Genomic DNA, 57,671 nt, shown 5'->3' with positions numbered 1-57,671 from the left:
CGAGCACCAGCAGCATCTGGAAGTACACATCCTCCGGCCTCAAGGGCGCCGGATCGTGTGCCGTCATCTACAACAACAAAGTGCTGTACGCGGTCATCGGGGACACCGGGCCGACCCAGATCATCGGCGAGGCGTCCTACGCCACCGCCAAGGACCTGGGCATCAACCCGGACCCGTCCAACGGTGGTGTGGACAGCGGCGTGACCTACATCTGCTTCAAGAACTCGACGGTGTCGCCGATCGAGAGCAACTCGGCGGCCACCTCCGTCGGGTCGGCGAAGGCCACCGCCTTCGTGAACAACAACTAGTGTGAAACCACGGCGGTGGCGTCTGGGAAACCTGTGATTCCAGCCGCCACCGCCATGGTCATCACAGTCCTCTATGGATGGACGCGGGCCGCCACATGGGATACAGCCTGGGACCGTCGTCGGGCAACGTGATCGGCGTGCCCATCGGCTGGAAGCCCAGGTGCACGTACAGCGCCAGGTTGCGCCGGTTGGTCGCCTCCAGGTAGACCGGCATGGCCATGTTCTCCAGCTCCTGCAACCGATGCCGGATCAGCGCGGTGCCGATCCCCCGCCCCTGCTGCTCGGGTGTCACCGCGACGAACGCCAGATAGTGGTGTGGCCGCACGGGATGCGCCGCGTCCATGGCCGCGTGCAGAGCCAGGAACCGCTCTGTGTAAGGGCCGCAGATCGCGTGCAGCCGCCGGGTGAAGTCCGGCGGCTCGGCCCGTGGTGGCCCGGCCGCCGCCGCGTACCAGACCGCTACGCCCGAAGTGTCCCCGCTGACAAAGACCTCGCCCGCGCCGGACAAAGCCTGCTCGGCGGCCATCCGCCAGTACTGCTGGTAGATCCGCCGCCGGTCGTCCGGATCCGGCACGAGCCAGTCGGCGATGTCCCCGGTCAGGAACGCCTCGCTGAGCACCGTGCCGATCGGGTCGACTGGGTGGTCGCGGCCGGCCAGGAACACCTCATGCCCCTCGTCGTCCGCGAAGCCGGGACTTCCGGTGAACGCGGGCAACCGGTCCGCGGGTGCGGGCCCGGCGGTGATGGCCAACGGTTCCCGGGACGCGCGGCCGATGACACTGTTGGCGCCCAGGCCGATCGACGCGTAGATCTCCGGCCGGTGGTGCCTGAGGTGCGCGCCCCAGAGGATCCCGGCCAGCCCGGCGACCCCGAACGAGGCAGGCAGGATCCAGACCGCGGGATGCCCGGACGGCAGGTCCAGCAGGGTCGAGTACTTCGCCAATGTCAGGTACAGCACGACAAGCAGCAGCACGGCGGCGATCGCCGGGGAGACCACCCGGCGCCAGGCGTTCTCGTCCGGGGCCGGGCGGCGCAGGAAGTACCCGATCACCGAGACCGACGTGATCGCCATCAGGATCAGCACGCCCAGCCCGCCATACGTGGTGACGATGAACATCAAGTCCTTCAACGGATCCAGCTTGTACACCACGAACAGCACGATGACCGCCAACGCGATCGCACTCTGCGTCAGCGATCCGGCCTGCGGTGAGCCGGTGCGGCGATTGGTCGAACCAAGCCCACCGGGCAGGACGCGTTCCCGGCCGAGCGCGAAGAAGTACCGCGCGACGGTGTTGTGGAAGCTCACCAGCGCGGCGAACAGACTCGTGACGATCAGAATCCGGCCGGTGTCGACGATCCAGGCGCCGAGAAAGCCCGCGTTGATGGTGAAGATCAGGTCGGTGCTCTGGGTGGTCGCCGCGCCCACGATCTGGTCCGGGCCGGTGAAGACGGTCAACGCCCACGAGGACAACGCGTACAGGATCCCGACGAACGCGACCGCGATGTAGGTCGCCCGGGCCACAGTGCGCTTGGGATCGCGGGTCTCCTCGGCGTACACCGCGCCGCCCTCGAACCCGACGAACCCGGTCACCGCCGTGACCAGCAACGCGCCTGCTCCGGTGGCGACGAGGTTCGACGGGTCGAGCGCGGTGAAACTCACCAGGCCACCCGCCGGGTGGGTCAGCTCGACCGCGTCGAACACCAGCATCACCAGGCATTCCGCGGTCAGCAGCACGGCGAGGACCTTGCTGTTGAAGTCGATCCGCAGCACCCCGAGCACCGCGATGACCAGCCAGGCGCCCAGCGCGAGCACCCACCAGTCGACGCTCCAGCCGAACCAGGCGTTGAGGTGCATGGCCAGGATCCCGCCGAAGCCGCCGTACAGGCCGACCTGCATGCCGTTGTAGGCCACCAGGGCCACGAAGGACGCACCGACCCCCGCGACCCGCCCGAGCCCTTGGGCGACGTAGGTGTAGAAGGCGCCGGCATTGGTGATATGCCTGGACATCGCGACGTACCCGACCGAGAACAGGCCGAGCACCACGGCGATCGCCGCGTAGGCCACCGGGATCCCGATGGTCTTGGTGGTGGCGAACGCGAGCACCGCACCGCTGCCGATGACGGTCAGCGGCGCGGCGGCGGAGACGATGAAGAAGACGACCGAGGAGACCCCGAGCCGGTTGCGGGCCAGTGCCCTGGAGACGCGGCTCGGTCCCCCAGCCGCGTGCATCGGCCTGGTGCGCAGGCCTGACGTGTTGTCGGACAACGCTGACGCTCCTTCGTAAAGGCGTAGGGCGGCGTTTTCTCTGCTGGGACGGGTAAGCGGGTTCAGCGACGGCGACCGAGCACGGCATCCCCCACCGCGGCCTCGGTCTGGTTGGCCAGGTCGAGCAGTTGAGCGGGCAGCGCACGGCGCAGTTCGTCCACTTGGGACCGTGCGCGGTGCGGGCCGTGAAACCACAACAAAGCGCTGAGCAGGCCCGTCGCATGCGCCAGGGCCGCCAGGGTGGCGTCCTGCATCAGCTTGTGCTCCTGGCTGATCCGGTCGATCCCCAGCGCGTGCGGCCGGGCCAGCAGGTCGTGCAGGCGGACTTCCGGAACCAAAGCCATCTCGGCGTTGACCGCGCGGTACCGCACCGCGGGCCCGCCCCACCACTTCCTGGTGCGCACCTGGGCGAGGTGGCCGGCGACGTGCAGCCGGCTACCGACTTTGTCACGGGCGTCCTGGGAGACGTAGTCCAGCCATATTCTGATGCTGTGCGGTGGTTCGGTCACGATGTCGCGCAGCAGGCTGGCTGCGAGCGGATCCGTGGTGGGCGTGGGATCAAGCACGACGAGCAGGCCTTCGGTGACCTGCAGCCTGCGGTCGAGCACCAGCTCGGCCAGCAACGCCCCGGCCAGCCCGAGGTCGATCCCGGTCCCGTGCAGGCGCGGCACGATCGCGTCCGCGTCATGGTTGTGGGCGACCAGGAAGAACTCGTCGGCGAGCCGCAGGTGCGCGGGCGGGCCCGGCGCCCGGCCGGTCACCGACCCGGCGCCCGCCGGACCGGCGGTCCGGACGCTCTCACCCGGATCGACGGATATGCGATAGTTGCGGCGTCAACTGTTGGCTCCGTCAGCCTGGGAGGGGCGAACACCGGAACAGAATGCCACCGGCGATCCGCGGCTCACACGATCGTTGGTCGGCCATCACCCGTTCGGTCCAGTCCACAATGGGCGGTATATCAAAACGTGTCCCCTGAGCGGGCGATTCGACGGGTAAGCTCATCCAGTTCAAGATCGACTTCTGGACGGAACGGGTTAAGTGCGAAATACCTTCGCGGACGCGTCACGGCGTCGACAGGCACGCGTCTCACTCGCGGCGATGGCAACCGTTGGCCAGATGACCGGGGAGGTTGGACAGAGGTGAACGCCCGCAAGGAATGGTCCGTCAGCTGCCGCGACATCGCAGGCAGACGACGGGACCTGACGGTGTTCGTGAGTGGTGGGCGCGTCGTATTGGTATCTCCGCCCGGCGAGACCGCCGTGCTGTCCCCGTTGGACGTCGGCAGGCTGCGTGCGGCCCTGCGTGACGCCGTCGTGGACGCGTCGGTGATTCAGGAGCCTTGATTCCTACTCACCAGTAGGTAAGGTGGCGTCCGTACCGAGGAGGTGCGGATGACCAGCTATTTCGTCACCGGGGCGACCGGTTTTCTCGGCCGTCGGCTGATCTCACGGCTGCTCGAGCGGCCTTCCTGCGACGCGGTCCACGCACTTGTCCGGTCGCCCGACAGGTTCGCCGCGCAGCAGTGGGACGCCCGCGTGGTGCCCGTGCTGGGCGACCTGACCCAGCCGGGTCTGGGCATTTCCTCCTTCTCCGGCACTGTCGACCATGTCGTGCACGCAGGGGCCGTGTACGACTTCACCGCCTCGGCCGCCGCGCACGAGGCGGCGAATGTCACTGGGACAGCCGGGGTTGTCGCGTTCGCAGCGTCTGTTGGTGCGCGCTGGCTGCACCACGTGTCGTCGGTCGCCGTCGCCGGGGACCACCGCGGGCCGTTCACCGAGGACGACTTCGACCTCGGTCAGGGCCTGCCATCGCCTTACCACGCAACGAAGTTCGCCGCCGAGAAGCTCGTGCGTTCGCAGGATGCCGTGCCGTGGCGGGTGTATCGCCCCTCCGCGGTGGTCGGCGACTCGCGCACCGGCGAGATGGACAAGATCGACGGGCCCTACTACTTCCTGCCGTTCATCACCCGGTTGTCCCGCTTGCCCGCCCGCCTGCCGCTGGTCGTGCCCGCCTTGGGGTCGACCAACATCGTCCCGGTCGACTACGTCGTGGACGCGTTGTGCCACCTGATGCACTTGGACACTCCCCAGCGGACCTTCCACCTCGCGGCGCCGCGCAACCAGACTTTGACCTCTGTGTACAACGCCTTCGCCGGACCGGCCGGAGCGCCCAAGATCGTTGCCAGTCCTCGGGTTCCGTTCGTTACGGGGTTGTCCCTGCCGCGGGGCGAGGTGTGGGACGCGGTGCTGCGAGAGACCGGGATCGCGCCAGAGGTCGTGCCGCATCTCAGCCTGGGGTGCACGTTCTCCTCCTCGCGGACACAGGAAGCCTTGGCCGGCAGCGGGATCACCGTTCCGCCGCTGGCCGCTTACGCGCCCCGGTTGCTGCGATACTGGTCGGACCACCTGGACCCGTACCGGGTGCGGCGGCGCGTGGATCGCGCGGATCCGTTGGCGGGCAGGCGGATCCTGATCACCGGCGCGTCCTCGGGCATCGGCCGGGAGACCGCTTTGGCCGTGGCCCGGCGAGGTGCTCAGGTTCTCCTGGTCGCCCGTCGTGAGGCCGAGCTCTCCGCGCTGCGCTCGGAGATCATGGCGTTCGGCGGGTCGGCTTCGGTGTTTCCCTGTGACCTCACCGATTCCGCGGCGGTCGAGCGGTTGGTGAAGGAGGCCGGGACCGTCGACATGCTCGTCAACAACGCCGGGCGGTCGATCCGGCGGTCGGTGTACCTGGCGGTCGACCGGATGCACGACTACGAGCGGACCATGGCGTTGAACTACTTCGCGCCGCTCCGCCTGACCCTCGGTCTGCTGCCCCAGATGCGCGCGCGACGGTTCGGGCACGTCGTGAACGTCACCACCATGGGGTTGCAGAGCGACACACCCCGGTTCTCGGCCTACTTGGCGTCCAAGGCGGCTTTGGAGGAGTTCGGCCGGGTCGCCGGCCGGGAGTTATTGGGCGACGGCATCACGTTCACCTCGGTGCGAATGCCTTTGGTGCGTACACCCATGATCGAGTCCGTTGACTACACGGGCATCCCCGCCATGTCCCCTGCCCGCGCCGCCGGCATGGTCGTGCGGGCACTGGTCGAACGCCCCGAAGTCGCCAACCGCCCGGAAGGCACGGCAATGGAACTCGCCCGCATCCTCGCACCCCGGACATCCCGCCGAACCGCCAACCTCGCCTACAAACTGATGGCCGAAACCGCCCCCGAAGCCCCCACCAAACCCCAAACCCCACTGGCAACCCTCGCCGCCACCCTCACCCGAACCCTCTGGCGCAAACTCTGACCCACCCATCCACCCCACCGCCCGTACCTTGCCGGCCGAAGCGGGGCTCAACGGCGTTTGCGGGCGGTGCCGAACAGACCGCGGGTGATCTCGCGTCCCAGCGCCGTCGCGGCCGACCGCAGGAACGACTTGACCGGAGCGCTGCTCAGCACCTTCTCCAGCGCACCGGGCTCCTCCTTCCCCGGAGCCGGAGCGGGAGCCTGCTCCTCAGCGGGAGGCGGCGCGGCGACCTTCGCGGTGAGCTTCTCGTAGGCGCTCTCACGGTCGATGGTCTCGGCGTACTTCCCGTGCAGCTCACTGGAGTTCGCGGCCTCACGGATCGCGTCGGTGCCGATCGTGCCCATCATCGACCGCGGCGCCCGCAGCCGCGTCCACGCGACGGGGGTCGGCGCGCCGCGTTCGCTGAGGACTGTGACGATGGCTTCGCCGATGCCGAGGGAGGTGAGGGCCTTGCCGAGTTCGTAGTGGGGTGTGGTCGGGTAGGTCTTCACCGTCTGGGACAAGGCCTTCTGGTCGTCCGGCGTGAACGCGCGCAGGGCGTGCTGGATGCGCGCGCCGAGCTGGGACAGCACGGCGTTGGGGATGTCGGTGGGCAGCTGAGTGCAGAAGAACACACCCACGCCCTTCGACCGGATCAGCTTCACGGTCTGCTCGATCTGCTCGTGGAACGCCTTCGACGCGTCCTTGAACAGCAGGTGCGCCTCGTCGAGCACGAACACCAGCTTGGGCGCGTCCAGGTCGCCCGCCTCGGGCAGCTCGTGGAACAGCTCGGCGAGCAGCCACATCAGGAACGTCGAGAACAGCGCCGGCTTGTTCTGCAGGTCGCCGACCTCCAGCAACGACACCTGCCCGGTCCGCAGCAGATCGGCGACCTCCAGCTCCGGCTCGCCGAAGAACTCGTCCCCGCCCTGCGCCTCCAGATTGGACAGTGAGCGCAAGATCACACCCGCCGTCGCCGCCGACACACCACCGAGACCCTTGAGGTCCTCCTTGCCCTCGTCGCTGGTCAGGTGCGTGATGACCGCGCGCAGGTCCTTGGTGTCCAGCAACGCCAGCCCACGCTCGTCGGCCCAGTGGAAGATCAGCCCGAGCGTCGACTCCTGGGTGTCGTTCAACCCCAGCACCTTGGACAACAAGATCGGCCCGAAACTCGTGATCGTCGCCCGCACCGGAACCCCGGGACCGCCCGTGCCGAGCGACAACGACTGCACCGGGAACGCGGTCGCCTGCCAGTCGTCGCCGGTCTCAGAGGCTCTAGTGGTGATCTTGTCGTTCGTCTCCCCCGCCCTGGCCAGGCCCGACAGGTCACCTTTGATGTCCGCGAGCAGCACCGGCACCCCCGCCGCCGACAACTGCTCCGCGATCAGCTGCAACGTCTTGGTCTTCCCGGTCCCCGTCGCCCCGGCCACCAGGCCATGCCGGTTCAACGTCGCCAGCGGCAGCCGGATCGCCGCCGACGCGTCGACCTGCCCATCCACCACCACCGTGCCGAGCTCCACGGCACGGCCCGAAGTCACGTACCCGTCAGCGATCTCCCGCGCGGCAGTCATGGAACGAACCGTAGAACCGAGACACGAACCGCGCAGCTCGAAGCCGGATCACCGATCCGGGACCGTCCTCGGGCTAGGGTGGTGCAGGTGAACGCCCATCTGGTGTGGATCGACTGCGAGATGACCGGGCTCGATCTGGAGAACGACGCCCTGATCGAGATCGCCGCCCTGGTGACCGACGCGGAGCTGAACGTCCTCGGAGAAGGCGTCGACGTAGTCATCCACGCCGCAGACGACATCCTGGCCGCGATGCCCGAGGTCGTCCGCGAAATGCACGCCCGCTCCGGCCTGACCGAAGAAGTCCGCCGATCCACGGTGACAGTGGCCGAAGCCGAGCAGATGGTCCTCGACTACGTGCGCGCCTACGTCCCCGAAGCCCGCACCGCGCCCCTGGCCGGCAACTCCATCGCCACCGACCGCGGCTTCATCGCCCGCGACATGAAAGACCTCGACAACCACCTCCACTACCGGATGGTGGACGTCTCCTCGATCAAGGAACTCTGCCGCCGCTGGTACCCCCGCATCTACTACGCACAGCCCGGCAAAGGCCTCGCCCACCGAGCCCTGGCGGACATCCGCGAATCCATCAAAGAGCTCGAGTACTACCGCAGCACCGCGTTCGTCCCCCAACCCGGCCCCACCTCCGAAGAGGCCCGAGCAGCCGCCGAACGCGTCCTCAACGCGGACACCTGACCCCTGAATTTCAGACGACGACACCGGCACGCTAAGCTAAGGTCGCTCTCAACGAGAGAGTATGGTGGGTGTAGCTCAGTTGGTAGAGCACCTGGTTGTGGTCCAGGAAGTCGCGGGTTCGAGTCCCGTCACTCACCCCAGTAGGGGACCCTGCTCGCCGCTGTCGCGGCTTCGCGGGTCCTGGGGTTCGTCATTATTTTGGGGGGCCGAGCCCCCCATACCCCCCACGTTACGGTGGTTGCGTTCCAGCGTGGGCGGCTGCGCCGCGGATTGGGGGCTGCGCCCCCTTGCCCCAGTTTTTGTGCGGGGCTTTGGGTGGGGTTAGAAGTCGATGTCGATGGTGTTTTCGTCGGTTCTTCGGTGGGGTTTGGGTGGATGAGGGTGTAGTCCGGGAGAGGGGTTTCCCATGGCTCGCCCAGCGGAGTGTTTTGTGGCCGCAGTTCGGGCAGGCGAGGACGGGGCGTTCGGGGAGGGCTTCGTAGACGTCGCCGTATACCCGCCACCAGTCCTGGTATGACGCGTGCTGGATCGCGGCCATCAGTTCGCCTGCCCTTGGTTCAGGGGATGGTTCTGCCGTCATTGCCTGGTCGTCGATCTTGCGGACGTCGTGGTCGGCTGACGACGGCCTGTCGAGCCCTGCGGCGGGATCCGCCCTTCGCGAGCTCTGTGGCCATTGGACGTCTGGGCGCAGTGTGCGGTTTCCCAGAATCGGCAACTCGCCTCGAAAAGGGGCCTGTGCAGGACCAAGTCCTTGAACACGAAAACGGGCGCCTGGCCGGTGGCCGGGCGCCCGTTTTCGTGGAGGCTTATTTGTTTACTTGTCGCCGCCCTTGAGCCATTCGTCCCAGGGGATCTGCCAGTCGCCGAGGCCGTCCCAGGCCTGCAGGGGCTTTCCGCCGCTGTTCTGGACGATGAAGATGTCACCGCGGTTGCCGATTTCCTGCATCCAGCGGGAGTTCTCGGTCGACATGTTGATGCAGCCGTGGCTGACGTTGCTGTTGCCCTGCTGGCGCACCGACCATGGGGCCGAGTGGTAGAAGATGCCGCTGTTCGACAGGCGGCTGGCGACCGCGACCTTGGTGCGGTAGCCGCCCGGGGCGTCGGCGGGGACGCCGTAGGTGCCGGAGTCCATTGTGTAGTTCTGCTGCTCGGTCATCACGACGTACGTGCCGTTGGGGGTCTCGTGGGCCTTCTTGCCCATGGAGATCGGCAGCGTCTTCACGACCTGGTCGTCGACGCTGACGGTCATCTGGTGGGTGGCGCCGTCCGCGACGGACACGATCTTCTTGCCGATCGTCACCGTGGCGCGGCGGTCCTCCTTGCCGAACACGTTCGCGCCCAGCGACTTGCCGTACACCGCCGCGTCGATGGTGATCTTGGTGCCGGACTTCCAGTACTCCTTGGGCCGCCAGTGCACCTCGTTGTCGCGGAACCAGTAGAACGCGCCCTCGGTCTTCGGCTCGGTGGTGACCTTGATGGCCTTCTCCGCCGCCGCCTTGTCCGCGATGTTCGACGAGAAGTAGAACGCGAGCGGCTGGCCCACCCCCACCGTCGCCCCGTCGGTCGGGTTGATCGACACCGACACCTGACGGCCCGGCTTGACCGTGCTGAACGTCGAGGTGCTCGTCGCCGGCTTGCCGTCGGTGCCCTGACCGATGGCGTTCACGGTGTACGTCTTGCTGTAGCCCAGCGCCTCGGTGGACTCCCACTTGCTGCCGTCCGGCGTCAGCGCGCCCGCGACCGGCTTGCCGTCCGGGTTCGTGACCTGCACCTGGGTGAGCTTGCCGTCGGTGGCCGTCACAGTCACCGTGTCGCCCGGCGCCACGTTCCCGGCCTTGTCCGCCGGCGTGACGGCCAGCGCCACCGGCTTCACCGGCGCGGCGGACGTCGGCCCGGCGCTGCTGCTGGCGCTGCCCGGCGCGGAGCTCTGCGGGGACTGCGCCTGCGGCTCACCAGAGGAGCACGCAGCCGCAAGCACCATCACCACACCGGCGGCGACACCCGCCCACACCCGTCGCATCAATGCCCCGCCCATCGCCACCAGCCCGACCTCGTCGTAGATCAGGCACTTCCAAGTCAGTCCCCGCCCCAGTGTGCCCTCACCCGCGATTGTGCCCTCTAGCTGCGACAGTCGATCACCCGGGGGTCCGATTTTTAATCGCTGGAGACCCCATGCTAGGGTTTACCTCGTTCGCAGGACAGACCAAAGCGAGCAAGCAAGCGCCGCTAGCTCAACTGGCAGAGCAGCTGGCTCTTAACCAGCGGGTTCGGGGTTCGAGTCCCTGGCGGCGCACCTCCAAAGGGCAGGTTGACATCAAAGTCGACCTGCCCTTTTTGGTATTCACCGCTCACATGTGCACCGTCCACAGTGGACGCGTGCGTGTCCATCGCGTGTCGGCCGCAGCACGCGCGACTTCAGGCAACAAGTTGGTGTACATGTCGCTCGTCACAGTGATGGACGAATGCCGCAGCATCTCCTGCACCATCTTCATGTCCACACCAGCAGCCAGCTCCAACGTCGCCGCACCGTGACGCAGGTCATGCAGCCGGATCGGCGGCGGCCGCCGCGGTCGTACTCGCAGTTGCCATGGTGATGCGGTGAAGTGCCGTTGTGGGTGTCTGCGACCGAGTTGCATACGTGCCGGAGTGGTTGATGGAAACACTGTTGAGCCACATCACCGGCGGGATGGTCCGCCGGTGGAGCAGCTCGACGCGCTTCTATCCAAGGACAACTCTTGGCTGGTGATCGTGGACGGCCTCACGAAGTCCTGGATCGTGAGGCACGGAAAGACCTCATCGACCGGTTGTACCGGCTCGCCGCACAGACGTCACAACCGCAGTTCCCTTGCCGTTGGCCCGCCGCTGACAGCGGAACAGCCGGCGACGCTGGTGGGCGTCGTCGGCTTGGGAGTGGACTGCCTAGCCGTCTGGGGGTTGACGGGGCGTCCAGCGTTGTTCGATCCGGGCGGCCTTCCACACCACGACCGCGACCAGCCAGGTGACCACGAACATCACCGCGATGCCGATCCCGATGCTGTTGAGGTCCACTTCGGACACCCAATCCCAGAATCCGCCGGTGAGGCCGAACCGGGACGCGGCGATCGCCAGCAGCTCGACCGTGCCGATGAACAGGGCGACCACCACGGACAGACCGGTGATGATGATGTTGTAGTAGACCTTGCGGACCGGGTTGGAAAACGCCCAGCCGTAGGCGAAGTTCATGAACGTGCCGTCGATCGTGTCGAGCAGGCTCATGCCCGCGGCGAACAGGATCGGCAGCGAGAGGATCGCGTACCACGGCAACCCGGCCGCGACGCCGGTGCCCGCGAGCACGAGCAGGCCGACCTCGGTGACGGTATCGAATCCCAGCCCGAACAGCAGACCGATCGGGTACATCCGCCACGGCTTGCTGACCGAGCGCATCACCTTGCGCAGCAACCGGTTCAGCAGGCCGCGGTTGTTCAGGTGCTCCTCCAGTTCCAGCTCGTTGAACCGGCCACGGCGCATCCCGCCGAACACCTTCACGATCCCGACCAGGATCACCAGGTTGAAAATGCCGATGAGGTAAAGGAAGGAACCGGATACGGCGGTGCCGATCAGTCCGCCGGTGGAGTGCAGTGTGGAGTCGTCGTCGAGCAGTTCCGTGCCGAGCGAACGGACTCCGAGCGCGAGCAACACCGTCAGGATGAGCACCACGGACGAGTGCCCGAGCGAGAACCAGAAGCCGACGGACAACGGGCGCTTGTTCTCGGCCATGAACTTACGGGTCGTGTTGTCGATGGCGGCGATGTGATCGGCGTCGAACGCGTGCCGCATGCCCAACGTGTAGGCGGCGACGCCGGTGCCGATCCCGAACACGCTCGTGCCCACCATGTAGTGCTCGGACGCGACGAGCAGCAGGATTCCCCAGCCAATGACATGCAGTGCCAGGATGAAGCCGCCCATGCCGGCCAGGCTTCGCCACTCTTTTCTGGTCAGTGCCAAGCGTTGTGGTGACGACGTCGTGGTTAGGTCTGACTGGACGTCGGTCGCCATTGGCAACCCCCCATGCGTTTTGTCTTGCGGGCCAACGGCACCCGCTAGTCCAGGACCGGGTCCTTCGGGTGGACGGCCGGCAGGTGACCGCCGTGCGAGGCCAGATGACACGGCCCGCACATCTTGTGTCCATTGTGGTTGAACAACCGCACATACCAGGTCGGCTCGTTGCAGTCCATGCAGTTGTCGAACCGGCCGATCCGCAGCGCTTCCGGTTGGGGAGCCGCAACCTCCTCGAAGACAAGGAGATCCTGCGGTTCGGCGTCCAGAATGGCGGCCACCACCTTGCCCATCCGGTCCTGCGCCGAGTCGTCCAGGTCCTGTCCGGCGCGCAGCGACTCGACGTCGTCCCAGATGGCCTGTTCCGGAAAGGCTGCCCCGCCCGGTTTCGCCTGCAGCCGCAGGCCGTGCCCGCCTTGCGGAACCCAGAAGGTCGCGGCGAGCTTGCCGTTGTTCTCCAGGACGAGCCGGCCACTGCCGACCGTGGCGCCGGTCGCCGACTGGATGCCGTCCACGAGGCAGCCGACGCTTTCGGCCAGTCCGCGCACAGCGGCCGACGAGGCGTTCGGCAAGTGGTAGCGAACGGCGACGGCCATCCGAAGTCCCAGCGCAAGCTCCGGGCACGAGTGCCCATGTGACTCCATCAGTGACCCGTACTCCTGCTCGTACTCCATAGGTCCTCCCAGTAAGACCCCAGACCCCATGCCAGACGCGGGAACCTGGTGATTCGAATGGACAGCCCGCTCGTGTACACCCCAAAGAGACAGTCACTAGAGTTGCAAGCTAGCCAGATCCTGTCAAGGTGCATCGACAGGCAAGCCCGTTGAAGGCACCAGGCATCGCCCAAATTCGGGGAAACTAAAGGCTTTTCAGCTCATGAGCTAGCTATGGATCAGCTTCGCCAGGAGGCCAACATCCGCCATACTGTATTTCAACTCAAGCGAGTACACCGGCGCTCCGCCCGGAACGGCCGCCTCGATCATCCCATGTTTGACTAGAGTTGCGCTCTAGTTATTTGCCCGTCCCAGGCTCAAGCAACTCGCAGATCAGCGCACGCAACGTGAACGCCTCCCACTCCTGCGCCGGCCAGCCCCGCTCGAACACCAGCAGCTGGTAGATCTCCGGACTCAGCAGACTGTAGGCGATGTCGATGGCGCGCGTCAGCGTGAGCGTCTCCCGCAACGCGCCTTTCGCGGCGAGCGCGGTGACCAAGTGCGCCTGCACGGTATGGCGTTGGTCCCGGTTGATCCGCCACAGCTCGGCCACCTCGGGGTCAGCGGCCGCCGCACCGCGGACAATCTCCAGCACAGGCGCCACCCGTCCATAGATTTCCCGGGACGCGGCGACCTGGATCCGCAGCTGCTCATCCGGCGCGGCCGTGAGCGCCTCCCTCACCCAGGGGCGTTCCAGCGTCGGGATCGGCTCGGCATCCCCCGCGACGGCGAGGTCGAGCAGCTCCTTGAGGATCGCCCGCTTGTTGCCGAACGTGAAATATATCGTCTGTACAGCGACACCGGCCTCACGCGCGATCGCCTCGATCTTGGTGCTCGCGTACCCGCTCTGACCGAACAGCTGCTTGGCAGCCTCCAACATGCGCAAACGAGTCTCCCGCGCCTTCTCACTGCGGGTCTTGACCGGGCCTGCGGTGTCTCGCGTCATGGGAGCACTGTACTCGCCATCTAACTAGAGTTAGACTCTAGTTCGCTGATGTGGATCACATCGGGGGAGGAGATGCCGCAATGGCTCGTGGACCTCTGACAGGGCTGCGGATGGCCTTGTTGTTGCTCACTGCTGTCGAACTCGTCGTGTTCCTGGACGTGTCGATCGTCAACGTGGCGCTGCCGTCGATGGCCGCCACGCTCGCGCTCGGCGAGGCAGGGCTGGCATGGGTCGTCAACGCCTACCAGCTCACGTTCGGCGGATTCCAGCTGGTCGGCGGCCGAGCCAGCGACATCTTGGGCCGCAGGCGGGTGTTCCGCATCGGCCTGACCATCTTCACGGTCGCGTCGCTGCTGGCGGGCCTGGCGCCCTGGGCATGGCTGCTGATCCTCGCCCGAGCCCTGCAGGGCGTCGGTGCCGCGCTGGTCGTCCCGGCCGAACTCGCCCTGCTGACCTCGGTATTCACCGAACCTCGTGCCTATCAGCGCGCATTCGGCGTGTGGAGTGCGATGGGCGCGGCCGGTGCGGCGTCAGGTGTGGCCCTGGGGGGCATCCTCACCCAGGAGGTCGGCTGGCCGTGGATCTTCCTGGTCAACGTGCCGATCGGGATCGTGGCCCTCGCCTTCAGCGGCAGATACCTTCCGGCCGACGAGCAGCACCGCGTCGTCGACACCACGGTCACCCGCACGTTGGATGTCTGGGGCGCGATCACTGGTACCGGCGGCTTGATTCTGCTGGTCTACGTGCTGAGCGTGGTTCCGCAGGAAGGTTGGGACCCGCTGGTCACCGGTGCGCTCGTCGTCGCTGTCGGACTGCTCGTCGCGTTCGCGGCCATCGAGCGGCGGGTGGCCAATCCGCTGCTTCCGTTGCGGTTGTTCCGGATCCGCAACGTGACCGGGTCCGCAGCCGCCAACTTCATGGTCGGCGCCGCGCATGTACCGGCGTTCGTGTTCCTGTCGCTGTACTTTCAAGACGTCCTGCACTACTCGCCGATCGCGGCGGGTTTCGCCGTGCTGCCCATCGCGTTGATGAACGTCGCGGTCTCCCGGGCGGTCGTGCCGTGGGCGCTGGCGAGACTTGGTCCCCGGATGGTGCTGGCCGCGGGCTTCGCCCTGCTGGTCGTGGGTCTGGGCGGGTTGGGCTTCGCGCCGACCGATGGCGAGTACGCGATCGACGTGCTGCCGTATGCATTGGTGTTCGCGGTCGGTCTGCCCGCCATCTTCGTGGGTTCGACGCTGCCCGCGGTCAAATCCGTGCGGTCGACCGACACGGGCATCGTGTCCGGCACTGTGAACACCACACAGCGCATCGGAAGCAGCGTAGGTGTCACCCTCCTAACTGTGCTGGCGGTGCTGCGTACCAACAGTGCCGCCGACCCGTCGACCGCCGCCGCGCTGAACTCCGGCTACGCGATCGGATTCCTTGGCGCTGCTGGGTTCGCTGTCCTGGGACTGCTGATCGCGGTCACGATCCTAACTCCCCTGCCGACGGATCCCGAGCTGACGGGCGCGCCGCGAACCGCGGCTCGCGAAGACATCCCCGCCGGTGACCAGACATGAGCCAGGAGGCACATCGCTACGAAGTGGCCCTGCGGCACTCGATCGGCCGGATCGACCACACCCTGGCCACGTGCGAGGACCGTTATCCGCTCTACGCCGATCCGAGGTCCGGGGTGTGGGCGACCACTCGCCGCGGCTCGTGGACCGCGGGCTTCTGGGTCGGTCTGTTGTGGCTTCGGGCAGTCTGCACCGAAGCTCCGGCGCACGCCGATGTCGCGACCATGTGGACCTATCGGCTGTGCGCCAAGCTTGAGGAGAAGACGGTCACCCGGGCCATGACGTTCTGGCACGGCGCCGCGGCCGGGTACTTGCTCACCGGGGTACCAGCCGCAGCCGAGGTCGCCTTGCAGGGCGCCGAGCGGCTGGCCGGGGCCTTCGATCCCGCCCTCGGCCTGTTGCCTGAGGGAAGCGCTCTGCGTCCATCGCCGCGGCCGCGGGCGTCCATCGACGCTGTCGCTGCCTCGACAGCGTTGCTCAGCTGGGCCGGCGGGTATCGCTCCAACGACGCCCTGACCCTGATGGCGCACCGCAACTTCGCGACGCTGTCGCTGATCTCGGTGGACGCCGCGGGGCAGGTGATCCCGGCATCGACGTTCACCGTGCAAGAGGCATGGCAGCCGGATCCGGCCCACACGAACATGGGTGCCGGCTGGGCGAGAGGGCATGCCTGGGCCATGCTGGCCGCCGCCGCGGCTGCTACCTGGCTGGGCGACGAGTATCTCCCCCAAGCCCGGCACCGCGCCGACCGCTGGCTGGCACAGCACATGCCCGGAGCGGGCCTGCCTCGATGGCACCTGCACCACGAGCCTGACGTGCCGGACACATCCGCGGCCGCGATGGCCGCGGTGGCCCTCTTCAAGATCCATGAGCTGTCCGGCGGGCAGTCGCCGTATGCCGCACGGGCTCTGGACCACCTCGAGGCACTGCTTCCCCATGTCACGACGCCGAACGGCACACGTCCCGGCGGCATGCTGCTGAACGGCAGCTATACGCCGGTCGCCGGGGTGGCTCCCCACCACGAGCTGATCTGGGGCGACTACTTCCTGGTGCAGGCGTTGATGATCGCGACCGGCAGGCTGGCGCCCGAAGCCATCTGACCGCAGATGGTTTCGGGCGCCTGCGGAGTTCCGGGTCAGGCGACCGCGGGGTTACGGAACGGCGGATCTCCCAGGATGTGGATCCGGCGCAGGTGGCGCGGGGCGTGGGAGCGGTACCGCTCGCGGGTGTGCAGGAGCGCGTAGTTGTTGGCGATCACCACGTCCCCCTCCTGCCACGCGTGCCGGTAGTTGTAGCGAGGGTCGTACAGGGCGGCCTGCAGGTGGGCCAGTGCATGGTTCGCATCCTCGGGTTCCACGCCCTCAATGGTCAGTTCGGACCGGTTGACGACGTCCTCGTCCTTCGGCATGGGCTCGTTGAACCGGATGGTCGGATACCCCTCAGCCGGGTGGGGGACAACGAGCGGCGACTTCGCACGTCCGCCGTAGTGGGCGGCCTGCCGGATCGTGTAGGTGATGGTGATCTTGGACCACAGGTCGCGTTCCCGCTCACCCGCGCCGTCGAGAATGGCGGTCGTGTCGGCGAACACCGTCCGCCCGCCGTCGTCACCTCCCGGTGCCTCGACACACGAGAACACCTGGAACTCCGGAATGTGCGAGACGTACATGCCGTCCCAGTGGAACGGCAGGAAACCGTTGGAGAACACGCTGTCCGCCGGATCCTCGTGCTCCACCAACTCCAGCACGGTGCCGAACGGCCACTCCATCGGCTTGCCGAGCCGGCGGGCGAAGGCGTCGAAGTCCACCGCGTCCGGGAACGACCGGAATCCGCGCAGCACAACGATCTTCTCGTTGCGTGCGAGGCCGGGCAGCAGATCGACCAGCGGACGGCCGATGTCCGCACCGGGCACATTCGAGGTGATGAGCAGACCGAACGGTTCGACCGGTTCCATCACCACCTCGGGAATGCCCTTCATCTGCTCGGTCTGGTTGGAACTCATCGCGATACCTCCACATCGGATGCGTGCGGCTCACGCCCAGCGAGGACGTACTCGTAGGGCCGGGCGGAGCGGAAGCACAGTCGGGTGTCATGGTCTTTCTCGGCCTCCACGCGTTTCATCAGCGTGTACCCGCCATTTCGGCTGACCGCCACGCCATGCCAAGGCGTGAGCCAGTTGTCCTCGGCCTCCACCAGCCGGATCCCGAGCTTGGCCGAGCCACAGGGCTGAGGGTGAATGGAAAGCCTCACCGCGTAAGGAAAGACGTCACCCACCACAGCGCTCCACGCATGGCTGCGCAGAATGACCTGATAAGCGCGCCGGCGGCAGTCGCGTTGCAGCGCCGCACGTCCTTGTGCTCGTGTGGGTCCGCCCGCGTCCTCAAAGAGGAACCTGGTGATACCGCGGTACAGCGCCAATTCCGGTCCACCGCCGGCCACATCCGCGCGCAGCCGCGCGAGGTCCCCGCCGTACTTGTCGTCGAGCCTGCGTCGCATGTCGTCGTGCGACATGCCGCCGTACAGGTTGTCCAGGTTGAACAGATCCAGGTGCCCGGCGCCCAGCCTGCTGATCATCGACCGCAGTTCGGCCTGGTACAGGGTGATGTCCTCGTCCGGGATGCCCACCTGGTCGCCGAACACCCGCCCGTCCGAGCAGATCACGATGCGTGCGCCGGGCGGGTAGACCGACGCCACCTTCCGGCAGAGGCCGTCCAGGAAAGCGAGCGCCACCTCCTCGGCGCGATCCGGCACCGGCCCCAGCACCTTGTCCAGGTTGGGCGACTTCCCTGGGAAGCCGGGTAACACAAAACAGACCGGCGTTCCTTCCCGGATCTGCTCGCGGATCCGGCTCAGATGCGGCGCCCGGCAGGCCGCACACGTGAACGGGTCACACTGCCGCTCCGCGGAAATCATCCGCCGGAACGGCAGTACGATATCGAGAACGTCGGACGCCACTTCGTCGTGACCGGTCACAGAACCCCCTCAGTTGATGGATATGTGGTCAAGCCAGGCCGGCGAGCCTCCGGTCGTGGCCTTGCTGGTGGTCCTCGATCAGCAGCTTGCCGACCAGTCCGATGTGGATCTCGTCAGGTCCGTCGTAGATCCGGGTCGCCCGGGCATGCCGGAACATGTATGACAACGGCGTGTCATCGGTCAGCCCTTCGGCGCCGAACACCTGAACGGCTCGATCGGCCGCACCGTGAAAAGCCCGTGAGGCACCGACTTTGGCCGCGCTGATGGCGACCCGGCCATGGATGCTGGTATCACCGGCTTCCAAGGCCGCCACCGCACGCCGCACCAGAGCCTGTCCGGCGGAGATGTCCATGTAGGTATCGAATACGTGCTGTTGCAGCAGCTGCTTGTGCGCCAGGGGAGTGTTGAACGCGATGCGGGAGCACAGCCGGTGGCACATCAGGTCCAGCGCTCGTTGGGCCTGCCCGATCCAGTGCATGCACCGCAGCACCCGGCCAAGTGCGAGCCGTTCCCGGACGATGTCATAGCCGTGACCACATTCGCCGAGGACAGCCTCGTCGTCCACCTTGACGTCGTTGTACCCGACTTCCCATTGTCCACTGTGGTGTCCCAGAATTGGCAGGGCACGAACCAGTTCATAGCCGGGCGAATCGGTCGGCACGACGAACATGGTGAACGCCGCGTTGTTGGTCACGGCAGCCGGATCCGTGCGGCACAGCACGGCCGTGTAGGCGGCTTCCCCGGCTCGCGAGGTGAACCATTTCCGGCCGGTGATCGTCCAGCGTCCTCCGTCCCGCACCGCCCGGGTGCGGATCCGGCTTGGGTCCGACCCTGCCTCGCCGGGCTCGGTCATCGCATAGCTAGGCACGAACTGCCCGTCGACGACACCCTTGAGGTAGCGGTCACGGGCGTGCCGCGTGCCATGCCGGTGCAGCATCAACGCGTCGAGCAGCGTGTCCGCGCCCAAAGCTGTACCGCCGAACTCCGAACGGCCCACGACCTCGGCGACCTCGACGTACTGAGTCAGCGGCATACCTTGACCGCCGATCTCCACCGGATGCGGAAACGCCCACAGCCCTTCGGACTTCGCGCGGTGCTGCAGCTCCGCCATGATCGGCCGGGCAGCCTCGCCGCCCGCGTAGAGCGCGGGCTCGGCAGGAATGACGTACTCGTCGATGAACGACCGGACACGCGAGACGATCTCACTGGTCCGCGGGTCTCCGCCGACCTCGGTCAGGACGGACATCGGCTGGTCTCCTGTTCGCGGGTGGACGATGGTCATACCGTGCGCTCCCTGCTTTCCAGTGCCCGCGACTCGGCCGCGAAGCGGCGCAACGCGTTCTTGTCGACCTTGCCCGCCGGGCTCATCGGCAGTTCCGCCAGCACCAGCAGAAACTCGGGCAGCTTGAAGGTCTCCAGCCCGCGCTGTGTGGTGAGGAATGTGCAAAGTTCCTTCAACGACGGCGGATGAGCCAGGTCGGCCGGCACGATGCACGCACAAACCCGTTCACCGAACAGCTTGTCGGCGACACCGACGCACACCGCGTGCAGGACGCCAGGTGCGCCGCGCAACTGGAGCTCGATCTCGGTGGGGCTGATGTTCTGGCCGCCCCTGATGATGATCTCCTTGCCCCGGCCCGAGATCCGTAACCGGCCGTCCTCGCCGAAGCTGCCACGATCGCCGGTGTGCACCCAGCCGTCGGCATTCCGGTACGTCTCATCGAGTTCTGGGGCGTTGACGTAGCACAGTGGACTCATCGGGCCGCGTGACCACACTTCGCCCTCGGTGCCCACCGGGCAGTCCTCGCCGTTCGGGTCCAGGATCCGGATGGTGTTCACCAAGGGATCGGGACGGCCCACTGTGGACTTCACGATGTCAGGCGGATCGTCCAGAGCGGTGTGGCTGTTGACCCCGTCGGCGGAGCCGTAGAGGTTCACGAATGCGCAGCCGAACGTGCGCCGGACCTCCTCCACGGTGTCGGCGTCGATGCGTGCGCCGCCGCACACCACGGCGATCAGCGACGACGTGTCGGTCCGGTGCATCTCCGGCATGACCATCATCTTCTGGAACGTCGTGGGAACACCGAGCACGTGAGTGGGCCGGTGCTCGTCGATGATCCGCAAGGCGGCCGCCGCCTCGAACTTGGGCCGCACCAACACGGTCCCGCCCATCTTCGCCAGGGTGCACGCGGTTGCGGTGGACCCGAAGGACGACGCCAGCGGGACGAGGTAGAGACTGCGCATCGGCCTGGTGCCGCTGTGCAGGGCATTGATGAACCGGCCCCGGCCGTCCGCGAGCGCGTTGTGCGAGTAGAGAACCATCTTGGGCTCGGCCTCGGATCCGGACGACACCAGGATTCTCGCCGGGGCGTCCGGGTGTGGCGGCGTGACACCGGCGAGCAGGTCCGCCGCGCGGGCGGTGGCCATCAGCCGGTCGAGATCGTTGCCACGGCCGGGATTGTGGAAGAACGTCCGGCGCAGCTCGGGAAGGTCGTCCTTGAGGTCCGCGATCAGGTGGTCGTACCGGGCGTCGTTCCAGACTCGTTCGGCGATCAGGCACACCGCACCCGACCGCCGCAGCATCGCGAGCGTCTCATCGCGGCCGCGACCGACGGGATACGGCAGGGCGATCGCTCCGATCGCCGCGCAGGCGAGATCGACCGCACACGCGCGCCAGCCGTTGGCCAGATTGATCGCGACGACATCACCGGCGGTGACTCCGTTCGCCAAGAGCCCGGCCGCACATCCTTCCGCCGCGCCCGCGAGTTCCCAGTAGGACGTGGTCCCATCGTCGTCGATCACCGCTTCCTGGGCGGGATGCGGGGCGACATGAGCGAGGAACCGTTGGTACAACGTCAGGTTCTGGTATGTACCATCCGTGGCCCACTGGCGGCGTAACCGCGCGGGCACGAGGTCGCGGAAGATCGCAGTCCGGGTCATGACTCGAACCTCCAAGGCGTACCGGCGAAAGCGCACTCACGCTGTTCCAGACAGGCAGCCAGTTCGGGGTTCCGCGGGATGTCGGCGAGGTCCTCGCAGACGACGTGTGACGGGATTCCGGCGGATGACAGCTTCTCCTGCAGTGCGGCGGCCTCGGCACTGCGGCAAACGTCCTCCAGGCTTTCCCGGATCAGGGCGAGGTCACTGTCCGGGGCAAGGCCCAGCAGCTGCTTCAGCCGGTCGGTGTGCGTCGCTGTCCCCGCGGACACCGCGAGCACGCCCGCGGCCGTGGTCAAGATGTCGCATCCGAAGGACTCCGGGGCCTGTGAACACCCCCGAACTGCGCCACGGCGGTTGTCCTCGAGGTGGGCGTATTCGATGACCGACGCCGCGCGCATCAACGACGTGTCGACCCGGACACCACGGCCGGACTGGGCCACCCCGAGCAGCCCGGCGACGATGCCCTCGGTGGTGATCAGGCCGCCCATCACGTCGACCAGCGTCATCAGCGAGGTCCGCGGCGCACCGGCGGTCCCGATGACCGACGACAGGCCGGAGTGCGCCTGCACCATGAAGTCGGTGCCCGGCGGGTTCCCGGCCGGTGGATGATCGCCCCAGCCCGAGGCGTACCCGTACACGATCCCCGGTGCCACAGCGCGGAGGTCTTCTTCGTCCAGACCGAACTGCCCGGCCTTGCCCGGCGCCCAGTTGTGCAGGAACACGTCGGCCGACCGGACGAGATCGAGCACCTCGTCCCGGCCGGCGGCCGACTTCAGGTCGACCTCGACGACGGTCTTGTCCCGGTTCAGCGCGTCGAACCGCGCCGAAACCCCGCCGCACACCGGGGGCATCTGCCGTAGCGGGTCACCGCCGGGCTGTTCGATGCGCACCACCTTGGCGCCGAGCATCCGCAGCAGGTTGGCGGCAAGCGGGCCCTGTACCCGGCGGGTCGACTCGACGACCGTCAGCCCGTCCAGCGGCAGGCCCGTACCCGGCGCCAAGGTGATTCCCGCAGGCGTCGAAGGGGCCAGGATCCACGGCGGCGGGACGTACTCCCCCGCCAGCCCGTCGATGTCCGCTCTGCGCTCAAGGGGCGAGCGAACCCGGCAGATCGCCATGCCGGCGCTCTGCGCCAGGGTCACTGTCTCGTCGAACGTGCGCTGTGTGGTGGCCTCGTGCAGAACGGTGGGCAGCGGGCACATCGCGGTGGCATATCGGGTCAGGAACGTCCGCCACGCGCGGCCCAGCACCGGCTGTTCGACGCCCATGGCCTGCCAGAACCGTTGCCACGGCGCACTGTCCAGTGCCTCGATCTCAAACCACACACCGTCCGAGGATCGGAACGGCGGCCCCGGCCGGTCCGCCGCCACACGGTCGAGTTCCTGGTCGTGGGGCGCGGTTTCGGCCGCCAGATACTGGCCAACGGTGAGCAGGGCGGCCTGTGCGACGGTCGTGTGCACATGTCCGGCTGGGATGCCGCGCAACTGCCCCAGAATCGCCGCCAGCACACCTTGAGCGGCGATCACACCCGCCGCGACGGACGCGTAGCCCAAAGGAAGCAGCCGCGGGCCCCCGAATTGACGGCCGTGCACGGCCATCAAGCCGCAAGCAGCCTGCACGGTCGCCTCATCGGTGATCGGCGAGGCGACGCACGAGGACCAATTGATCTCACACCCGACATCCAAATCCTGGTTCCCGCCGCGCCCGCGCAGATGCCAGCCGGGTTCGCGATCAGCGGCGAGCTCCGCTCCGAGATAACGCATATGTCTGCCGAGCACCTGAAACGGCTGACCGACTTCGGTCGAAGATATATCAAAGGATGCCAATGGCGGATCGCTCACTAGAGTCATACTTCGGTCACGGGTCGAACCCATCATGAGTGCACCCCTTCGCCGTCCCAGCGTCCCAGCTGACCGTGACGGCCAGGCAAGCAGCGAGGAGCCGGGGCGGTGACACCGTTGGGACGCTCAGCCTCACAGGCCAGTACGATCGTCAACAGTTGTTACTCAGCAAACAAACCAGGCTGTAGTACCACTCAAGGCCACGCCGGATCCGTGCCCGCCGAGCTCTCGCCCCCTTGCTCGCACTGCCTCCCCAGCCGGCAAGCCCTCTATTGCACCAAAGGGCTACCGGAGTCCAACGTAGGCCCGGTTTCACTAGATGTCAACTCTAGAGAACTACAGAGACTATTGCACGAGTGTTGCAACAGTAGCGGGCTTGCATTAACCGCAATCAGCCAATTGGACATACAGCGACCAAGCGACGCATATACATGGTACCGGCGCAGCAGATGTTGAACCCTGAATAAAACATGTGCGCGCACAGTCCAAGCACAAGACGTCGTACAGAATGCCGTTTCACCGAACTGAACAATGGATCGGGCGACCGGTCAGCAAAGCTCAGTCGACTCCCGCGTAAGAGTGCAGGCCCACGGCGACCAGGTTCACGAAGAACAAGTTGAACAGCACGATCACCAGTCCGGCGATGTTCACCCAGGGGGCACGGCGCAGGCGCCACCCGGATGTCGCACGGGCGTGGAGGTACGCGGCGTAGCAGACCCAGGACACGAAGGCGACGGTTTCCTTGGGATCCCAGCCCCAGAAGCGGCCCCACGCCGACTCTGCCCAGATGGCGCCGGTGACGATCGCGAAGGTCAGCGTGATGAACCCGAGAATGCCACTGCGGTAGGCCAGTTTGTCGAGGAACTCCGGTTCGGGGAGCCTCACCGCTCGGGGCTTGCGGCTGGTGCTCACCAGGTGCAGCGCGCTGGTGATGCCGGAGACCAGGAAGACCCCGCTGGCCATGATCGCGGCGGCCACGTGGATCCCGATCCAATAGGAGCGCAGTGCGGGTTGCAACGCGGTCGCCCCGGTGTACAGCGAATTCCCCGCGACGAACAACAGCAACGCAACCGGGAGGACGACGAACACAGCCACCCTACGAGGCCGGTGCTTCCACACGATGTACAGCCACGCAAGCATGGCCGCCAGCCCCACGGCAGACAGGTATTCGTACATGTTGCCCCACGGCAACCGGCCGGCTGACAGTCCACGAAGGACAATGGACAGGGTGTGCACTCCGACGCCGAGGACCGTCAGGGCGAGCCCCATCCGGCCCAGCCGGTGCAACGGTTCCGAACGGTGCCGGGTCAGGGAATGCTCAGCGGCGAGGATGAACGCGGCCAGCATGTAGATCCCGATCGTGCTGGTGAACAACCAGTCGCTCAGCACGGCCATCAGCGGACTCCTGCTCGCGTGACCCGCAACCACCACAGTCCGAACACCGGCAGCACCAAGGGGACGAACCCGTAGCCGCGGCCGTATCCCGACCACACAGTGGCATCTGGAAACGCTTGCGGCACGACAAGGCTCACGGTTCCCACCACCAGGACACCGGCCAACTCGACGACGCAGGACATCATGGCGATCCGCCGCACCCCTTGCGCAAGGCACACCGTCGCCACGATGTAGACCGCCGCGGCGAACGCCGACAGCAGATAGGCCAGCGGCGCCCGGTCGAACCGCGTCAGGATCTGCACCGACGACCGGGCGGCCGCCGCGATGACGAACACCCCGTAGACGGCGATCAGCACCCGCCCGGGGCCGGACCGGATGCCTTCGCGCAGGTCAGGCATGCCCGGACCAGACCTGTCGCAGGCGAAGGATCATCACCGGCACGGCCAGGAACCCGATGACCAGCACGCCCGGGCCCCATCGGGTGCGCTCGGCGGCCGCCCACACCGCGGCCAGCGGCACGATCAGCACCGGACCGGCCAGATACCCCACCAGCACCAGCACGTCCGTGCTGCGGCCGCTGGAGATCATGGCGATCACTCCGGCGACCGCCTGAACCAGTAAACCCAGCTCCACCACCAGAATCGCACCGGCGAGCGCGAGCCCGTACGGCCGGTTCAACGCGAACCGCCGGTTGACCAGGATCAGCACGAGCGACCACGCGGCCACCCCCAGCGCGGCAAACGACAGCGCCGTGGCAAGGACATCGATCATGCGGCGGATCGTACTACTACAGCTCGTCGTACTACGTCAGGTAGTCACCAGATCAGGAAGCTCACCGGTGTGGACACCAGAACCAAGCCGGTGACCAGTACCAACCAGCAGAAGACGCGCGGCAAAGGCCGTGCGTCGCGGATCCTGTCCAGCCGGGCGGAGATCGCCGCATCGGCCACCCCCAGCGTGCCCGGCGGCGGGCTGACCGCGAGAACACTGAACCGGCGCAACGCGGTGGACAACGCTCCGGCATGCTCACCGCGGCAGGCGCCCTCATCGGCACGCATCTCCACCAACAGCCCGACCGCCGCGACGGCAAGGGCCACCAGGCGAATGCGGGGCATCAACCGGCGTAGAACAGTGAACGGCAGCAACACCAGATCATGTCGCTCGCGCAGATGCGTCCGTTCATGCGCCACCACCGCCGCGACCTGCTCGTCGGTCAGCATGTCGAGCGCGCCGGAACTGAGCACCACATTGCCCCGCAGACCGGGGACGCAGTACGCCACGGCCAGCGGATGGTCCACAACGAGCGCTTCCCGGCCGGCCGGATCTCGGCGTGCGACCAACGCCAGGACGCTCCGATGCCGGTGTCGCAGCCGGGAGACCGCGACCCATGACATCACCAACGCCACGAGCACCGCGACCAGCAACGCCAGACCCAGCGCCACAACGCTGATGTGCACCGGAGACAACCCCTCGGCAGCGGTCGTGAACAACCTGGCGCATGCGCTGGGGATGTCGGTGCCGTAAGGACTCAGTCCGATCGCGAACAGGCTGCCCACCAGGCACAACACCCACGTCAACGCCAGCAGCTGCCACAGCAGGATGCCGGTCCGCGGCGCACGCCACACCCACCGGGCCGTAGCCAGTGGACGCACAGCGAATGTGCAGATCACCAGTGTGATCAGTAAATGCAGCGCCGCACTCACTTCTTGGCCTTGCGCCGCTTGGCTTCGGACAACGCCTCGCTGAGCACCTGCGCTTCCGGGGAGCTAACCGAACGGGCGAAATGCGCCAGCGCCGCGTCCCGGTCGCCGGTCAGCGACAGCGCGTCGAGCATCAGCTGGGCGATGTAGCTCTCCCGGCTGGCCGTCGGCCGGTAGTGCCAGGCCCGGCGTTCCAACTGGCGCTGCACGAACCCCTTCTTGGCCAGCCGGTCCAGCACGGTCATCACCGTGGTGTAGGCCAGATCCCGGTCGGCCAGCGCCCGGGTCACGTCGCGGACGACCGCCGGTTCGGTCCGGTCCCACAGCACTTCCATCACGGCGCGTTCGAGGTCGCCCAGCGTGTTCATGGCCCGATCGTAGTGGGCGACCACCGGCCGATCTACTACACGTTGTAGCATGACACGCCGTAGTAGTGAGGGAGGCCGACGATTTCCACCCCACGTGCACAGGTCGCCTTATGCACCACCGTGTTCGTCGATCTGCTCGGCTTCACGCTGGTCCTGCCCGCGCTGCCGTTCACTGTCACCCAACTTGGCGGCGGCGGACTGTGGCTCGGTGTGCTGATGACCGGCTACTCGCTGGCACAGGCCATCGCCGCACCCATCCTCGGCCGTCTCGCCGACCGCCACGGCCGCCGGCAGCTGCTACTCGTCAGCCTGGCCGGATCGGCGATCTCACTGGGCGCCATGGGGCTGGCCGGCTCGCTGTGGCTGCTGCTCGCGGCCAGAGTCTTCGCCGGGGCCTGCGGTGGGAGCATCGGCGTCGCTCAGGCCTTCGCGGTGGACATCGCTTCGCCGCAACGGCGAACGAAAGCCATCGGGCTGATCGGAGCCGCGACCGGTCTCGCGTTCACCATCGGACCGGCGCTTGGCTCCCTCGCCGCACCACTGGGTTTCTCCACCACCGCCGGGATCGCTGCCGCGCTGGCCATGGCCAACCTCATCATGGCGTGGCGGACACTCCCCCGCTCAACACCCCGGCCGATCGCACCATCCGCGCCCGCCCCGCCACAGTGGCTGCTGCTCGTGGCCGGGTTCAGCAGCATGGCGGCTTTCGTTGGGATGGAGACGACCCTCGCATTCTTGGTGGCCTTCAGATTCGGTGGCGGTCCGGGAGTCGTAGGTGTGCTGCTCTGTCTGGCCGGACTCGTGATGACGCTGGTCCAGGCCACGGGCGTCGCCGCGGCGGCCCGCAGATGGGGCGATCGCGGCGTCGCGGTGACCGGCGCCCTGACCATGGCATTGGGTTTGCCCTTCCTGCCCACCGCACCCATACCGATCTTCGTCGGCGCGGTCGCACTGCTCGCCGCTGGGCAAGGCCTGGTCACAACGACCCTGGCAAGCATGCTCGCGGTCGCCGGACCGCCGGAGACGCGAGGAACCCGCATGGGTCAGGGCCAGGCCGCAGCCTCCGCTGCCCGTATGGTCGGTCCTGTCACCGCAGGCGTTCTGTTCGATGTCACCGTTTGGCTGCCCTATGCCCTGGGCACCGCATTTTCCGTTGCTACCGCGGCAGCGGTCACCCGCGCCCGTACCCCAGCCGCACGCACTTCGTGACCTGCTCGACTGGCGGCCGCGGTGATCGGTGAGTTGGTCCACGCCTATGTCGGTTCCGGTGGATCCGTTGTCCTGGTGTCCCATGATCGCGGCATCGTGCGCGAGCTTGCCGATCAGGCTCTGGTGCTGGACAAGGGACAACTCGTCGCCATTGGCGCTCCGGACGAGGTCGAGTATCTGGAGGCGCGGTGACCAACGGGGTGTCCGTGCCCAGCTGGACCGGAGATCGTGTCCGCCGCCATGGTTTCCGCGGGGGTCATCCTCGCCGGTGTCGACCCGCTGACCGCGATCCGCTACCAGATCGTCGTGATGTACATGTTGCTGGCCGCGAACGCACTCGCCGCGCTGACCACCGCGAGACTCAGCGAACGTGCCTTGTTCGACGAAGCCCACCGGCTCGTCGAGATCCCATAACCCTCCAGAAAGGACAGCCAGCGATGTTGTCTTTGGGGCGTCATCCTTTACGGTCCTGGCTGTGCTGCTGGTGCTCCTCATCGGGCGGGAGCGCCGTCCCCCGGTTCTCGCCGCGGTCGCCGTTTGAGCGATCGCCGGGCCTGTAGCGTGGAACGCGATCCTGCGAGCCGTCAGCGGCAACGAGTTCTTTGTGGACGTGCCCCTGCCGTTCTTCCCGGTGAGCTGGCAGGCGGGGGTTTCCGCCGTCGCCGCGCTGGCACTGGTCCTGGGTCCCGGCCCGTTGCGTGCGGTGCCGGGACTCACGTCGGTCTGTCGAGGGCCAGGACTGCGTCGATGAACTCCTGGGGCGGCTGGTAGTCGTGTTCGTCGATGTAGTGGATCACCAGGGTGGGGGCGGCGTAGGTGACCTGGTCGCCGGGGATGTGGAACTCGGCGTGTCCGAGCAGCAACGGCACGGGTTCGGCTGTGGTCGCCCTTCGTATGCCGCAGAAGGGGCATTTGTGGAACCCTCGGGTGGCGTGGGTTTGGTAGCCGGAAGCCGTGCGCACCAAGGCGTCCCGGAAGCCGGGGGGAACGGGCCCGCTGGGGTAGGGTGTCCCTTTCCCCAGCCAGCCCACGTTCACAATCGCGCCTTGATGGTCCACGGGTAGGTACTCGTAGGGGCTGAGATCCTCGTACACGGCCATTTCTCAGTGCTCCCGGCACGCCGCCCAGTGGCACAGGCCGAGATTCGGGCTGAGCAGCTGGGAAAGCTGTGTGTCCACGCCGACAGTATAGGAACCGGTCGCCGCGCTGATTCCCTCCGACGGGCCGAGCGTGTAGTTCTTGATTCTCGCGCCTGGACCGTATGTGTACACGTGTTTCACGTTCTGCCCGAGTTCGACCTGCAGGCCGATGCTGTCGTCGAGCAGCTCACCGTCCCGCACGTACATCCGCAGGGATGTTCCCGCGGGGATCGTCGTGTACCCGTCGGGCCGGTCCCACCAGCCGTGCCCGGAGAACACCGTCTGCCCATCCGGGCGAGCACCCTGGACGACGTAGGTGTCGAGCCACGGCCCCTTGCCGGTGACGTGTCCTGCGGAGCTGGACAGGCCGCGCGTGGGACCGCCGCCGCGGACACCGCCGCGGCCGAGCATGATGATGCCGAGCCCGACCTGGGTGATGTGGTCGGCCCAGTCCTCGGTGTTCCAGTTGGGTGGGCACTTCTGGCCGACGCCGAACAGCTGGTAGACGCCGGTGGTATTGCCGAGGCAGCCGAGGTAGAGGGAGTGTTTGAACCCTTCCCAGCAGGACTCGACGGCGGACTTGAGGGTGTCGATCGGGTGCAGGGCGGCGTTGACCGCGCCCTTGGCCGTGTTGTACACGCCCTTGCCGAAGCCGACCACGGCGTCGCGGATCTCCCGGCCCGGGCAGCCGGACCCGGACTCACTCCACGGCACCCACCAGCAGTTCCCGCTCGGGTCCACTGTGGTGGTGGGCCGGTCGTCGGTGTACAGGTACGGCGACGGGTACGGGGTGTCCCGTGCGGGGTCCACCGGGTCGACGCTGGTGAACCGCCCGACGCCGGGCGAGTACTGGCGAGCCCGCAGGTTGTAGAGCCCCGTGGTGCCGTCGGCATATTCGCCGGTGTAACGCAACGGGTTCGCCGGTGCACCCTGCACCAACGGCTGTGGGTCGGCGCCCGGTCCGGTGCCGAAGGGCTCGTAGTCGTAGGAGTACTGGGCGATCCCGGCGTCGGAGACGAGGTCGCTGGTGCCGCCGAGCGGGTCGTGGCCGTAGAAATACGACTTGCCACCGGTGGTCAGCCGCAGCGGCTGCCCGGCGTTGTAGGCGAAGGTCCGGGTCACCGTCGCGGAGGTCTCGGTGGCCAGGATCGGCAGCGAGTTGTTGATGTCCCACGTGTAGGCGGACGCGGTTCCGTCCACAGTGGAGGTGAGACGGTTGGCGTCGGTGTCGTAGGTGAGGGTGACGTTCTTGCCGCCCACCTTGGCAGTGGTCAACCGGTTGGCGAGGTCGTAGCCGAACGTGTCGGCCCCGGCCTTCGTCTGGTTGCCATCGCGGTCGTACTCGTAGGCAGTGACAGCCCCACCGGGTGCAGTGACTGATGTGAGTTGGTCGGCGTTGTCGTAGCTGTAGGTGGTGCTCGCGCCATCACGTTCGAGGGTCTTGCGGTTGCCGACCAAGTCGTAGCTGTACTTGGTGCAGCTGGTGGTTCCGGCGCAGGCACCGGTGAGGCGTTCGGCCGCGTCGTAGGTGTAGGTGTCGGTGCGGGTGGTGGGGCCGCGGATGGTGGCCACGCTGGTCGGGTTGCCGACCGGGTCCAAGGTGCGGGTGAACCGGGACAGCACCTGGCCGGCGCGGTCGTTGGACACCGACGACAACCGGCCGGCGGCGTCGTAACCGTGCGTCTCGGTCTGCCCACCGGGGTACGCGATCTGCTGGAGACGGCCCGCGGGGTCGTAGGTGAACGTGGTCGGCTGGCCCGCCTGGGTCTGCGACGCGGGCTGGCTGTCGTCGTCGAACGCGATGCCTATGGCGGTGCCGTTCGGGTACTGGCGTTGGGTGACATTGCCCGCTGGGTCGTAGGTGTACCCGAACGTGTCAGTCCCCCGCTTGACCGAGATGAGCCGCCCGGCGTCGTCGTACCCGCGACTCTGCGTCCCGGCCGGGTCGCTCGCCTCGGTGACCCGGTTGGCCGCGTCGTACCCGAACGTGTGCGTGGCACCGGCGGAACCGAGCTTGACCGTGGTCAACCGGCCGAGAGTGTCGTACTGCTGGGTGATCGTCCCGGTGGCCGGGTCGGCGGTGGTGGCACGGGCGGTGACGATCGAGGTCTGGTTGCCGTCGGCGTCATACCCGTAGCGGCGTTCCCGGCCCAGTGGGTCCACTGTGGATGACTTGCGGCCCGCAGGGTCGTAGGCGTAGGTCGTGACGTGCCCCAAGGGATCGGTGCGCGACACGAGCTGCCCCGCGTCGTCGTACGCGTACCGGGTGGCCTGGTCCACCGCGTCCGCGCCGAGGACCCGCACAAGCCGGTTCACTTCGTCATAGCCATAGCGGGTGACGTGACCGTTGGCGTTGGTGCTGCTCACGACCTGCCCGGCCAAGTCGTACTCGGTCCGCGTAACCGCACCGACCGGATCCGTGGTGGCCACGCGATGCCCGACCTGGTCGTAGTCGTACGTCGTCGTCTTACCCGCCGGGTCAACAGTGCTGGTCAGCTCACCGTCCGCGTTGTACCCGTAGGTCGTCTTGCGGCCCAGCGGCGTCGTCTGGGACGTCCGCCGGCCCAGAGCGTCCAATGTGGATACCCAGCGCTTTCCGCGGGCGTCGACGGTCGCGGTCGTGCGGTTGTTCTTGTCGTACTCCGACTTGGTCACCGCGCCGACCGGAGAGGTCACGGCGATGACGTTGCCATTGGCGTCGTAGTCGGTCTTGCTGATCTTGCCCAACGGATCGGTGACCGTGACCGGCCGGTTGAGCGCGTCATAGGTCGTGCGCGTGGTCGCCGTGCCACCACCCGGGTACGGCCTCGACTCGGCGGTCTTGTTGCCCGCCCAGTCGTACTCGAACGTGGTCGTCGTACCGCGTGGGGTGGTCTGCTTCTGCAACCTGCCCACCGCGTCGTAGGCGAAGCTGGTGCGTTCGCCGTTCGGGTTGGCCTCCGAGGCTTTCCGGCCCGCCTTGGTATACGTCGTGGCACTGACGCGGCCGAGCGGATCGGTGACGCTGGTCTGCCGGTCCATTTCGTCGTAGCCGTAGGTGGTCACCTTGCCCCGCGCGTCGGTGACCGTCCTGGTGTTGCCGACCGCGTCGTAGGTCACCGACACCGCGTGCCCCAACGGGTCGGTCGTCGCGATGAACCGGTCTTTGGCGTCGTAGACGAACGTCGTGGCCGCGTTGCGGGCGTCGGTGGTCGAGGTACGACGGCCGGAACCGTCGTAGCCATAGGTGGTCCTGGCTCCGCTTGGCGCCTTCGTCGCGGTGTTGTTGCCCGCCGCGTCGTACTCCTGGACGGTGACCTGGTTGAGCGGATCGGTGACCGAGGTCAGCAGCCCGCGGGTGTCATACCCGTACGTGGTCACCTTGCCTTCGGCGTCCGTCGCGGTGGTCTTCTCACCGAAACTGCCGTAGGTGGTGGATGTCCGGTTGCCGCGACCGTCCACATGCGACGTCTCACGGTTGCCGGAGTCATAGGTGAAGCTCTCGGTCACCCCAGTGTCGAGCGACTTGCGGGTCAGCACGTTGCCCGCGGTGTCGTAGGTCATCTCCGTCTGCCGACCGAGTGGATCGACCACCAGCACCAAGTCGAGCCGGGCGTCATACCGGAAGCTCGTGCGCGCGCCATTGCCGTCGACGAGGTACTGCGCGACGCCGTTGGTGTAGCCGTAGACGGAGACCACACCATCCGGGTCGGTGACCCTGGCCTCCTGTTTGGCCTGGTCCCACCCGTAGGTCGTGGTGCCGCCGCCCGCGTCGACCTGCTTGGTCACTCGCCCGCTGGCCGCGTCGTAGGTGTTGGTGACCTTGGCGTGGTTGTTGCCGTCGGTGACCTTGGTCAGCCGGCCTGCCGTGTCGTACTCGTACTTCGTGGTCCCGCCCGCGGTGTCCCGCGCCGAGACCAGCCGCCCGCCGGTGTAGCCGTACTCGACGTACCGCCCATCCGGCAGCGTCGCCCGGGTCAGCTTTCCGTTGCCATCGAAGGAGAACGCGACCACACGGCCCGCGGCGTCGGTCACCGACGCCAGCTTGCCGTTGGCGTTGGTGAAACGCAGCCCGTTGCCGCGTTGATCCACCTGCGAACGCAGCAACCCGTCGGTGCCGAACACCAGCGTCGTCTGCTCCGGCGTGGTGAGCCGATATTCGCCGCTGACGAGCGCGAGTACCGAGCGGGCGCCCGGCGGAGCCGCGTAAGTTCCGTCGGAGTTCTTGCGGTACAAATACTTCGATCCATCTTCGGCACGGAAGGTGACATCGCCGCTGCTCGCGACCGCCAGCCCCATGTCGTAGGACCAAGACCAGCCTTGGCTCAGCGACGACGATCCCGCTGCCACCGAGGAATACGACCTGGTCAGGCCGAATTTCACCCCGAACCCAGGCAGGGCCAGGTCGGTGTCGTTCTCCGTGTACGCGCCAGTGGCCGTGTTGACCGGGTCCCCGCCCAGTCCTTGCACCGCCGCCGTCTGACCCGCGCTGTTCGGGCAGCCACAGCCTGGCACCTGGTCCTTCGACACCCCCGGCACCGCGGGCAACGGACGCACAGTGGCCACATTGGACATCACGTCCACATACGAACCCGACCCGTACGAGGTCGACAGCCGCAGCTTGTACGAGCTGCCCGGTTTGATCGGCGCCGCCTGCCACCCCGCCCACGGCGCGGACGTCAGCACATAGCAGTACTTCGTCCGTTCCGGGCACAACAAATGGTTGTTCAGGTCCTCCGGGAAGAACGAGACGTAGTAGAAGTCCACCGGATTGCCCGCCGGGTCCAGCAGATCCATGTACAGCCGCTGGAAGTTCGGGTCCGGCATGTTGAAGTACACGACCAGCGACGCGTTGTTCTCGATGTACCCGGGCGCCAGATACACATCCGTCGTGCCCGGCCCCGCCGCCACCGCGGACCTGGCCTCCGACCTGGGTTCCCGCTCACCACCGACCCGGTTCGGCTTCGGCGTCGACAGGTCATCCGGGGCATGCACACCCGGCACCTGCCGTGGGCGGGACGTCTCCGGCGCGGGACTTTCCACCGGCCCGGCACCCGGCGGAGCGACAGCCGGCCCAGCCACCGCACGAGGCGTCGTGACCATCACCAAACCCAGCACCAACACCAGCGGAAGCAGCAACGACGAAAGCACACGCCATCTGCTTTCGGGCAGCACAAAGCGACCGTTCAGCACTGTGGGCAATCCCCCCGGATCGGGCCTCTCACGGCCAGCTGACAACGTTACCGATCCTGGAGGCGCCGACCCACGTTGTCAACCGCCGTCCAGCGGGTAGGTGCTCACATTCGAAGACAAGCAGGATCGCCGATCCCGCCGGCAGGTCTGGGTGTCGCCGCTCAACCGGCGGGTTCGCGGCCGATATGCGCACCGACCACAGTGGACGAAGCTGGCGCGTGCGACCGGGGCCGCACGCGCCAACCGGATGTTCAGTGGCCGACGACGGAGTCTGCCCACGCGATGACGGCTGCGTGGTATTTGGGGGCGTCGGGGGCGAGGTTGAGGGAGTGGCCGTAGTCGCGCAGGACGAAGGTGCGGAGGTTGGCCTGGGGGGTGTAGTAGGGGGTTTCGACGCGGCGCAGGGATTCCGCGGTGCTGCAGTCGGGGGCGGTGAGGATGCCGCAGAACGCTGGGTCGTTGCCCATCACCAGCATTGTCGGCGCGGTGATGTTGCGGGAGTACGGGAGGATCACGCCCAACAGCACGGTGTCGATGACCTCGCCCGCCGCGAAGACGTCCTTGGTGGCCTCGTCGGTGTCCGCGACCGCGGGGATGCGGATGCCGGGGACGTGGAAGTCACCGAACCTGCTGCCGGGCATGGTGGTCAGGTAGCCGGCGTCGTAGCCGCCGCTGCCGAACTTGGCGTCGAGGCTGGCGGGGATCAGCGAGGCGATGATCGGCACGGCGCCCAGTGCGTTGATGCCGTGGGTCAGTCCGGTGACCAGGACCGCGTCAACGTCGTGGTACGTGCCCGCCTCGATGATCGTGATGGCCGAGCCGACCGAGTGTCCACCTAGGACGATCTTGCGGAACTTCGGGGCGTTGCCGCCGGTCCGGAACGCCTGCACCACTTGGTGCACGACGTCGGCCTGGGTCAACGAGGTCAGCGCCAGGCTGGCGGGGCGGCTGCTGCGGCCGGTGCCGAGCCGGTCGAGGGCGAAGGTGGCGTAGCCGGCGTTGTTCATCGCGAGCCGGTAGGACCGGATCTCAGGCGACACCGGGAAATCCCAGTAGGTGTGGTTGTACGATGCGCCGGGCACGAGGACCTGGATCGTCGACGCACCCGTTGGGGTGCAAAGCTGTCCGTAGATCGACTGGGGCGCGCCGGCCAACGTCACCGGGATGGTGAGGTCGCGGCACGTGGTCACGGGCGCGGCTTGTGCAGCCGCAGGCAGACTGCCGAGGACGGCCGCGGCCACAACTGTGGCCAGCCAACGGAATCGCAGTCGCACGGGTACTACCTCCACATAGGACACAGAGTGGGTCGGGGCGGGTCACCGGACCCGCGGGGTGACGGTCATCGGGAGCCGGCTCGGGTAGGCCGCACCGGTCACCTTGATGCGAACCGTCTTGCCGGGCAACGGGATCAGGTCCCATCGCGCACCGATCGTGGCCGCGGCCAAGGTGATCTCGGTCAGCGCGAAATGGTTGCCGATGCACTTGCGGGCGCCGTCCCCGAACGGCACGTAGGCGCCGCGAGCCGGGGGTGGGCTGCCGGGAGCGAAGCGATCCGGGTCAAACCGGTCCGGATCCGGGAAATAACGGGAATCGTGGTGCAGCGCGTCCGGGCTGATGGTGACCTCGGTGCCCGGCGGCAGGGTCACGTCGTCCAGCCGGACCGAGGTGTTGGCGCGGCGCATGAGCAGCCAGATCGGGTACCGGCGCAGCACCTCACGCACAACAGCGCTGGTATAGCTCAGGTTTGGTACGTCCGAATGCGCCGGTGGACGTCCATTGAGGACAGTGTCAAGCTCAGAGTGCCAGCGCCGCCTGATGTCCGGATGACGCGCGATCTCGTGGAAGAACCAGGACAACGCCAGGGCGGCGGTCTCGATGCCGCCGGTCAGCAGCGTGACGACCTCGTCGTAGACCTGGTCGTCGGTCATCGTCGTCCCGGTGTCGGAGTCCCGCGCCGCCAGCAACATCGACAACACGTCCGGCCGGTCGGCCGGCCGGTCCCGGCCCTCGGTGATGACCGCCTGGACGACCTGCCGTAACCGCGCGATGGCCTGGTCGAACTGGCGGTTGACCGGGATGGGCAGGCGGGTCAGCGCCGCGGGCGACAACGCGCGGACCATGCCCTGTTTGATCACGAGCGGCAGCGACCGCCGCACCTCGGCCGTCACCGCGTCGCCAAGTTCGGTCGTGAACAGCGTGCCGCACACGATGTTGCCCGCGAGCTCCTGCATGGCCTGGTCGAACTCGACCACCTGCCCCGCCCGCCAAGAGTCGGCCAACTCCTGTGCGGTCCGGCACATCGTGCCCGTGTAACCGGCGATCCGGTTGACGTGGAACGCCGGTTGCACCAGGCGCCGCTGCGAGTCGTGGAACGGGCCGTTGGACATCGCGATCCCGTTGCCAAAGAACGGCCGGAACCGGTCGAACATGATGCCCTTGTCGAACGCGGCCGCCTGCGTGACCAGAACCTGGTGCACCAGGTCGGCTCTGGTCACCACATAGCTGGGCAGCGGCCCGAGCTGGATCTTGACCACGTCGCCCAGCGGGGCCAGCGAACGGGTGAACCCGAACCGTTTGCGCAGCAAGGACACTGTGTGCCCGAGCACGGGGACGCGCCCGGGTGCGACGGGAACGGCGTTCAGGCTGCCGGTGGGGTGGTCGGACATCCCGCTCCTCGCGGTCGTTACGAACCGGCCACCTAACGTAGTGGTCCGCCGCCGATTGGGGGAGTACCCGATCGGGTCATCCCGTTGCGTGCTCGGGCATCGGTAGTGTGGTGCGTTCCTTGTTGAGCGGAGGTCCTCCGGCGTGTCCTACCAGCCAGCCCACACCGACCGTCCCGACTGGGTCCCCGCGGGACTGGACACCGGGGCGCCCAGCATGGCGCGCGTCTACGACTTCCTCCTCGGCGGCGCCCACAACTTCGCGGCCGACCGCGCGGTCGCCGAGCAGACCATGAAGCTGATGCCGGGCGCCCGCAAGGTCGCGCAGATCAACCGCGCGTTCCTCGGCCGGGCCGTCCGCTGCCTGGTCGACCTTGGTGTGCGGCAGTTCCTCGACATCGGGTCCGGGATTCCCACCGTGGGCAACGTGCACGAGATCGCCCAGAGCCGGGCGCCCGAGTCGCGGGTGGTCTACGTCGACAAGGACCCGGTCGCCGTCGCGCACAGCGAGTTGATGTTGGCGCACAACGACAACGCGGCCGTGATCGCGGCGGACATGCGTGACCCGGACAGCATCCTCAACCACCACGTCACCCGTCGCCTGTTGCGCCGCGACGAACCCATCGGCCTGCTGCTGATCATGATGGTGCACTGGGTGCCGGACAGCGACGACCCGCACGGCCTGATCGCGCGCTACCGCGATGCCCTGCCCGACGGGAGCTACATCGCGTTGTCGCACGTCACGCCGGATGAGCGGCAGGACCAGATCACCGACGCGAAGGACATGATCAAGCAGTCGCGCAGCGCCGACCAGCTGACACCCCGTACCTACGACGAGGTTCTGCGGCTGTTCGACGGGTTCGAACTGCTCGAACCCGGACTCGTCGGCTGCGGCGTGTGGCGCCCCGAGCACGCGGGCGACTTCGCCGACAACCCCGAGCTCAACAGCCACGTCTACGCGGGAGTCGCCCGGAAGGCCTGATCGAACTACCCGGCGGCGGAAGGCTTGGTGGCCACGGCGATCACTGAGTCGAGTCGATCCAGATCCTGCCTGACGGTGGCGATGTCTCGCCATTGGTAGTCGACGGCGGCCAGGGCGACGGGGTCTGCGCTTTCGCGGGCGGCGGGGTCGGTGGCGATGCGGCTCCAGTAGCGGAACCAGGGTTCCCAGGTGTGGTCACGGATCGAGGTCACGGTGACGTCGGTGAAGCCCGTTTCGGCGAGCTTTGTGGCGTAGGTGGCCCGGTTGTACCAGTTCGCCTCGGGTACGGCATGCCGGTAGAGGGTGAACCGCTTGGAGCGCAACGACTTCGGCGAGGTATCGTTGTCCAGCGGGATGGTGTCCATTGTGGCCAGAACGCCGCCCGGGCGCAGAACCCGCATGGCCTCGCGGAAGAAGTCCTCGCGGGTGGTGAAGTGGAAGGCCGCGTCGAGCGAGATGACCCGGTCGAAGGCCGCGTCCGCGAACGGCAGTGCCGTGGCAGTGCCCACCTTGAACCGCAGGCGGTTGGTGACCTCCGCGGTCCTGGCTCGCTGCTTGGCCGCCTCGATCTGGGCCGTGGTCACGTCCAGCGCGTCGATCGACCGCGGCCCGAACTGCTTGAGCCACAGGAAGTCCTGGTCGCCGTAGCCGCAGCCGACGTCGAGCACGACCTGGCCGGGCCCAAGACCGGCCGCCTCGGCCAGCTTCATCGCGACCGCGCCGCTCGCCTGGTCGACGGTGATGTCGTCGGAGACCCAATAACCGATGTTGACATAGTGGGTCTCGCGGTCAGCGTAAGGATCGGAGTTGTACGGCAGCTCGTAGATGCGACGCACCCGCAGGTCCGGGTCCCGCGTCGCGAACGCGCGCACGGCACGGCCGATGTCCCTGATCTTGGTCAGCATGACCGGACCACCTCCTCTGGGCTGGCACATTCAGAGTAGGAGTGGCCGGACTCGCAGTATCCCTAGTGGATTCATCGGTACCGTCGCTGAGTCCGCGCCCCGCCGAGCGACCGTCCTGCTGTAGCCGACAGGAACCGCACAGCTTGCGGACAGGCGGGCCACAGCTTCGGGCCCGACCATGGAACCTGTGACTACTGACAGGCGGCGGTTCCTGGCGGCCGGCGGTTCGGTGGGGCTGGGCGCCCTGCTGGCTGCCTGCACGTCCTCCGAGGGTGTGGCGACGTCATCGGCCGTGGTGCCGACGACGAGTGGCAGCGTGGCGACGGTGGCGCCGCAGACGTCATCGTCCGTGGTGTTTCCCGAGGTGGACAGCTGTGTGCTGACGCCAGAGGAGACCGAGGGGCCGTACTACTTCGACGTCGACTCGATCCGCTCGGATATCCGCGAGGACCGGTCCGGAACGCCGTTGCTGCTGGCCATGCGCGTGCGGGACGCGGCGTGCAAGCCGCTGGCGAACGCGGTCGTGGACATCTGGCACTGCGACGCGACGGGCGAGTACTCGGGGTTCGAGAGCGGGACGCAGGGCGGCAAGCGGACCGACCAGAAGACGTACCTGCGGGGCGCCCAGGTGACCAATGCGGACGGTGTGGTCCAGTTCCAGACCATCTATCCGGGCTGGTACCAGGGCCGGGCCGTGCACATCCACTTCAAGGTGCACATCGACAAGGCCACGGTGCTCACCAGCCAGCTCTACTTCGACGAGAAGGTCAGCGACGCGGTCTACACCAAGCAGTCCTACGCCGCACACAATGGGCGCCGGACCGGCAACGCCCAGGACGGAATCTTCGTCCAGGGCAACGTGCTCACCCTCACCCCGCAGGGAGATGGCTACCTGGGCGTGATGACGGTTGGCGTTGAATCACAGGCATGACGTACCCCGCGGAGCTGACCGGGCGCGACCTGTTCGACGTGTGGACCACGGCCGAGCCGCCGCGCGAACGGTTCGACCCGTTCAGTTTCAGTCAGTGGCAGTTCCGCAGCGGACGGCTGGGCACGGAAACCCAGCAGACCGGACGAATCGACCCGGAGCCATCATGCGCACGCGGGAAGCCCGGGACGAGGTCGTCACCACGCTGGACGCACTGTTCAACCCCAACCCGGGCAACAAACCCGCGCGCCGCCGGATGCTCGGCTACCTGCTCAACCGGTCTCGGCCACGAGGTTGATCCCCTCGGTCCCGGTGACCACGGCGCGAACCAGGTCGCCGGGCGACGGTGCGGTGCCAGTGAACGTCACCTGACCGTCCACTTCGGCCGCTTGGTGGGCGGCCCAGCCGTGTCCCGCGTCGCCGACGAGCACCTCGATCGTGGACCCGATCCGTTCGCCGGCCCGCCGGGAACACATCTCGTGTGCCAGCAGTGACAACGTCTCCACCCGTGAGGAGATCGTCACCGAGTCGAGTTTGGACTCGAAGGTGAACGCCTCGGTGCCTTCCTCGTCGGAGTAGCCGAACACCCCGATCGCGTCCAGCCGGGCCGCCGAGACGAACTCCAGCACCTCGGCGAAGTCCTCTTCGGACTCCCCCGGGAACCCGACGATGAAGTTCGACCGCACACCAGCGGACGGCGCGATCGCCCGGATCCGGTCCAGCAGCTCCAGGAACCGCTCCCGGTCGCCGAACCGCCGCATCCGCCGCAGCACCGGCCCGCTGGCATGCTGGAATGACAGGTCGAAGTACGGCGCCACACCGGGTGTGGCCGCGATCGCCTCGATCAGCCCTGGTCGCAGCTCGGCCGGTTGCAGGTAGCTCACCCGCACCCGGTCGACGACCGCGGCCAGCCGTGGCAACAGCTTGTCCAAAGCGCTGATGTCACCGAGGTCCTTACCGTATGACGTCGAGTTCTCGCTGACCAGCAGCAGTTCCCGCACGCCTTGCCCGGCCAGCCACTCCGCCTCGGCCACGATCTCGTCCGGCTTGCGCGACACATATGCACCGCGAAAGCTCGGAATAGCGCAAAAAGTGCACCTCCGATCGCATCCGGACGCGAGTTTCACCGGTGCGATCGGGCCGCCGCCGAGCCGCTGCCGCGTCACCTGATGGCCGGGTACGTGCCCGGCCACCGCTGCGGGACGCTCCACTGGGGACAGTGGCAGCAACTTCCTGCGGTCATGAGGAGTGTGCGGAGACACCGCACGCCCCTCCACCACATCGTCGAGCCGCTCACCGATCGACGGGTAGTCGTCGAACGACAGCACGGCAGCGGCTTCCGGTAGCGCCTCGGCGAGTTCCTTGCCGTACCGCTCGGCCATGCAGCCGACCGCGACGACACGAGCCCCTGTCCCGGACGCCGCCAGCATCGCGTCGATCGAGTCCTTCTTGGCGGTCTCGATGAAACCGCAGGTGTTGACCACGACGACGTCCGCCGGAGCGCCCTCGGTGGCCAGCTTCCAGCCCGCGTCGCCGAGCCTGGCCGCGAGCTCGTCCGAGTCGACCTCGTTGCGCCCGCAGCCGAGCGTCACCAACGAGACGACACGCTCGCCGGGCATCACTCAGCGATCAGGCCGCACCCGCCGCCATTGGCGGGCTGGTCCGGGCACGGGACAGGCGCGGACACCAGCACGTTGCTGTTCACAGCGGGTTCGGGCGCGTTGACCGTCAGGTACGCGGTCACGACCAGGCCGCTGGCCAGCAGCACACGGGCCACCTTCCGGCTGCTGATCGAGTAGACCCCGAGGCACTTCCCGCGCTGTGTGCCCGCCGGTGCGGGCTCGGACTGCTTGCGGCTACGGCGTTCTTCGGCCATCTGCTTGATGTTCAAGGTAACCCCCACGGTGGTCCTGGTCCGTCACGCTGAGCATGGCAGCCGTCACTTGCAGTTTTCTTGCGATCTGGGGAAAGCGCTGGTCAGAGCCGCTGGAAGGTGCGCCGGTGCGCGGTGGGCGTGATCCCTCTGCGCAGGGCGAAATGGTGACGGAGGGTGTCCGGGCTGCCGAACCCGGCCAGCCCGGCGATCGTGTCGACCGGGAGTTCCGTGCTCTCCAGGAGTTCCTCGGCGTGCTGGAGTCTTTTGTCGAGCAGCCAGCGGTGTGGGGTGGTGCCGGTAAGGGCTTTGAAGCGACGGGCGAAGGTGCGCGGGGACATCAGGGCGCGGGCGGCGAGGTCGTCCACGGTCAACGGTTCGCTCAGGTGATCCTCGGCCCAGGCAAGGAGATCCGCGAGGTCGTAGGAGTCGGCGGGCACGGGCCGTTCGATGAACTGCGCCTGACCGCCCGGCCGGTGCGCGGCGACGACCATCCGCCGCGCGAGGGCGTTGGCAACGGCGGCACCGTGTTCTGCGCGGACGATGTGCAGGCAGGCGTCGATTCCCGCTGAGGCGCCCGCACTCGTGGTGACCGGACCGTCCACTATGTACAGGACATTCGGGTCGACCTCGACCCGCGGGTACAGGGCAGCGAGCCGGGAGGCGAACTGCCAGTGCGTGGTCACCCGGCGGCCGTCCACGATGCCCGCGGCGGCAAGGAGAAACGCTCCGGAGCAGATGGAAAGCACCTTCGCACCACGATCCACAGCGTCCCGCAACGCGTCGAGCAACGTGGGCGGCGAGGAGGAGTCCAGCGCGGGCCAGGCGGGCACCACCACGAGATCGGCCTCCGACGCGCGATCCAGGTCGGCGGTCACGTCCAGCGCGAACCCCGACGTGGTTTGGACCTTGCCCGGGGTGGGTGCGCACACGGCGAAGTCGTACACGGGCAGGCCGTCGTCCGACCGGTCCAGCCCGAACACCTGGCACACCACGCCCAGTTCGAAGGCCGCGGCCGGGGCGGCGACCAGCGCGACGACGTTCCGGATCACCCGACCAGTGTGGCAGAAAGTTCCGGAAGACTGGCATTGCTGCCACTCCTCACTGCCGCAGATACCCGCCAAGCTGCGGATATGCACGTAGCCATCCACGCCCCAGGACCCGGTCCGCAACAGTGGGCGGGCGCCCCGAGCGCCGCCGTCGACACCGCCGGGTCGATCCTGCTCGCCTACCGAGTCCGCAGCGGCAAGGACTTCAACGCCATCGCCCGCTCCCCCGACGGCGATCACTTCGAGACCATCGCCGAACTCCCGAGCACAACAACGGTCGAGCGCCCGGCGTTGGTCCAGGCCAACGATAAATGGCGGCTCTACACCAGTCACGCCACGCCGAACTCCAAGCACTGGTGGATCGGCGTCGCCGAAGCCAAGACGCCCGAAGGGCTGGCCGACGCCGAGGTACGCCCGGTGTTCGAAGGCGACGAGAACACGGCCGTCAAGGACCCGGTCATCCGGTTCGACGGAAAGCGTTGGCACGCTTGGATCTGCTGTCACCTGCTGGACATCCCGGGCGCCGAGGACCGGATGAACACCGCGTACGCCACCAGCGATGACGGTGTGCAGTGGCGATGGCACGGGACTGTCCTCACTGGACGCCCGGGTGAATGGGACGCTCGGGGCACGAGGCTGACCACGTTCCTGCCGAACGGTCTGGCCGCATACGACGGACGCGCCACGGCCGCTGAGAACTGGTTCGAGCGGACCGGTTTCGCCGCCCGGCACGACCAGGAGTGGCTGCCCACCAAAGACTCCCCGCGCGACTTCCGCTACCTGGAGGTCCTCGAACTCCCAAACGGCACACACCGCGCCTACTACGAGGCCAGGCTGCCCGACGAGAGCCACGAGCTGCGTACCGAGTTACTGAACGACCGGCTCGGACCACGCTGAGCTGATCACCTTGGCCAGCTCGTCGGCGGGCGCGTCGGGGATGCCGGTGGTCTGGGCCGTGATCGTCCAGAGGTGTTCCTGGCTGTCCGCCAGCCAGGCCTGGGCCGCATCGACGTTCTCGAAAGTCAGCCCGGCCGGGTCGGGCGAGCACTCCATCGAGGCGTTGCGCACGGTGGCAACGTAGAACTTGGCCAGCCGCACCAAAGCCTCGTGACAGCAGGCCTCACCGTCCTCGGTCAGCGCACGTCCGCGGGCGAACGCCCGGACCGGCCCGAGGAACGAGTACCGCTCGCTCGTGCCCGGCTCGAGCAAGTGCACGTCCGCCAACGAGTCCAGCAGCACCGCAGTGTCGTCAATGGACAGACCCAGCACGGCGGCCGCGGCTGGAATCGTGATGTCCGGCCCGTCGGGCACCGCCAGCAACCGGAACGCCCGAGCCTGTTCGGGAGTCAACGCCTTCATGGCGGTCTGGTAAGGACCTTCGATCACCTGCGGCTCCAACTGCCTGCGGCCCAACCGTTGCGCCGCCGTCGCGAGGCTCCAGCCCGGCCGGGACGCCAGCCGCGCCCCGATGGCGTGCAGGACCTGCGGCAGGCCAGAGGTCAGCTCGGCCAGGCGGCTGGCGTCGGCGAGCTCGGCCCGCACCCGGGCCGCACCGACCAGGGTTTCCAGCAACGCCAGCGACTCGTCCTCGGGCAGACCGTCCACTTTGAGCCATCGCACGTGCGGCAGGCCGATCCACCGCTGCCGCGAGGTGAGGATCACCACCGGGCCACCGGGTCCGGGCATCAGCAGCTTGACCCGTTCGAGGTCCTGCACGTCGTCCATGACCAGCAGGACCTTCCTGTCCGCGGTGAGCGACCGCCACAGCGCGGACCGTTCGCTCAGCGAGTCCGGCACCTCGCCGGCCGGGACGCCCATCCCGCGCAGCAGACCGGACATCGGCTTGCCCGGCCAGGCCATGTCGGCGAAGAACTGGCCGTCGGGGAACTGCGCGGCGAGCTGGTGTCCAACGTGGACGGCCAGCGCGGTCTTGCCCACGCCGGGTACGCCGGTCAGCCCGATCATCGGGACATGCGTGGCCGACGGGACGAGCGCCTTGACCATTTCCTCGGCGATGCCCGAGCGACCGGTGTACGCGGGCAGGTCGGGCGGCAGCTGCATCGGTGGTTCGACCAGTTGCGGCGCGGGCGGCTGGTGCACGGCCATCGGCCCGGCCAGCGACGGGTCCGACTTGAGGATCCGGCGCTGCATCTCCCGCAGCTCAGGACCGGGATCCAGGCCCAGCTCACCGGACAGCAGCCGCTGCGCCTCCTGGTAGACCGCGAGCGCCTCGGCCTGCCGCCCGGACCGGTAGAGCGCGAGCATCAGCAGCTCACGGGGCCGTTCCCGGAGCGGCTGCTCGATCACCAACGGCACCAGCCCGGCCTCGGCCTCGGCGTGCCGGCCCAGCTCCAGGTCCGCGGCTGCGAGGTCTTCCACCGCCGCGAGGCGCAGCTGCATCAGCCGGGCTCGTTCCTGCTCCGCGTATTCGCCGCGGACCCCGGCCAGCGGTGTGCCCTTCCACAGGGCGAGCGCGGCACGCAGCAGGTTCGCCTCGGCAGTCAGGTCACCGGTGTGCCGGGCCTCGCGGGCGGCGTTGACCAGTCGTTCGAAGTCCGTGACATCGAGGGTCCCGGGCTCGGTGGGCAGGGCGTAGCCGCCGCCGACCGACTCGATCACCGGCCCCAGCGCCCGGCGCAGGCGGGACACGTACGTGCGGACCGTGCTGCCCGCGGCCCGCGGCGCGGTCACGCCCCAGATCGCGGCCACCAGCTGCTCGGGCATGGCCACGCCGCCGTTGCGCAACAACAGGATGCCCAGGATCGCGCGCTGCTGAGGGGTGCCGAGCTCGACCTCGGCGGCACCCAGCCACGCCCGGACCGGCCCCAGCACCTCGAACCGCAGCTGTCCGCTCATTGGGTCACGGTAGCCAATCCGGCCGCTGAGTCCGTCCACAGGACGTACACAGGACGTCGATCCGGCCGTGGCATCGTCGCAGCCATGGTAGAGGTGCTGCGTTCCAACAACCCTGTGGTGATCTCGTTCGCCAGGTCGGTGCTGACCGACGCGAAGATCGACCACTCCGTCGCCGACTCCCTGATGGGCGTGATCGACGGCTCCATCAACACCGTGATCACCCGGATCATGGTCGACGAGGGTTCCTACGCCGAGGCAACGGAGTTGCTGACCGACGCCGGGGTGTCCTCGGCGGACTTCTGAGGCACGGGAGAACGGCGAGGATTCGCCGCTCCCCCGTGCGGGCGAAGGACCTTACAGCGTGGCGCGGATCCGGCGCGCGGCGGCGACGAGGTTGCGCAGGGCCGGTTCGGCCTCGGCGTAGCCACGGGTCTTCAGGCCGCAGTCCGGGTTCACCCAGACGCGTTTCGCCGGTACCGCGCGGATCGCGGCCGCCAGCAGCTGGGTCATCTCGTCCTCGCTGGGCACCCGCGGCGAGTGGATGTCATACACCCCAGGGCCGACGCCGCGGCTGTAGCCGATCGCCGCGAGGTCGTCCAGAACCTCCATTTTGGACCGTGCGGCCTCGATCGTGGTGACGTCCGCGTCCAGCCCGTCGATCGCCTCGATCACGTCACCGAACTCGGAGTAGCACAGGTGCGTGTGGATCTGGGTGGCCGCCGCGGCTCCGCCGGTGGCCAGCCGGAACGAGCCGACCGCCCAGTCCAGGTACGCCTTGCGGTCGGCCGAACGCAACGGCAGCAGCTCGCGCAGCGCGGGTTCGTCGACCTGGACGACCGCGATCCCGGCCGCCTCCAGGTCCCGGATCTCCTCGCGCAGAGCTAGCGCCACTTGGTCCGCTGTCACTGCTAGCGGCTGGTCGTCGCGTACGAACGACCACGCCAGGATCGTCACCGGCCCGGTGAGCATCCCCTTGACCGGTTTGGCGCTCCTGGACTGCGCATACCGGGCCCACTCGACGGTCATCGGCGCGGCCCGTGAGACGTCGCCGTGCAGGATCGGCGGCCGCACGCAGCGCGACCCGTACGACTGCACCCAGCCGTTCTCGGTGAACGCGAACCCGTCCAGCAGCTCGCCGAAGTACTGCACCATGTCGTTGCGCTCAGGCTCGCCGTGCACGAGGACGTCCAGGCCGATCTCCTCCTGGAGGGCGATGACCCGGTCGATCTCGGCGCGCATCCGTTCGCCGTACTGCTCCTGGGTGATGCGGCCGGCCTTGGCGTCCGCGCGGGCCTTGCGGACGTCCACGGTCTGCGGGAACGAGCCGATCGTGGTGGTCGCCAGCGGCGGCAGGCCGAGCTTCCTCGCCTGCGCCTCGGCCCGTTCGGCGTAGGGCGCGCGGCGGCGGTGTTCCGGCGTCAGAGCGTCGATCTGGGCCCGCACGCGATCGTCCCGCCGCGCGGACGCGACACCCTCGCGCACGGCCTTGCCGGTCTCCGCGAGCGCGCGGACCGTCGCCGGGTCGTCCTCCCGCAGGGCTCGGCCGAGCAGCACGACCTCGTCCACCTTCTGCCGGGCGAACGCGAGCCGCTCGGCGACGTCCAGGGAAGTCTCCGCAGCCAGGTCGTAGGGCACGTGCAGCAGCGAGCAGGACGTCGACACGGCCAGCTCGCCGACCGACCCCATCAGCCGGACGGCCTTCGACGCGGCCGCGCCCAGGTCCGTCCGCCAGATGTTGCGGCCGTCGACCACGCCCGCGACCAGGGTTTTCTGCCGCAGCCCGGCGATGGCCGGGATGGCGCCGGCCTGGTCCGGACCGGCCACCAGGTCGACCGCGATCGCCTCGATGGCCGTCTCGGCGAGAGTGGGCAGCGCCGGCCCGAAGTCGCCGAAATACCCGGCTACCAGCAGTTTCGGCCGCTGGTGGACGGCCGAGAGCCGGTCGTAGGCGCGGCGCAGGGCGGCGAGCTCGACGTCGGAGCGGTCCGCGCAGAACGCGGGCTCGTCCAGCTGCACCCATTCGGCCCCCGCGGCCGCCAGGTGGACGAGCAGCTCGATGTACTGGTCGGCCAGCTGGTCCAGCAGGTCGAGCGGATCGATGCCGTTGCCCTTGGCCAGCAGCAGGTACGTGACCGGGCCGATGAGCACCGGGCGCGTTTCCACGCCGATCGACCGGGCCTCCTGGTACTCCGCGACCGGCTTGTCCCCGGTCAGCCGGAACACCGTTTCCGGGCCCAGTTCCGGCACCAGGTAGTGGTAGTTCGTGTCGAACCACTTGGTGAGTTCCATGGCCGGCACGCGATCGTGCCCGCGGGCCATGGCGAAGTACGTGTCCAGGCCGTTGAGGCCCAGGTCACGGAACCGCTGGGGCAGGGCGTCGAACAGCATCGTGGTGTCGAGCACCTGGTCGTAGTAGGAGAAAGTGTTGCCCGGGACCGAGTCCAGGCCACTTCCGGCCAACGTCGTCCAGGTGTCGCGGCGCAGGTCACGGGCCACCGCCCGCAGGCCGCCGACCTCGAGTTTTCCCGGCCAGTACTGCTCCAGCGCCCTCTTCAGCTCCCGGCGCGGACCGATCCGCGGGTAGCCCAGCACTGTCGAACCGATCACAGCTCTCTCCTCGCGAGCTCGTTGGAGCCGCTCGGAGGACGCGCCCACAGACCGCGTGAGCCCGCCCGAGAGGCTCCGGACCGGCGCGCGCCTTGTGTTTGCGGCGCACGCACCAGTGGCAGGTATTCGGACTCGCGGGCGCCTTGCTCACGCCTACTGGCCGTCGCTTCCCAGGCTCGCGCCCAGTGCTCATGACGGCGGTCGTTCCCGCTCACCGCTGCGGGGCAGTCCCGGATTCCCACCGGGTTCCCTCTTGCCTCGCCGGTCACGCGTCGTGCGTGCCCGGCGAACCACCAGCGCTGACGAGCTTACAGATAGTTTGTGCCTGTGAAAGATGTGATGCTCGGCATCGACGTCGGAACGACCTCCGTGCGGGTCGTCGCGTTCACTGTGGACGGTCAGCTCGCTGCCACGCACGTCAAGCCGTACCCGATCAGCCGGTCGCGGCCCGGCTGGGCCGAGCAGGACCCGATGGACTGGTGGAACGGCACCCAGGAGGGCCTGCGGTCGGTGCTCGCCGGGCTCGGGCCGGCAGGCGTCCGGTCGGTGGGCATCGTGAGCCAGGTGAACACCCACGTGTTCGTCGACTCGTCGCTGGAGCCGTTGGCGCCCGCGATCATCTGGCAGGACCAGCGGTGCGCGGACATCGCCCGCGAGTTCGACGCCCGGTTCACCGCGGCCGAGAAGAAGCGCATCTGGGGCGCGCCGGTCACGCTGGACGCGTCCTTCGTGGCCGCTCGGGCGGAGTGGTTCGCGCGGGAGCATCCTTCGTTGTGGGCCAAGACGTCGTGGGTGTTGAGCCCCAAGGACTTCGTCGCGGCCATGCTGACCGGGCGGGTGGCGACCGACCCGTTGTCCGGGGTCCGGGTGGCCGGGGCGTCCGGGTACTTTCCCGAGGCCGTGGCCCTGGTCGACGGGCTTTCCTCGCGGTTGCCGGAGATCCTGCCGCCGACGGCCCAGCTCGGGCCGGTCCTCGACCTCGACGCTTCACTCGTGGTCGGCACGATGGACGCTTACGGGTCCGTGTTCGGCACGGCCACCACCACACCCGGGCGTGGAATGGTGTTGTGCGGGACTTCTCTCGTTGTCGCCGGGGCTTCGCGGCAGTCGCTGCCCGCCTCGGGGGTGGTCGCTTTCCCGCCGCGGGACGGGCTATACGTGCACGCCGGGCCGACTCAGGCCGCCGGGGACGCTTTGCGGTGGTGGAGCGGGGTTTGCGGGTTGACCATCGCCGAGGTGCTCGACCTGGCGGCCGCCGGGTCCGATGGGGTGGTGTTCACGCCGCATCTTCTGGGGGAACGGGCGCCGTTGTGGGATCCCGATGTGCGCGGGAGCTTCTTGGGGTTGAGTTCTTCGACTACCCAGGCGGACATGTCTCGGGCGGTGCTCACCGGAGTGGCGATGTCGGGGCGGCACGTGCTGGAGTACGTGACCGCGGCTTGCGGGCGGCCGTTGACGTCGTTGAGTTTCTCCGGTGGCGGGTCGCGGAGTGACGTGTGGGCGCAGATCCACGCGGATGTGTTGGGGCGTCCGGTGGAACGGCTCAAGGTGCACGACAGCGCCGCTCTGGGCGCGGCCCTGCTGGGCGCGGTGGGGGCGGAGATCTATCCGGACATCGACACCGCCGCCGCGGAAACCGTTGCGCGGGAACGGGTTTTCACCCCATCGGCGGATTCTTCGCGGATGGCGGCGTTGTATTCGGTGTATCGGTCTTCTTACTCGGCGCTGCAGGACATTCACGCCACCATGGCGCGTTGGCGGTAGGTGAGCGCCGCCAGGAGCACTGCGGCTGCCGCGAGCATGATGCCGTACTGGGTTTCCCACCCACTCCTCGGGAAGCCGCCGGACCGGGTTGCCCAGGCGGCGGCGTTGACCGCGGGCGCCAGCAGTCCTATGTAGACAGACGCGTTGGTCTTCATCAGGTCGGCTACGGCGCCGGTTTTGGCGACGATCGCCATCAGGGCGACGAACACCAGTGGCAGGGTTGGGTTCTGGATCAGGACGGCCGTGACGATCAGGGCGCCTGCGGCTATCCAGACGCGGTACCTCGTCACCGTGGCCGCCAGTCCGGCCGCGACTCCGGCGAAGGCCAGGAACAGGGCCGTGGTGTCGTTGAGGCGGGCGGAGTAGACGGTCATCGAGATCGCCTCGACCGTGGCGATGCCCACGAGCACGATGACCACGGCGCCCAGAGCTGGGCGGATTCCGCCGGCGAGGGCCGCCACCAGGAGGATCGCGAGGATGATCCAGGGGTTGATTTCCGTTATGGCCAGGGGCGTCAGGGCCGCGAGGGCGCCTATTCCGGTAGTTGTCCAGGTCAGGCGTTCTTCGTGGACCGCGAAGCGCACCATCGACACCGCGCCTATCGCTCCGCAGAGGGAGATGGCCGCGAGGACGCTCACGGGTGGGTTGAGGACGAGGAGGCCCAGGGTCGGCATCGCGACCGTTGTGGCCGCAAGGGCGGCTCCCAGGCCCCGGTGGCCAGCTTGTCCGATCCAGGCTGCGGTTGCGAGGGTGCCCAGGATGAGGAGGGTGGGTGAGACGAGGGCGGCGAGGGCGACGAGTTCGCTGGTCGAGGCCGGGGCGAGGACGACCGGCAGGCCCAAGGCCGCACCGGCGAGAACCAGCCAGGCCCACGCGGTCCGCCACCACACGCGGAGGGCCAGGACGGCGAGGATCGTGATGGCGGCGACGATCGCGGTCCAGTGCCAGGCGTCGCGCAGCGTGCTCGTGCCGAGGGCGCGGGCGGTGTAGTTGTTGACCAGGCCCAGTCCGGCGACCGCCACGAACCCCGCCGTGCCCGCTACGACCCGCTCGTTCATGCGCGCAGACTAGCGGTTGTCTTGTTCAGGGGTTGTTTTTGCGGGAGCCCGGCGCCCGTCATACCACCGCTTTCCGCGGATTCGCACTCCTCCGTGCCACCCTATTTCGCCGCCTTGGAACGGGCGAGGCCGAATCAGCCGCCGTCACCGACCGTGCGTTTGTGCCCACACCGGGCGCGCCCTCCACACCCGGCGCCCGACCTTCGCCCACCCCTGTCCCGGCCGGAGGCCTATTCGCCTCCGGCCGCAAGGGGGGCTGGAATCAGTTCAGCGCGGAGGCTTTGCGGTAGGTGAGGACCTCGTCGATGATTCCGTATTCCTTGGCTTCCTGGGGCGTGAGGATTTTGTGGCGCTCGATGTCCGCGCGGATTTCTTCGGGGGTTTTGTCGGTGTGGCGAGCGAGGGTGGATTCCATCTGGCGGCGGATGCGGAGGATTTCCTGGGCGTGGATCTCGAGGTCGGAGACCTGGCCCTGGGCGCCGCTGGAGGAGGGCTGGTGGATCAGGATGCGGGCGTTGGGCAGCGCCATCCGCTTGCCCTTGGTGCCCGCGGCCAGCAGGATCGCGGCCGCCTCGGAAGCCTGGCCGAGGCACACCGTCTGGATGTCCGGGCGGACGAACTGCATGGTGTCGTAGATGGCCATCAGGGCCGTGAAGCTGCCGCCCGGGGAGTTGATGTACAGGGTGATGTCCCGGTCCGCGTCGGCCGCCTCCAGGTGCAGGAGCTGGGCCATGACGTCGTTGGCCGAGGCGTCGTCCACCTGGACGCCGAGCATGATCTGGCGCTCCTCGTACAGCTTGTTGTACGGGTTCGACTCCTTCACGCCATAGCTCGTGCGCTCGGTGTACGAGGGCAGGATGTACCGGCTCTCGGGCATGTGCTGCATCTCGGCTCCTGCCTAGTACCGTGGGTCTACCTGTCTGACCCTAACGAACCGGCCAGGGTGGACACTCCCGAGTTCGCTCAGAGCGTTAACCGGCGGGGTCCACTACAGTGGGCGCCGTGGTCGAACTGCTGCGGTCCAACGATCCGGTGCTCGTGTCCTTCGCCGCGTCCCTGCTGAAGGACGCCAAGATCGAGCACGCGGTGGCCGACTCGAACATGAGTGTGATCGACGGCTCCATCAACGCGGTGCAGACGCGCGTCCTGGTGGCGGAGGGCGAGTACGACAACGCCCGCGCCCTGCTGCAGGACGCGGGCGTCACGATCGAGGCCGACTAGGGCAGCGGGATCCGCAGAATCGTACCGCCGGCCGGGCAGACACCGCAGTTGGACACGTAGGCGGCGCCGCCCCTGATGGCGAGCCCGCCCGGCCCGAACAGGCCCGTGCTCATGACGACCTGCTGCGACCCGTCCCGCCTGACCTTGATCAACGCCCCGGTCAGGTCGCCGGAGGCCAGCCCGGCGTGCGAGACCTCCAGCGCGTACAGCGAGCCGTGCCGGTCGAACGCCAGGTCGATGACGTTCGTCAGGCCGCTGGCGTACACGGTCGGCGCGTGCCCGGGGACGACCCGGAAGATGTTCGCCTGCCCGGGCGGGAACGGGAACCCGGTCAGCTGGGACACGTAGAACGCCCCGTCCGGCCCGATCACCACGGAGGTCGGCACCGCGTGCACGGGGGCGCCGCCGACGGTCAGCTCGGGCAGAACGGCCACAGTGGACACTGTGCCGTTCCGGCCCACCCACACCAGCGTGTTTCCGGCCGCATCCGCGACGGCGGAACCCCAAGGCGTGGCCACCACGGAGTTCGGGTTGGTCTCGGGACCGCGTTTGTCGGGGTCGGCCGTGGCCTCGTACCCGGCGATGTCGGCGACCTTGCGCCGGCCCAGTTTCAGCAGCCACCCGGCGTTCGCCCCGCCGTCCGGCAGTGCGGCGCGTGCCGCGGGCGCGGCGCCGAAACCGACCGTGTAGAGCACATCGTGGCCCTGCACCGACACATCCGACGGGCCCATTGCCTGTGAGCCGTCGGGGTTCGCGATGGACGACAACCCGGTCACGACCCGCTTCTGGCCGCCGTGGCCGATCTTCGTGATCGCACCGGACGTGCCCCAGCACACCGGGCCGCCGTTCGGTCCCGGGAAACACGGTCCGGCGCCGCCCTTCCCGGCCTCGGCCACATACAGCGACCCGTCGGCCGCGAACGCCAGCCCGCGCGGGTTGTCCAGCCCGGAGGCGACCGTGGTCACCCCGTGCGCCTGAGCCACCCCGGGCGCGAACAACGCGACAAGCACCCCGACCACCAGCACAATCGCCGGTCTCATCCAGATCCCTCCCAGAGAAGTCCACTTTGGACATATCGGGCATGCGCCCGCACTGTAAGGAGATACCGGAAACCAACCTCGGCCGGTGGGGCTCAGCGCCCCTGCCCGCCCCCTAGCGCCCCCTGGCTCCAGCTGGCGATCTCCATCCGGTTGGCGGCGCCCAGCTTGGTCAGGATGTTGCTGACGTGCGACTCCACCGTCCGCTCGGACAGCACGAGCCGCTCGGCGATCTGCTTGTTCGACAACGCCTGCGCGATCAACTCCGCCACTTCCGTCTCCCGGCGGGACAACGGGTTGCTGTTGCGGGCAGCAGTACTGATCTTGGCCAGCAACGCATCCGCGGCCGCCAACTGCCCGGGCAGGTCCAGCAGCCGGAACTCCGCCGCCGCGCCGGTGAGCAGCTCCTTCGCCCGCGCGAGCGACTCCCCTTGCGCGACAAGGGTCTTGGCCAGGCCGAGGCGGCTCACCGCGAGGTACGGGCGGGCCGAGATGGCGGCGTTCATCCGGATCGCGGTCTCGAAGTGCGCCACGGCGGCGTCCAGCCTGCCGCAGGTGAACGCCAGCTCGCCGAGGATCCGGGCGGTGGACCCGGCGCAGAACAACGGCCCGGACCCGTCACAGCCGTAGTCCGGTTCCAGCGCGGAGAAGCAGCGGTAGACGCGTTCGGCCGTCTCCACGTCGCCGAGCATCGTCGCGATCAGTCCGATGTGGAACACCGTCGGCGCCCATCTCGGTCCTATCTGGAGGGTTTCCGGCATGTGCCGGAACTCCTCGAAGGTCGCCACGGCCTGTTCGGTCTCCCCCAGCATGGCGTGGGTCAGCGGGATGAAGACCCGGACCAGCACCAGCTCCGGCATGCCGCGCAGCAGCGCGAGGGCCGCCTCGCCGGTCGCCCGGTCGATGGCGCCGCGCATGATGCTGATCTGGTTGAGGAACGCGTAACCCAGTCCGGCGGCGTCCCCGGAACCCAGCCGCAGGGCGATCCCGCGGGCCTCTTGGTTGTGGGCCAGCGCCTGGGGGATCTCGCCGACGAGGGCCGCCCGCGCCGCCCTGGCCCTGATCAGGTGCCACCGGGCGAGCAGATGCCCGCGGGCCGAGGCGAACTGTTCGATCTGGCCGAGCTGATGGTCCACTTCGGACAGATCGCCGCGCTGGAACGCCGCGTCGGTCAGCCAGAGGTGACCCCACAACGCGGCGAGCGGCTGTCTGGCCTGTTCCGCGAGCTCACAGGCCCGGTAGGCCAGTGCCATCCGCTCGGCGAGGAACTGCGGCGCGCACAACGTGAAATGCCGGGCGTGGATGCCGTCCATCAACGCGTCGGGATCGCCGCTGGCCTCGGCCAGTTCCAGCGCACTGGCCGACAGCTCCTGCGCCCGTAGGTTCGCACCGGTGTCCACGGCGGCGATCGCCCGTTTGGCGAGCAACTGGGCGCGGACGGCATCCGGCTGGGGCAACCGCAACGCCGAGGCACACAACCGGTCCACGGCCGCCACTGTCTTCACGTCGCCGACTCCACGCGACACAAGAGCCGCCCCCGCGACGATCTCCGGACGCCCGGCACCCAGCCGGGCCGCCTCCAGGCTGTGTTCCAGGCACGGCCCGATGGCGCCCGCGACGAACTCGGCCCGCGCCAGCTCCAGGGTCAGCTCCGCTTGCGAGTCCACCGCGTTGTCCAGCGCCAGTTGCGCGAACTTCACGGCTTCGTCGTAGGCGAGCGCCTCGATCGCCGCCTTGGCCGCCTGCCGGGCCCACCGGACACAGTGGACCGGTTCGCCCGCTGCCCGCCAGTGGTAGGCGATCCGGCCCGCGGCGCAGTGATCGGCCTTCTCCAGTGCCTCGGCCGCCCGGCGGTGCAGCACAACCCGTTGTGAGGGCGGCAGTTCCGAGTACACCGCGTCGCGGACGAGGGCGTGCGTGAACGCGAGCGTCGCCGTCTCGGGCACCGACCGCAGTACCCCGGCCCGCACGGCGAGGTCGAGCATGGCGTCCACATCGGACTCGAGCGCGACCGCTTGCAGCAACGGCGGATCGATCTCCTCGCCGAGCACACTCGCCGCGCCCAGCACGCCCCGGGCCTCGTGCGGCAACCGGTCCAGCACCAGCCTGCGCAGCTCGGGGTGCGCACTGGGGTCGTCGAATGCCTTGCGTTCCATCAATATCCGGACGAACAGCGGGTTCCCGTTGGTGCTCGCCGACAGCCTGGACGCCACGGTGTCAACGTCCACACCGGGCTCCTGGGTCCGCAGCCAGACCGCGATGTCGGTTCGGGACAACCCCGTCAGCCGGATCGACTCCGAGGACCGCAGCAGCCCGGCCAGCGGCCCGGTCGCCTCGCGGAACGTGCCCACCACCAGCAGCCGGGTCCGGGAGATCTCCCCGGCCAGGTGGCTGAGCAGCCGCAACGAGGTCTGGTCGGCCCAGTGCAGGTCCTCCAGCACGATCACCAGCGGCCCGGCCGCGGCCAGCACGTCACAGGCGTCGGCGAACATCGTGAACTGGGCGGTCGCCGAGTCACCGGGCCGCAGCACGTCCGCCAGGCCAGGAACGTCCCGCGCCACTCGCAGCCACGGCCACAGCGGCGGCATGCCCGGGTCGTCCACGGCGTACCCCCGGGCGACCGGCACGGTGCTCTCGGCGGCGACCGCCGCGGCCAGCCGGCTCTTGCCGATCCCGGGGTCGCCGCTGACCAGCACGAGGCGGCCGGAGCCCGCGGCGGCGGCCGTCCGGGCGGCACGCAGCCGTTCGAGCTCAGCGGTTCGGCCGATCAGCGGAACGTCCACATCCAGCAGTATCGCCGTCCGTGCCCGATTCCGTATGCCTCTGGGTGCTGACACTGATCCACCGGAGCCGTCGCGGCCGAAGACTTCCTGGTCATGACGACTCAACTGGCACCCGGCCGCTGGCTTGTGACCGCCGGGCAGAACGCCACCTTCACCGCCCGCCAGTTCGGCAGGGACGTGCCCGGCACGATCCCGATCCTGTCCGGCACCATCGAGGTCGCCGAGAACGGGCAGCCGACGGCGATCCACGGCGAGCTGGACATCGGCGCCATCGACACCGGCATCGCCAAGCGCGACCAGGACCTGCGCAAGCCGCGGCTGCTCGACCTGGACGCGCACCCCAAGATGACCTTCCGGACCGGCACCGTGGCGGTCGGCGATGACGGCTGGCGGGTCACCGGGTACCTGACGGCCCGCGGCGAGACGGCGCCGATCGTCGGCACCGTCCGGATCGATGGCCCCGGTCAGCACACCGCCACGCTCACCGCGACCACCCGGGTGGATCGCCGCGACCTGCGGCTGCGCGCGCCGTGGTTCCTGATCGGACGGTTCATCGAGGTCACCGTGACCGCCAGGATCTCTAACACTGTTAGAGAGACCTCACCGGCGGTGCTCGCCGAGCGGTGACGCAGACTGGGCGGCATGCGGAGGATCATCGTGATCGGGATCGGCGCCGGCGACCCGGAGCAGGTCACCATCCAGGCCGTCAACGCCATCAACCGGTCGGACGTGTTCTTCGTCCTGGACAAGGGCGAGGTCAAGCAGGAACTGGTCGACCTGCGGTCGGAGATCCTGACCCGCTACGCGAACCACACCTACCGGGTCGTGCACGGCCAGGACCCGGAACGCGACCGGACGAGCGCCGCCTACGTCGAGGCCGTCGACGACTGGCGGCGCCGCCGCGCGGACGTCTGCCAGTCGATGATCGCCTCGTCCTTGGATGAGGACCAGACCGGCGCGTTCCTCGTCTGGGGCGACCCTTCGTTGTACGACAGCACTCTCGCGATCCTGTCGGACATCTCGGCGCGCGGCTCGCTGGAGTTCGAGGTCGAGGTCATCCCCGGGATCAGCAGCGTGTCCAACCTCGCTGCGCGCCACCGCATCCCGCTCAACCAGGTCGGCAAACCCGTGCAGATCACCACCGGCCGCCGCCTCGCCAACGCGTGGCCCACCGACGTGGACGACGTCGTGGTCATGCTCGACGCCCAGACCGCCTTCACCGAACACCCCGACGCGGACATCTACTGGGGTGCCTACCTCGGCACCCCCGACGAGATCCTGATCTCCGGCCCGGTCACCGAAGTGGCCGACCACATCGTCGAGACCCGCGCGGAAGCCCGCCGCCGCAAGGGCTGGATCATGGACACCTACCTCCTGCGCCGCGGGTTCCGCTCGTGAGTGGTTTCAGTCTTAGACGACTGAAACCACTCACGAAGCCAGGTACAGGACTTCGTAGCGGTCGCCGGGGGTGTCGTCGGGGAGGTCTTCCCAGAGGGTGAAGTGCAGGAGCTCCCAGTGGTAGGGGTCGATGGCGAGGACGCTGGCGCAGACGAGGTCGTTGTCCACTGAGGACTTGAGCTGGGCCGTGGCGTCGTCGGCGACGGTGGTCAGTTCGGCGTCGGCGGGGATGGGGGCGAGGACGCGGGTGGCGAAGCGGGCTTGGGTCGCGCGGCCGCGTTCCTGGTCGACGCCGGTCCAGTGCTTCACCGGTGGGCGGCCGAAGTCGGCGACGATGTTGTGGAAACCGCCGCCGCCCCAGAGGAAGCGGTTCATGCCCGCGGTGTCGTCCCAGACGTAGAACGGCGAGTACTGGTTGATGGGGGTCTGGCGCATCAGATAGGCCTTGAAACC

General features: G+C 68.1%; 51 protein-coding genes, 2 tRNA genes and 1 riboswitch (2 of these 54 cut by a window edge). Of the genes, 20 read left to right on the top strand and 33 right to left on the bottom strand.

Annotated elements, in window-relative coordinates; all coding sequences use genetic code 11:
* Positions 1-308, top strand: partial view of a glycoside hydrolase family 75 protein gene (locus tag AB0J95_RS42080; RefSeq protein ID WP_364770913.1) — the final stretch only. The gene continues 385 nt to the left of window position 1, outside the view; 308 of the gene's 693 nt are visible here — the last part of the coding sequence; the start codon falls outside the window, past its left edge; it ends in the stop codon at positions 306-308.
* A gap of 61 nt (positions 309-369) precedes the next feature.
* Here AB0J95_RS42080 and AB0J95_RS42075 read toward each other — a convergent pair whose 3' ends face one another.
* Positions 370-2,574 carry an amino acid permease gene (locus AB0J95_RS42075; RefSeq protein WP_364770912.1) on the bottom strand — a complete coding sequence of 735 codons (2,205 nt, stop codon included), beginning with the start codon at positions 2,572-2,574 and terminating at the stop codon, positions 370-372.
* Between the two features lie 62 nt (positions 2,575-2,636).
* A complete protein-coding gene (locus AB0J95_RS42070; RefSeq protein WP_364770911.1) occupies positions 2,637-3,335 on the bottom strand; it encodes a GPP34 family phosphoprotein in 699 nt (232 codons plus the stop codon).
* 378 nt (positions 3,336-3,713) lie between these two features.
* Between AB0J95_RS42070 and AB0J95_RS42065 the strand changes: the two genes are divergently transcribed.
* Both AB0J95_RS42065 and AB0J95_RS42060 read left to right on the top strand, forming a co-directional pair.
* Positions 3,714-3,917 (top strand): hypothetical protein, encoded by a 204-nt coding sequence (locus AB0J95_RS42065; protein WP_364770909.1) that lies wholly within the window; start codon positions 3,714-3,716, stop codon positions 3,915-3,917.
* A gap of 48 nt (positions 3,918-3,965) precedes the next feature.
* Positions 3,966-5,867 (top strand): SDR family oxidoreductase, encoded by a 1,902-nt coding sequence (locus tag AB0J95_RS42060; RefSeq protein WP_364770907.1) that lies wholly within the window; start codon positions 3,966-3,968, stop codon positions 5,865-5,867.
* Between the two features lie 47 nt (positions 5,868-5,914).
* Here the strand turns inward: AB0J95_RS42060 and AB0J95_RS42055 are convergent, their stop codons facing one another.
* Positions 5,915-7,417: a helicase HerA-like domain-containing protein gene (locus tag AB0J95_RS42055; protein ID WP_364770905.1), complete on the bottom strand. Its 1,503-nt coding sequence runs from the start codon at positions 7,415-7,417 to the stop codon at positions 5,915-5,917.
* 87 nt (positions 7,418-7,504) lie between these two features.
* Between AB0J95_RS42055 and orn the strand changes: the two genes are divergently transcribed.
* Entirely contained in the window at positions 7,505-8,110 is a 606-nt protein-coding gene (orn, locus tag AB0J95_RS42050; RefSeq protein ID WP_364770903.1) for an oligoribonuclease, read from the top strand.
* Between the two features lie 64 nt (positions 8,111-8,174).
* A tRNA-His gene (locus AB0J95_RS42045) sits at positions 8,175-8,250 on the top strand.
* A gap of 674 nt (positions 8,251-8,924) precedes the next feature.
* Here AB0J95_RS42045 and AB0J95_RS42040 read toward each other — a convergent pair.
* Complete coding sequence (locus AB0J95_RS42040) at positions 8,925-10,130, bottom strand: Ig-like domain-containing protein (protein WP_364770901.1); 1,206 nt, start codon at positions 10,128-10,130, stop codon at positions 8,925-8,927.
* 200 nt (positions 10,131-10,330) lie between these two features.
* Here AB0J95_RS42040 and AB0J95_RS42035 point away from each other — a divergent pair.
* A tRNA-Lys gene (locus AB0J95_RS42035) sits at positions 10,331-10,403 on the top strand.
* Between the two features lie 55 nt (positions 10,404-10,458).
* Here the strand turns inward: AB0J95_RS42035 and AB0J95_RS42030 are convergent.
* The 4 genes from AB0J95_RS42030 to AB0J95_RS42015 form a co-directional block, all read right to left on the bottom strand.
* Complete coding sequence (locus AB0J95_RS42030; protein ID WP_364770899.1) at positions 10,459-10,773, bottom strand: tyrosine-type recombinase/integrase; 315 nt, start codon at positions 10,771-10,773, stop codon at positions 10,459-10,461.
* Between the two features lie 256 nt (positions 10,774-11,029).
* The gene (locus tag AB0J95_RS42025; protein WP_364770897.1) at positions 11,030-12,055 is read right to left on the bottom strand and encodes a HoxN/HupN/NixA family nickel/cobalt transporter; all 1,026 of its coding nucleotides are present in this window, start codon (positions 12,053-12,055) and stop codon (positions 11,030-11,032) included.
* 134 nt (positions 12,056-12,189) lie between these two features.
* Positions 12,190-12,819, bottom strand: a complete 630-nt coding sequence (locus AB0J95_RS42020; RefSeq protein WP_364770895.1) for an FmdE family protein — start codon at positions 12,817-12,819, stop codon at positions 12,190-12,192.
* A gap of 337 nt (positions 12,820-13,156) precedes the next feature.
* Positions 13,157-13,804 (bottom strand): helix-turn-helix domain-containing protein, encoded by a 648-nt coding sequence (locus AB0J95_RS42015; protein ID WP_364770893.1) that lies wholly within the window; start codon positions 13,802-13,804, stop codon positions 13,157-13,159.
* 80 nt (positions 13,805-13,884) lie between these two features.
* Between AB0J95_RS42015 and AB0J95_RS42010 the strand changes: the two genes are divergently transcribed.
* Complete coding sequence (locus tag AB0J95_RS42010; RefSeq protein ID WP_364770891.1) at positions 13,885-15,363, top strand: MFS transporter; 1,479 nt, start codon at positions 13,885-13,887, stop codon at positions 15,361-15,363.
* Positions 15,360-16,460 (top strand): hypothetical protein, encoded by a 1,101-nt coding sequence (locus tag AB0J95_RS42005; protein WP_364770889.1) that lies wholly within the window; start codon positions 15,360-15,362, stop codon positions 16,458-16,460. Before AB0J95_RS42010 ends, AB0J95_RS42005 begins: the two co-directional genes overlap by 4 nt.
* Before the next feature lie 35 nt (positions 16,461-16,495).
* On the opposite strand, the gene AB0J95_RS42000 is transcribed toward AB0J95_RS42005, so the two are convergent.
* The 10 genes from AB0J95_RS42000 to AB0J95_RS41955 form a co-directional block, all read right to left on the bottom strand.
* Entirely contained in the window at positions 16,496-17,359 is an 864-nt protein-coding gene (locus AB0J95_RS42000) for a TauD/TfdA family dioxygenase (protein WP_364770887.1), read from the bottom strand.
* Positions 17,356-18,330 (bottom strand): isocyanide synthase family protein, encoded by a 975-nt coding sequence (locus AB0J95_RS41995; protein ID WP_364770885.1) that lies wholly within the window; start codon positions 18,328-18,330, stop codon positions 17,356-17,358. The genes AB0J95_RS42000 and AB0J95_RS41995 overlap by 4 nt, the downstream gene beginning before the upstream one ends.
* Before the next feature lie 28 nt (positions 18,331-18,358).
* Entirely contained in the window at positions 18,359-19,612 is a 1,254-nt protein-coding gene (locus AB0J95_RS41990; RefSeq protein WP_364770883.1) for an acyl-CoA dehydrogenase family protein, read from the bottom strand.
* The gene (locus AB0J95_RS41985; protein ID WP_364770881.1) at positions 19,609-21,270 is read right to left on the bottom strand and encodes a class I adenylate-forming enzyme family protein; all 1,662 of its coding nucleotides are present in this window, start codon (positions 21,268-21,270) and stop codon (positions 19,609-19,611) included. Before AB0J95_RS41985 ends, AB0J95_RS41990 begins: the two co-directional genes overlap by 4 nt.
* Positions 21,267-23,033, bottom strand: a complete 1,767-nt coding sequence (locus tag AB0J95_RS41980) for a CoA transferase (protein WP_364770879.1) — start codon at positions 23,031-23,033, stop codon at positions 21,267-21,269. Before AB0J95_RS41980 ends, AB0J95_RS41985 begins: the two co-directional genes overlap by 4 nt.
* 636 nt (positions 23,034-23,669) lie before the next feature.
* A complete protein-coding gene (gene ccsB, locus AB0J95_RS41975) occupies positions 23,670-24,506 on the bottom strand; it encodes a c-type cytochrome biogenesis protein CcsB (RefSeq protein ID WP_364770877.1) in 837 nt (278 codons plus the stop codon).
* Positions 24,506-24,904 (bottom strand): hypothetical protein, encoded by a 399-nt coding sequence (locus tag AB0J95_RS41970; protein WP_364770875.1) that lies wholly within the window; start codon positions 24,902-24,904, stop codon positions 24,506-24,508. The genes ccsB and AB0J95_RS41970 overlap by 1 nt, the downstream gene beginning before the upstream one ends.
* On the bottom strand, positions 24,897-25,277 hold the full coding sequence (locus AB0J95_RS41965) for a hypothetical protein (protein WP_364770873.1): 381 nt from the start codon (positions 25,275-25,277) through the stop codon (positions 24,897-24,899). The genes AB0J95_RS41970 and AB0J95_RS41965 overlap by 8 nt, the downstream gene beginning before the upstream one ends.
* Before the next feature lie 44 nt (positions 25,278-25,321).
* Entirely contained in the window at positions 25,322-26,131 is an 810-nt protein-coding gene (locus AB0J95_RS41960) for a M56 family metallopeptidase (RefSeq protein ID WP_364770871.1), read from the bottom strand.
* A gap of 74 nt (positions 26,132-26,205) precedes the next feature.
* Complete coding sequence (locus AB0J95_RS41955; RefSeq protein ID WP_364770869.1) at positions 26,206-26,574, bottom strand: BlaI/MecI/CopY family transcriptional regulator; 369 nt, start codon at positions 26,572-26,574, stop codon at positions 26,206-26,208.
* A 120-nt stretch (positions 26,575-26,694) separates the two neighbouring features.
* Between AB0J95_RS41955 and AB0J95_RS41950 the strand changes: the two genes are divergently transcribed.
* The 3 genes from AB0J95_RS41950 to AB0J95_RS41940 are packed head-to-tail and all read left to right on the top strand — an operon-like array spanning position 26,695 to position 28,197.
* Positions 26,695-27,783, top strand: a complete 1,089-nt coding sequence (locus tag AB0J95_RS41950; RefSeq protein WP_364770867.1) for an MFS transporter — start codon at positions 26,695-26,697, stop codon at positions 27,781-27,783.
* A gap of 21 nt (positions 27,784-27,804) precedes the next feature.
* Positions 27,805-27,975 (top strand): hypothetical protein, encoded by a 171-nt coding sequence (locus AB0J95_RS41945; RefSeq protein WP_364770865.1) that lies wholly within the window; start codon positions 27,805-27,807, stop codon positions 27,973-27,975.
* A 36-nt stretch (positions 27,976-28,011) separates the two neighbouring features.
* Entirely contained in the window at positions 28,012-28,197 is a 186-nt protein-coding gene (locus tag AB0J95_RS41940; protein WP_364770864.1) for an ABC transporter permease, read from the top strand.
* A gap of 299 nt (positions 28,198-28,496) precedes the next feature.
* Here AB0J95_RS41940 and AB0J95_RS41935 read toward each other — a convergent pair whose 3' ends face one another.
* The 4 genes from AB0J95_RS41935 to AB0J95_RS41920 form a co-directional block, all read right to left on the bottom strand.
* Complete coding sequence (locus AB0J95_RS41935; protein ID WP_364770862.1) at positions 28,497-28,883, bottom strand: hypothetical protein; 387 nt, start codon at positions 28,881-28,883, stop codon at positions 28,497-28,499.
* 3 nt (positions 28,884-28,886) lie between these two features.
* Entirely contained in the window at positions 28,887-34,052 is a 5,166-nt protein-coding gene (locus tag AB0J95_RS41930; RefSeq protein ID WP_364770860.1) for a putative adhesin, read from the bottom strand.
* A 293-nt stretch (positions 34,053-34,345) separates the two neighbouring features.
* Positions 34,346-35,368, bottom strand: a complete 1,023-nt coding sequence (locus AB0J95_RS41925) for an alpha/beta fold hydrolase (protein ID WP_364770858.1) — start codon at positions 35,366-35,368, stop codon at positions 34,346-34,348.
* A gap of 42 nt (positions 35,369-35,410) precedes the next feature.
* A complete protein-coding gene (locus AB0J95_RS41920; RefSeq protein ID WP_364770856.1) occupies positions 35,411-36,760 on the bottom strand; it encodes a cytochrome P450 in 1,350 nt (449 codons plus the stop codon).
* 142 nt (positions 36,761-36,902) lie between these two features.
* On the opposite strand from AB0J95_RS41920, the gene AB0J95_RS41915 reads away from it, so the two are divergent.
* Positions 36,903-37,739, top strand: a complete 837-nt coding sequence (locus tag AB0J95_RS41915) for an SAM-dependent methyltransferase (protein WP_364770854.1) — start codon at positions 36,903-36,905, stop codon at positions 37,737-37,739.
* 5 nt (positions 37,740-37,744) lie between these two features.
* On the opposite strand, the gene AB0J95_RS41910 is transcribed toward AB0J95_RS41915, so the two are convergent.
* Complete coding sequence (locus tag AB0J95_RS41910) at positions 37,745-38,644, bottom strand: methyltransferase domain-containing protein (RefSeq protein WP_364770852.1); 900 nt, start codon at positions 38,642-38,644, stop codon at positions 37,745-37,747.
* Between the two features lie 187 nt (positions 38,645-38,831).
* Between AB0J95_RS41910 and AB0J95_RS41905 the strand changes: the two genes are divergently transcribed.
* Positions 38,832-39,575 carry an intradiol ring-cleavage dioxygenase gene (locus AB0J95_RS41905; RefSeq protein ID WP_364770850.1) on the top strand — a complete coding sequence of 248 codons (744 nt, stop codon included), beginning with the start codon at positions 38,832-38,834 and terminating at the stop codon, positions 39,573-39,575.
* Between the two features lie 163 nt (positions 39,576-39,738).
* Complete coding sequence (locus AB0J95_RS41900) at positions 39,739-39,870, top strand: hypothetical protein (protein WP_364770848.1); 132 nt, start codon at positions 39,739-39,741, stop codon at positions 39,868-39,870.
* Here the strand turns inward: AB0J95_RS41900 and rimO are convergent.
* The 3 genes from rimO to AB0J95_RS41885 form a co-directional block, all read right to left on the bottom strand.
* Positions 39,845-41,191: a 30S ribosomal protein S12 methylthiotransferase RimO gene (rimO, locus tag AB0J95_RS41895; protein WP_364770846.1), complete on the bottom strand. Its 1,347-nt coding sequence runs from the start codon at positions 41,189-41,191 to the stop codon at positions 39,845-39,847. The genes AB0J95_RS41900 and rimO overlap by 26 nt on opposite strands.
* Positions 41,191-41,463 carry a hypothetical protein gene (locus tag AB0J95_RS41890; protein ID WP_364770844.1) on the bottom strand — a complete coding sequence of 91 codons (273 nt, stop codon included), beginning with the start codon at positions 41,461-41,463 and terminating at the stop codon, positions 41,191-41,193. The genes rimO and AB0J95_RS41890 overlap by 1 nt, the downstream gene beginning before the upstream one ends.
* Positions 41,464-41,549: 86 nt before the next feature.
* Positions 41,550-42,497 carry a helix-turn-helix domain-containing protein gene (locus tag AB0J95_RS41885; RefSeq protein WP_364770842.1) on the bottom strand — a complete coding sequence of 316 codons (948 nt, stop codon included), beginning with the start codon at positions 42,495-42,497 and terminating at the stop codon, positions 41,550-41,552.
* A gap of 81 nt (positions 42,498-42,578) precedes the next feature.
* Here AB0J95_RS41885 and AB0J95_RS41880 point away from each other — a divergent pair, with 81 nt between their 5' ends.
* Entirely contained in the window at positions 42,579-43,391 is an 813-nt protein-coding gene (locus AB0J95_RS41880) for a hypothetical protein (RefSeq protein WP_364770840.1), read from the top strand.
* Here AB0J95_RS41880 and AB0J95_RS41875 read toward each other — a convergent pair.
* Positions 43,362-45,350: a BTAD domain-containing putative transcriptional regulator gene (locus AB0J95_RS41875; RefSeq protein ID WP_364770838.1), complete on the bottom strand. Its 1,989-nt coding sequence runs from the start codon at positions 45,348-45,350 to the stop codon at positions 43,362-43,364. The genes AB0J95_RS41880 and AB0J95_RS41875 overlap by 30 nt on opposite strands.
* Positions 45,351-45,434: 84 nt before the next feature.
* Here AB0J95_RS41875 and AB0J95_RS41870 point away from each other — a divergent pair, with 84 nt between their 5' ends.
* Positions 45,435-45,653, top strand: a complete 219-nt coding sequence (locus AB0J95_RS41870; RefSeq protein WP_364770836.1) for a DUF2007 domain-containing protein — start codon at positions 45,435-45,437, stop codon at positions 45,651-45,653.
* Positions 45,654-45,704: 51 nt separating this feature from the next.
* Here AB0J95_RS41870 and metE read toward each other — a convergent pair whose 3' ends face one another.
* Positions 45,705-47,957, bottom strand: coding sequence for a 5-methyltetrahydropteroyltriglutamate--homocysteine S-methyltransferase (gene metE / locus AB0J95_RS41865; RefSeq protein ID WP_364770834.1), 2,253 nt, complete (start codon positions 47,955-47,957; stop codon positions 45,705-45,707).
* 99 nt (positions 47,958-48,056) lie between these two features.
* Positions 48,057-48,267, bottom strand: a riboswitch (cobalamin riboswitch).
* Between the two features lie 17 nt (positions 48,268-48,284).
* Between metE and AB0J95_RS41860 the strand changes: the two genes are divergently transcribed.
* The gene (locus tag AB0J95_RS41860; protein WP_364770832.1) at positions 48,285-49,721 is read left to right on the top strand and encodes an FGGY-family carbohydrate kinase; all 1,437 of its coding nucleotides are present in this window, start codon (positions 48,285-48,287) and stop codon (positions 49,719-49,721) included.
* Here AB0J95_RS41860 and AB0J95_RS41855 read toward each other — a convergent pair.
* Both AB0J95_RS41855 and AB0J95_RS41850 read right to left on the bottom strand, forming a co-directional pair.
* Entirely contained in the window at positions 49,694-50,779 is a 1,086-nt protein-coding gene (locus AB0J95_RS41855; protein WP_364770830.1) for a hypothetical protein, read from the bottom strand. The genes AB0J95_RS41860 and AB0J95_RS41855 overlap by 28 nt on opposite strands.
* A 262-nt stretch (positions 50,780-51,041) precedes the next feature.
* The gene (locus tag AB0J95_RS41850) at positions 51,042-51,665 is read right to left on the bottom strand and encodes an ATP-dependent Clp protease proteolytic subunit (protein ID WP_364770828.1); all 624 of its coding nucleotides are present in this window, start codon (positions 51,663-51,665) and stop codon (positions 51,042-51,044) included.
* 116 nt (positions 51,666-51,781) lie between these two features.
* On the opposite strand from AB0J95_RS41850, the gene AB0J95_RS41845 reads away from it, so the two are divergent.
* A complete protein-coding gene (locus tag AB0J95_RS41845) occupies positions 51,782-52,000 on the top strand; it encodes a DUF2007 domain-containing protein (protein WP_364770826.1) in 219 nt (72 codons plus the stop codon).
* Here AB0J95_RS41845 and AB0J95_RS41840 read toward each other — a convergent pair.
* Both AB0J95_RS41840 and AB0J95_RS41835 read right to left on the bottom strand, forming a co-directional pair.
* A complete protein-coding gene (locus AB0J95_RS41840) occupies positions 51,997-53,040 on the bottom strand; it encodes a ScyD/ScyE family protein (protein WP_364770824.1) in 1,044 nt (347 codons plus the stop codon). The two genes, AB0J95_RS41845 and AB0J95_RS41840, sit on opposite strands and share 4 nt — an antisense overlap.
* Before the next feature lie 92 nt (positions 53,041-53,132).
* Complete coding sequence (locus tag AB0J95_RS41835) at positions 53,133-55,820, bottom strand: AAA family ATPase (protein ID WP_364770822.1); 2,688 nt, start codon at positions 55,818-55,820, stop codon at positions 53,133-53,135.
* 93 nt (positions 55,821-55,913) lie between these two features.
* Between AB0J95_RS41835 and AB0J95_RS41830 the strand changes: the two genes are divergently transcribed.
* Together AB0J95_RS41830 and cobF are read left to right on the top strand one after the other, a co-directional pair.
* Positions 55,914-56,447, top strand: a complete 534-nt coding sequence (locus AB0J95_RS41830; RefSeq protein WP_364770820.1) for a YceI family protein — start codon at positions 55,914-55,916, stop codon at positions 56,445-56,447.
* A gap of 15 nt (positions 56,448-56,462) precedes the next feature.
* Entirely contained in the window at positions 56,463-57,218 is a 756-nt protein-coding gene (cobF, locus tag AB0J95_RS41825) for a precorrin-6A synthase (deacetylating) (protein WP_364770818.1), read from the top strand.
* Between the two features lie 30 nt (positions 57,219-57,248).
* Here cobF and AB0J95_RS41820 read toward each other — a convergent pair whose 3' ends face one another.
* Positions 57,249-57,671 carry the 3' portion of a DUF4865 family protein gene (locus tag AB0J95_RS41820; RefSeq protein ID WP_364771117.1) on the bottom strand. The gene runs 99 nt beyond the window's last position, so the window shows 423 of its 522 coding nt (coding positions 100-522); the start codon falls outside the window, past its right edge; its stop codon occupies positions 57,249-57,251.

It is taken from the genome of Actinocrispum sp. NPDC049592, assembly GCF_040675465.1.
In the GTDB taxonomy this organism is placed as follows: Bacteria; Actinomycetota; Actinomycetes; order Mycobacteriales; family Pseudonocardiaceae; genus Kibdelosporangium.
Note: the sequence above shows the minus strand (reverse complement) of the source record. Positions and strands in the feature narration are given on the sequence as shown.

Excerpts from the sequence above, each read along its gene's own strand:
- AB0J95_RS41900 (WP_364770848.1), top strand. The coding sequence starts at position 39,739 with ATGCGCACGCGGGAAGCCCGGGACGAGGTCGTCACCACGCTGGACGCA.
- AB0J95_RS42055 (WP_364770905.1), bottom strand. The coding sequence starts at position 7,417 with ATGACTGCCGCGCGGGAGATCGCTGACGGGTACGTGACTTCGGGCCGT.
- AB0J95_RS41965 (WP_364770873.1), bottom strand. The coding sequence starts at position 25,277 with ATGATCGATGTCCTTGCCACGGCGCTGTCGTTTGCCGCGCTGGGGGTG.
- AB0J95_RS42040 (WP_364770901.1), bottom strand. The coding sequence starts at position 10,130 with ATGCGACGGGTGTGGGCGGGTGTCGCCGCCGGTGTGGTGATGGTGCTT.
- AB0J95_RS41970 (WP_364770875.1), bottom strand. The coding sequence starts at position 24,904 with ATGCCTGACCTGCGCGAAGGCATCCGGTCCGGCCCCGGGCGGGTGCTG.
- AB0J95_RS41870 (WP_364770836.1), top strand. The coding sequence starts at position 45,435 with ATGGTAGAGGTGCTGCGTTCCAACAACCCTGTGGTGATCTCGTTCGCC.
- AB0J95_RS41855 (WP_364770830.1), bottom strand. The coding sequence starts at position 50,779 with ATGAACGAGCGGGTCGTAGCGGGCACGGCGGGGTTCGTGGCGGTCGCC.
- AB0J95_RS41935 (WP_364770862.1), bottom strand. The coding sequence starts at position 28,883 with ATGGCCGTGTACGAGGATCTCAGCCCCTACGAGTACCTACCCGTGGAC.
- AB0J95_RS41830 (WP_364770820.1), top strand. The coding sequence starts at position 55,914 with ATGACGACTCAACTGGCACCCGGCCGCTGGCTTGTGACCGCCGGGCAG.
- AB0J95_RS42015 (WP_364770893.1), bottom strand. The coding sequence starts at position 13,804 with ATGACGCGAGACACCGCAGGCCCGGTCAAGACCCGCAGTGAGAAGGCG.
- AB0J95_RS42000 (WP_364770887.1), bottom strand. The coding sequence starts at position 17,359 with ATGAGTTCCAACCAGACCGAGCAGATGAAGGGCATTCCCGAGGTGGTG.
- AB0J95_RS41985 (WP_364770881.1), bottom strand. The coding sequence starts at position 21,270 with ATGACCCGGACTGCGATCTTCCGCGACCTCGTGCCCGCGCGGTTACGC.
- AB0J95_RS42025 (WP_364770897.1), bottom strand. The coding sequence starts at position 12,055 with ATGGGCGGCTTCATCCTGGCACTGCATGTCATTGGCTGGGGAATCCTG.
- AB0J95_RS41880 (WP_364770840.1), top strand. The coding sequence starts at position 42,579 with ATGCACGTAGCCATCCACGCCCCAGGACCCGGTCCGCAACAGTGGGCG.
- rimO (WP_364770846.1), bottom strand. The coding sequence starts at position 41,191 with ATGCCCGGCGAGCGTGTCGTCTCGTTGGTGACGCTCGGCTGCGGGCGC.
- ccsB (WP_364770877.1), bottom strand. The coding sequence starts at position 24,506 with ATGGCCGTGCTGAGCGACTGGTTGTTCACCAGCACGATCGGGATCTAC.
- AB0J95_RS41980 (WP_364770879.1), bottom strand. The coding sequence starts at position 23,033 with ATGCGTTATCTCGGAGCGGAGCTCGCCGCTGATCGCGAACCCGGCTGG.
- AB0J95_RS41990 (WP_364770883.1), bottom strand. The coding sequence starts at position 19,612 with ATGACCATCGTCCACCCGCGAACAGGAGACCAGCCGATGTCCGTCCTG.
- AB0J95_RS42005 (WP_364770889.1), top strand. The coding sequence starts at position 15,360 with ATGAGCCAGGAGGCACATCGCTACGAAGTGGCCCTGCGGCACTCGATC.
- AB0J95_RS41910 (WP_364770852.1), bottom strand. The coding sequence starts at position 38,644 with ATGCTGACCAAGATCAGGGACATCGGCCGTGCCGTGCGCGCGTTCGCG.
- cobF (WP_364770818.1), top strand. The coding sequence starts at position 56,463 with ATGCGGAGGATCATCGTGATCGGGATCGGCGCCGGCGACCCGGAGCAG.
- AB0J95_RS41850 (WP_364770828.1), bottom strand. The coding sequence starts at position 51,665 with ATGCAGCACATGCCCGAGAGCCGGTACATCCTGCCCTCGTACACCGAG.
- AB0J95_RS41875 (WP_364770838.1), bottom strand. The coding sequence starts at position 45,350 with ATGAGCGGACAGCTGCGGTTCGAGGTGCTGGGGCCGGTCCGGGCGTGG.
- AB0J95_RS41920 (WP_364770856.1), bottom strand. The coding sequence starts at position 36,760 with ATGTCCGACCACCCCACCGGCAGCCTGAACGCCGTTCCCGTCGCACCC.
- AB0J95_RS41955 (WP_364770869.1), bottom strand. The coding sequence starts at position 26,574 with ATGAACACGCTGGGCGACCTCGAACGCGCCGTGATGGAAGTGCTGTGG.
- AB0J95_RS42010 (WP_364770891.1), top strand. The coding sequence starts at position 13,885 with ATGGCTCGTGGACCTCTGACAGGGCTGCGGATGGCCTTGTTGTTGCTC.
- AB0J95_RS41840 (WP_364770824.1), bottom strand. The coding sequence starts at position 53,040 with ATGAGACCGGCGATTGTGCTGGTGGTCGGGGTGCTTGTCGCGTTGTTC.
- AB0J95_RS42020 (WP_364770895.1), bottom strand. The coding sequence starts at position 12,819 with ATGGAGTACGAGCAGGAGTACGGGTCACTGATGGAGTCACATGGGCAC.
- AB0J95_RS42060 (WP_364770907.1), top strand. The coding sequence starts at position 3,966 with ATGACCAGCTATTTCGTCACCGGGGCGACCGGTTTTCTCGGCCGTCGG.